Source organism: Pseudomonas sp. N40(2020), assembly GCF_014472415.1.
Lineage (GTDB): Bacteria > Pseudomonadota > Gammaproteobacteria > Pseudomonadales > Pseudomonadaceae > Aquipseudomonas.
This window is the reverse complement of the sequence record NZ_JACSZV010000022.1, coordinates 1-57,671: the sequence shown is the minus strand read 5'-3', so window position 1 is coordinate 57,671 and position 57,671 is coordinate 1. Positions and strand designations below refer to the sequence as shown.

At 56.9% G+C, this 57,671-nt stretch carries 46 protein-coding genes, 5 tRNA genes and 1 riboswitch (1 of these 52 running past the window's edge); of the genes, 31 read left to right on the top strand and 20 right to left on the bottom strand.

The window, feature by feature from the left end; all coding sequences use genetic code 11:
* The 9 genes from IAI51_RS15735 to IAI51_RS15695 all read right to left on the bottom strand — a co-directional run.
* Positions 1–361, bottom strand: partial view of a hypothetical protein gene (locus IAI51_RS15735; RefSeq protein WP_187679297.1) — the beginning only. It extends 626 nt beyond the left edge of the window; the window shows 361 of its 987 coding nt (coding positions 1–361); its start codon is at positions 359–361; the stop codon falls past the left edge of the window.
* A 273-nt stretch (positions 362–634) separates the two neighbouring features.
* Positions 635–1,144: a Bro-N domain-containing protein gene (locus tag IAI51_RS15730; RefSeq protein ID WP_187679296.1), complete on the bottom strand. Its 510-nt coding sequence runs from the start codon at positions 1,142–1,144 to the stop codon at positions 635–637.
* Between the two features lie 389 nt (positions 1,145–1,533).
* Entirely contained in the window at positions 1,534–1,953 is a 420-nt protein-coding gene (locus tag IAI51_RS15725; RefSeq protein ID WP_187679295.1) for a very short patch repair endonuclease, read from the bottom strand.
* Positions 1,954–3,141 carry a restriction endonuclease gene (locus IAI51_RS15720; protein WP_187679294.1) on the bottom strand — a complete coding sequence of 396 codons (1,188 nt, stop codon included), beginning with the start codon at positions 3,139–3,141 and terminating at the stop codon, positions 1,954–1,956.
* Between the two features lie 159 nt (positions 3,142–3,300).
* A complete protein-coding gene (locus IAI51_RS15715; protein ID WP_187679293.1) occupies positions 3,301–4,587 on the bottom strand; it encodes a hypothetical protein in 1,287 nt (428 codons plus the stop codon).
* Positions 4,587–6,704, bottom strand: coding sequence for an ATP-binding protein (locus tag IAI51_RS15710; protein WP_187679292.1), 2,118 nt, complete (start codon positions 6,702–6,704; stop codon positions 4,587–4,589). The genes IAI51_RS15715 and IAI51_RS15710 overlap by 1 nt, the downstream gene beginning before the upstream one ends.
* Before the next feature lie 55 nt (positions 6,705–6,759).
* A complete protein-coding gene (locus IAI51_RS15705; RefSeq protein ID WP_187679291.1) occupies positions 6,760–7,740 on the bottom strand; it encodes a DNA cytosine methyltransferase in 981 nt (326 codons plus the stop codon).
* Positions 7,741–7,996: 256 nt separating this feature from the next.
* Entirely contained in the window at positions 7,997–9,247 is a 1,251-nt protein-coding gene (locus tag IAI51_RS15700; protein WP_187679290.1) for a ribonucleotide-diphosphate reductase subunit beta, read from the bottom strand.
* 553 nt (positions 9,248–9,800) lie between these two features.
* Positions 9,801–10,061 (bottom strand): DUF2790 domain-containing protein, encoded by a 261-nt coding sequence (locus IAI51_RS15695; protein ID WP_187679289.1) that lies wholly within the window; start codon positions 10,059–10,061, stop codon positions 9,801–9,803.
* Positions 10,062–10,478: 417 nt separating this feature from the next.
* Here IAI51_RS15695 and acs point away from each other — a divergent pair, with 417 nt between their 5' ends.
* The 7 genes from acs to IAI51_RS15660 all read left to right on the top strand — a co-directional run bounded on the left by acs (position 10,479) and on the right by IAI51_RS15660 (position 18,539).
* The gene (gene acs, locus IAI51_RS15690) at positions 10,479–12,434 is read left to right on the top strand and encodes an acetate--CoA ligase (protein ID WP_187679288.1); all 1,956 of its coding nucleotides are present in this window, start codon (positions 10,479–10,481) and stop codon (positions 12,432–12,434) included.
* 733 nt (positions 12,435–13,167) lie between these two features.
* Positions 13,168–13,941: an ABC transporter substrate-binding protein gene (locus tag IAI51_RS15685; RefSeq protein WP_187679287.1), complete on the top strand. Its 774-nt coding sequence runs from the start codon at positions 13,168–13,170 to the stop codon at positions 13,939–13,941.
* 91 nt (positions 13,942–14,032) lie between these two features.
* Positions 14,033–14,722: an ABC transporter permease gene (locus tag IAI51_RS15680; RefSeq protein WP_007912702.1), complete on the top strand. Its 690-nt coding sequence runs from the start codon at positions 14,033–14,035 to the stop codon at positions 14,720–14,722.
* Positions 14,719–15,417 (top strand): ABC transporter permease, encoded by a 699-nt coding sequence (locus tag IAI51_RS15675; RefSeq protein ID WP_187679286.1) that lies wholly within the window; start codon positions 14,719–14,721, stop codon positions 15,415–15,417. The genes IAI51_RS15680 and IAI51_RS15675 overlap by 4 nt, the downstream gene beginning before the upstream one ends.
* A gap of 1 nt (position 15,418) precedes the next feature.
* A complete protein-coding gene (locus IAI51_RS15670; protein WP_187679285.1) occupies positions 15,419–16,531 on the top strand; it encodes a M14 family metallopeptidase in 1,113 nt (370 codons plus the stop codon).
* A 27-nt stretch (positions 16,532–16,558) separates the two neighbouring features.
* Positions 16,559–17,323, top strand: a complete 765-nt coding sequence (locus IAI51_RS15665) for an ABC transporter ATP-binding protein (protein ID WP_102354226.1) — start codon at positions 16,559–16,561, stop codon at positions 17,321–17,323.
* 235 nt (positions 17,324–17,558) lie between these two features.
* Entirely contained in the window at positions 17,559–18,539 is a 981-nt protein-coding gene (locus IAI51_RS15660; RefSeq protein WP_187679284.1) for a GlxA family transcriptional regulator, read from the top strand.
* Positions 18,540–18,550: 11 nt separating this feature from the next.
* Here the strand turns inward: IAI51_RS15660 and IAI51_RS15655 are convergent, their stop codons facing one another.
* Complete coding sequence (locus IAI51_RS15655) at positions 18,551–26,371, bottom strand: dermonecrotic toxin domain-containing protein (RefSeq protein ID WP_187679283.1); 7,821 nt, start codon at positions 26,369–26,371, stop codon at positions 18,551–18,553.
* A 305-nt stretch (positions 26,372–26,676) separates the two neighbouring features.
* On the opposite strand from IAI51_RS15655, the gene IAI51_RS15650 reads away from it, so the two are divergent.
* From IAI51_RS15650 to astE, 7 genes are all read left to right on the top strand, one after another.
* Positions 26,677–27,897 carry an aspartate aminotransferase family protein gene (locus tag IAI51_RS15650; RefSeq protein ID WP_187679282.1) on the top strand — a complete coding sequence of 407 codons (1,221 nt, stop codon included), beginning with the start codon at positions 26,677–26,679 and terminating at the stop codon, positions 27,895–27,897.
* Positions 27,898–28,098: 201 nt separating this feature from the next.
* A complete protein-coding gene (gene aruF / locus IAI51_RS15645) occupies positions 28,099–29,118 on the top strand; it encodes an arginine/ornithine succinyltransferase subunit alpha (protein WP_100847631.1) in 1,020 nt (339 codons plus the stop codon).
* A gap of 51 nt (positions 29,119–29,169) precedes the next feature.
* Positions 29,170–30,195: an arginine N-succinyltransferase gene (gene astA, locus IAI51_RS15640; protein WP_187679281.1), complete on the top strand. Its 1,026-nt coding sequence runs from the start codon at positions 29,170–29,172 to the stop codon at positions 30,193–30,195.
* The gene (astD, locus tag IAI51_RS15635) at positions 30,192–31,661 is read left to right on the top strand and encodes a succinylglutamate-semialdehyde dehydrogenase (protein WP_187679342.1); all 1,470 of its coding nucleotides are present in this window, start codon (positions 30,192–30,194) and stop codon (positions 31,659–31,661) included. The genes astA and astD overlap by 4 nt, the downstream gene beginning before the upstream one ends.
* A gap of 166 nt (positions 31,662–31,827) precedes the next feature.
* Positions 31,828–33,174: an N-succinylarginine dihydrolase gene (gene astB / locus IAI51_RS15630; protein ID WP_187679280.1), complete on the top strand. Its 1,347-nt coding sequence runs from the start codon at positions 31,828–31,830 to the stop codon at positions 33,172–33,174.
* A 57-nt stretch (positions 33,175–33,231) separates the two neighbouring features.
* Positions 33,232–33,522 (top strand): hypothetical protein, encoded by a 291-nt coding sequence (locus tag IAI51_RS15625; protein ID WP_016983958.1) that lies wholly within the window; start codon positions 33,232–33,234, stop codon positions 33,520–33,522.
* A gap of 12 nt (positions 33,523–33,534) precedes the next feature.
* Positions 33,535–34,542 carry a succinylglutamate desuccinylase gene (astE, locus tag IAI51_RS15620; RefSeq protein WP_187679279.1) on the top strand — a complete coding sequence of 336 codons (1,008 nt, stop codon included), beginning with the start codon at positions 33,535–33,537 and terminating at the stop codon, positions 34,540–34,542.
* A 47-nt stretch (positions 34,543–34,589) separates the two neighbouring features.
* On the opposite strand, the gene IAI51_RS15615 is transcribed toward astE, so the two are convergent.
* Positions 34,590–35,099, bottom strand: a complete 510-nt coding sequence (locus IAI51_RS15615; RefSeq protein ID WP_187679278.1) for a 6,7-dimethyl-8-ribityllumazine synthase — start codon at positions 35,097–35,099, stop codon at positions 34,590–34,592.
* Between the two features lie 103 nt (positions 35,100–35,202).
* Positions 35,203–35,374: riboswitch (FMN riboswitch) on the bottom strand.
* 197 nt (positions 35,375–35,571) lie between these two features.
* Between IAI51_RS15615 and ltaE the strand changes: the two genes are divergently transcribed.
* The 8 genes from ltaE (at position 35,572) to IAI51_RS15575 (ending at position 41,682) form a co-directional block, all read left to right on the top strand.
* Entirely contained in the window at positions 35,572–36,576 is a 1,005-nt protein-coding gene (gene ltaE, locus IAI51_RS15610) for a low-specificity L-threonine aldolase (RefSeq protein ID WP_187679277.1), read from the top strand.
* Positions 36,577–36,722: 146 nt separating this feature from the next.
* Positions 36,723–39,341, top strand: a complete 2,619-nt coding sequence (gene alaS, locus IAI51_RS15605; RefSeq protein WP_187679276.1) for an alanine--tRNA ligase — start codon at positions 36,723–36,725, stop codon at positions 39,339–39,341.
* A gap of 91 nt (positions 39,342–39,432) precedes the next feature.
* A complete protein-coding gene (locus IAI51_RS15600) occupies positions 39,433–40,674 on the top strand; it encodes an aspartate kinase (protein ID WP_187679275.1) in 1,242 nt (413 codons plus the stop codon).
* 186 nt (positions 40,675–40,860) lie between these two features.
* Positions 40,861–41,049, top strand: a complete 189-nt coding sequence (csrA, locus tag IAI51_RS15595; RefSeq protein ID WP_002554426.1) for a carbon storage regulator CsrA — start codon at positions 40,861–40,863, stop codon at positions 41,047–41,049.
* A 62-nt stretch (positions 41,050–41,111) separates the two neighbouring features.
* A tRNA-Ser gene (locus tag IAI51_RS15590) sits at positions 41,112–41,202 on the top strand.
* 107 nt (positions 41,203–41,309) lie between these two features.
* Positions 41,310–41,386 (top strand) — tRNA-Arg (locus tag IAI51_RS15585).
* Between the two features lie 71 nt (positions 41,387–41,457).
* Positions 41,458–41,534, top strand: a tRNA-Arg gene (locus tag IAI51_RS15580).
* Between the two features lie 71 nt (positions 41,535–41,605).
* Positions 41,606–41,682: transfer RNA gene (locus tag IAI51_RS15575), tRNA-Arg, on the top strand.
* Between the two features lie 19 nt (positions 41,683–41,701).
* Here the strand turns inward: IAI51_RS15575 and IAI51_RS15570 are convergent.
* Positions 41,702–42,220, bottom strand: a complete 519-nt coding sequence (locus tag IAI51_RS15570; RefSeq protein WP_187679274.1) for a cell envelope protein SmpA — start codon at positions 42,218–42,220, stop codon at positions 41,702–41,704.
* Positions 42,221–42,541: 321 nt separating this feature from the next.
* Here IAI51_RS15570 and mgtE point away from each other — a divergent pair, with 321 nt between their 5' ends.
* A complete protein-coding gene (gene mgtE / locus IAI51_RS15565; RefSeq protein ID WP_187679273.1) occupies positions 42,542–43,984 on the top strand; it encodes a magnesium transporter in 1,443 nt (480 codons plus the stop codon).
* Positions 43,985–44,097: 113 nt separating this feature from the next.
* On the opposite strand, the gene IAI51_RS15560 is transcribed toward mgtE, so the two are convergent.
* The gene (locus IAI51_RS15560) at positions 44,098–44,424 is read right to left on the bottom strand and encodes an Arc family DNA-binding protein (RefSeq protein WP_003178899.1); all 327 of its coding nucleotides are present in this window, start codon (positions 44,422–44,424) and stop codon (positions 44,098–44,100) included.
* A gap of 388 nt (positions 44,425–44,812) precedes the next feature.
* Here IAI51_RS15560 and phnN point away from each other — a divergent pair, with 388 nt between their 5' ends.
* On the top strand, positions 44,813–45,382 hold the full coding sequence (gene phnN, locus IAI51_RS15555) for a phosphonate metabolism protein/1,5-bisphosphokinase (PRPP-forming) PhnN (RefSeq protein ID WP_187679272.1): 570 nt from the start codon (positions 44,813–44,815) through the stop codon (positions 45,380–45,382).
* On the opposite strand, the gene IAI51_RS15550 is transcribed toward phnN, so the two are convergent.
* Positions 45,357–45,536: a PA3371 family protein gene (locus IAI51_RS15550; protein ID WP_187679271.1), complete on the bottom strand. Its 180-nt coding sequence runs from the start codon at positions 45,534–45,536 to the stop codon at positions 45,357–45,359. The genes phnN and IAI51_RS15550 overlap by 26 nt on opposite strands.
* A gap of 20 nt (positions 45,537–45,556) precedes the next feature.
* Positions 45,557–45,784: a hypothetical protein gene (locus IAI51_RS15545; protein WP_187679270.1), complete on the bottom strand. Its 228-nt coding sequence runs from the start codon at positions 45,782–45,784 to the stop codon at positions 45,557–45,559.
* 297 nt (positions 45,785–46,081) lie between these two features.
* On the opposite strand from IAI51_RS15545, the gene IAI51_RS15540 reads away from it, so the two are divergent.
* Positions 46,082–46,158: transfer RNA gene (locus IAI51_RS15540), tRNA-Arg, on the top strand.
* Between the two features lie 84 nt (positions 46,159–46,242).
* Here the strand turns inward: IAI51_RS15540 and IAI51_RS15535 are convergent.
* Positions 46,243–47,619: a lysozyme inhibitor LprI family protein gene (locus IAI51_RS15535; protein ID WP_187679269.1), complete on the bottom strand. Its 1,377-nt coding sequence runs from the start codon at positions 47,617–47,619 to the stop codon at positions 46,243–46,245.
* Positions 47,620–47,837: 218 nt separating this feature from the next.
* Here IAI51_RS15535 and IAI51_RS15530 point away from each other — a divergent pair, with 218 nt between their 5' ends.
* The 4 genes from IAI51_RS15530 to IAI51_RS15515 all read left to right on the top strand — a co-directional run bounded on the left by IAI51_RS15530 (position 47,838) and on the right by IAI51_RS15515 (position 53,014).
* On the top strand, positions 47,838–49,442 hold the full coding sequence (locus IAI51_RS15530) for a tetratricopeptide repeat-containing response regulator (RefSeq protein ID WP_187679268.1): 1,605 nt from the start codon (positions 47,838–47,840) through the stop codon (positions 49,440–49,442).
* Positions 49,439–50,131: a sensor histidine kinase gene (locus IAI51_RS15525; protein WP_187679267.1), complete on the top strand. Its 693-nt coding sequence runs from the start codon at positions 49,439–49,441 to the stop codon at positions 50,129–50,131. The genes IAI51_RS15530 and IAI51_RS15525 overlap by 4 nt, the downstream gene beginning before the upstream one ends.
* 201 nt (positions 50,132–50,332) lie before the next feature.
* Positions 50,333–51,574, top strand: coding sequence for a glutamine synthetase family protein (locus tag IAI51_RS15520; protein WP_187679341.1), 1,242 nt, complete (start codon positions 50,333–50,335; stop codon positions 51,572–51,574).
* A 69-nt stretch (positions 51,575–51,643) separates the two neighbouring features.
* Positions 51,644–53,014 carry an MFS transporter gene (locus IAI51_RS15515; RefSeq protein ID WP_187679266.1) on the top strand — a complete coding sequence of 457 codons (1,371 nt, stop codon included), beginning with the start codon at positions 51,644–51,646 and terminating at the stop codon, positions 53,012–53,014.
* 65 nt (positions 53,015–53,079) lie between these two features.
* On the opposite strand, the gene IAI51_RS15510 is transcribed toward IAI51_RS15515, so the two are convergent.
* From IAI51_RS15510 to flgA, 4 genes are all read right to left on the bottom strand, one after another.
* Complete coding sequence (locus IAI51_RS15510; RefSeq protein ID WP_187679265.1) at positions 53,080–53,826, bottom strand: flagellar brake protein; 747 nt, start codon at positions 53,824–53,826, stop codon at positions 53,080–53,082.
* 88 nt (positions 53,827–53,914) lie between these two features.
* Positions 53,915–54,382, bottom strand: a complete 468-nt coding sequence (locus tag IAI51_RS15505; protein ID WP_187679264.1) for a flagella synthesis protein FlgN — start codon at positions 54,380–54,382, stop codon at positions 53,915–53,917.
* A 48-nt stretch (positions 54,383–54,430) separates the two neighbouring features.
* Positions 54,431–54,757 carry a flagellar biosynthesis anti-sigma factor FlgM gene (flgM, locus tag IAI51_RS15500; protein ID WP_187679263.1) on the bottom strand — a complete coding sequence of 109 codons (327 nt, stop codon included), beginning with the start codon at positions 54,755–54,757 and terminating at the stop codon, positions 54,431–54,433.
* A 160-nt stretch (positions 54,758–54,917) separates the two neighbouring features.
* Positions 54,918–55,679, bottom strand: a complete 762-nt coding sequence (gene flgA, locus IAI51_RS15495) for a flagellar basal body P-ring formation chaperone FlgA (protein WP_187679262.1) — start codon at positions 55,677–55,679, stop codon at positions 54,918–54,920.
* A gap of 82 nt (positions 55,680–55,761) precedes the next feature.
* Between flgA and IAI51_RS15490 the strand changes: the two genes are divergently transcribed.
* On the top strand, positions 55,762–56,694 hold the full coding sequence (locus IAI51_RS15490; protein WP_103304087.1) for a chemotaxis protein CheV: 933 nt from the start codon (positions 55,762–55,764) through the stop codon (positions 56,692–56,694).
* A 46-nt stretch (positions 56,695–56,740) separates the two neighbouring features.
* Positions 56,741–57,568: a protein-glutamate O-methyltransferase CheR gene (gene cheR, locus IAI51_RS15485; protein ID WP_187679261.1), complete on the top strand. Its 828-nt coding sequence runs from the start codon at positions 56,741–56,743 to the stop codon at positions 57,566–57,568.
* The last annotated feature ends 103 nt before the right edge of the window (positions 57,569–57,671 follow it).

The window sequence follows — 57,671 nt, the reverse complement described above, 5'->3', positions numbered from 1 at the left end:
ACTCACGCCGCGTCAGCAACAACTCCGACGGAAAATGCTCCTCCCGCCCGTCGTCCCCCTCGCCATCCGCCGTCTCAACGCCAGACGCCGACGCCTTCAAACTCACATACGGACACCCCGCCACATGCCGCGTACCCGGCAGATTCTTGAAGTGCGGCGTGCGCACGTAATTCACATTCTTGGCGTTGAACGTGCCCAACTCGTTCGACGTATCGAACGCCGAACGACAGGCATCGTTGGGGCACTGAAACTGTTCCTTGGCGGAATCGAACGCCACCGTCTCATCGAAATTGAGATCGCGAACGTCATAGATCGACAACTTGTCGTCGAGGCCGAGGCAATAGGCGAGATCGAATTTCATGGTGGGGCTCGGATCCTTGAGTGGGGGAGGGGTATTAATAGCGGGAGGCGGCGCGGGTTGCACTGATTGTTTTCAGGATGATGCAAAACCTGTGGGAGCCAGCCTGCTGGCGATTGGTGGGATCAACAATCTCGAATCCATACACCCACCCGGCAGCAACACATCTCAATTGTGGTGAGGGGATTTATCCCCGATGGGCAGCGAAGCTGCCCCAAGCATTTTGAGCCACAAAAAATCCGCTGCTTGAAACTCAAACAGCGGATCTTGAAACCATCAGTAACCACGCAGCAATCGCGAAGCCTTACGCCACCAAGTCTCCTTACGATTGAACGGATCATCCGCCAACAAACAAGGCATATCCCGCAACCGAATCCACGGCTCATCCTGCCAGTGCAGCGTGCTCAGCGACATCTGCGGCCAACTCAAAACACTCAATGTCGGACGCTCCGCCGAGCGCGTCGCACGCGCATCACGCAGCGCAGGCACAACCTGATGCGTCAGCCACTCACGAAGCTGCCGATACTCAGGACAGTAGTGATAGATCAACAGCGCATACACACCGGACTCACTCACCATCATATGTTCCTCAGCTTCGCCATAGGTCTCCACGCACATCATCTGGCGCTGATCAGCGTCGAGTTTGCGCAGCTGGCGCTCATCAAGATGTTTGCCCATCAGCCGGCCCAGCTCATGGACGCAGAACCACGCCTGGTTCTCAACCAGAAGAGCGTGCAGGTGGGTTTTATTGCGGGTGAAACGAGTCGGGAAAAGTGGTTCAGACATGGCAGGCCTCCGGAGTCGGAAGCGACGGGGGCGTTCTTCGGGTACAGCGATTCACCTTCATCATGAAGGTTGGATAGTCAGGCATTCCATTTACCTCTGGCTGCTTTCTTAGGGCATTCGTTAGGGTGTCGGGAGCTAAGAAACCCACCAGAGACGGGCCGGACATATTCCCCTTTCGGGTCTTGTATTCGCCCACTCCCGACATAACGGGATTTTTCGCAGACGTAGAGAAACCGCAGACGAAAAAAAGCCGCATGACTGTCGGGTGCGGAGAACCGCTCTGGTTTAAGGCGTTTCTTAGGCGCCGAGTTGTGAGCCTAGGGGCTCAGCGCTGCATGGTCAAGCCTTCAAAAACGCCAACTATTTTGAGGTGAAGAGGTATGTAGTCCTTAGGCTTCAACGTTGAATGCCTTTTGGATTTCAACGCGTAGGAGATCTCTGTTTTTTGTGTGGCACTCCCAGATCGTTACCACCTGCCATCCCAGACTGATCAGAGCCTGTTGAGCATTGAGATCCCTTTCAACATTTTTCGTAAATTTGGTTTGCCAAAAATCGACCCTACTTTTTGGCATATATGCATATTTACACTCGGGATGTCGGTGCCAAAAACAGCCGTGAACGAACATACATAGGCGATATTTCGGGAACACCAGATCAGGTGTTCCCGGCAGGTCTCTTCTGTGCAGGCGGAATCGGAGCCCCATCTGGTGACATAGTGAGCGCACGACCATTTCTGGCTTTGTGTTCTTTCCCCGGATTTTGGACATGATCCTGGAGCGATGCTCGGGGGTGACTATGTCTGCACTCATTCACACCTCAGTCAAAGGGAAGCTCATGTTCAACCATGACATCACTGCATTGCTGTCCTGAAGTCCAGTTTCGCGAAGAAGCTCAACAATGTCTCTTCCTGCAAGGATCATCACGGGATGGCCGTCTTCTACTATCTCCTTGTAGGCTTGGTCATGAAGCCAGGAGGTGGTGATGATCACGCCAAATTGTCGGTGCCGTAGGCGAGAAATCAACCTGGATACTTCACGAACGCCTACCGAGTTAGCAATCCCGTAGCATTTAGCTTCGATTGCAAAATCTACTAGAACTGACGTTTCTGGCCTTCCAATTCTGAGTTTTCCCGTACCGTCTCGACCACCATCGCGATACCGCCTCGTCAGATCGAGTTCAACCGTATCAGGCAAACAAACCCTCACGAGATGTGCTGCGCATGCCTCAAATGCATACGGATCTGACTCGAAGTGCTTGTGTAGGATCGAAAGCATTTTCATGTCTTCTTTCGAAGATGGCAGCTGTTCCTTTTTTGAGCGGATAGGCTGAGATCGCTTGGCAATCAGAGGAGTGTATTGCCCGGAGCGAACCCATTTCATCCACTCAAGTGGTGCGTGTTCGCTATCGCTTGCTCGCATGCCATTGATGATGTCCGTCAGCCAATCCCGTGAAATCTCTGGCAAGTCAAGAATTGTGAAAGTCGCCCTGTAGTTCTGAAAGCGCTGACCTTTGCTGGCATGCCACACAGCTACCAAATCATCGTTGTGAGTGCTTCCGATTCGACCCGGAACGGCAAGCCCCCTGAAAATTACATCTCGATAGATTCCTGCTTTGGTGAAAACGAAAATGGGTGGGATATCTGCCCTGTCGCCAGAGTGTTGCCGCTCGAAAATAAGCTCCAAAAGATTGTTGCCATAGCGATGGGTTTCGTCCAGTTTACGCCCGGGCTTCTTGTTATCACCGTAGCAGGTGAACACCCCAGTTGATAGGTCGAGTTCATCGGGCCAGTCAAGATCCTCCATGCTTGATAGCAAAGCAATCACATTAGGAGATCCTCTTTTACCTCTTATCCTAAATCCGCCCTGATTGCTTAGTTTTAGCATCTTATTAAGCGGGTCATCACTGGCATTTCCGTTCCTACTGCCGGAGTATCGAGCGTCAATAACTAAGTCTGCCTTGGCCAGCTCTTCAACTGAGAAAACTGCGTTTTTTGTCACGATAATGTCCAGTTGCCATCATTTGGAGAATGGTGCCTGGAAATCTAAAAAAATTCCATAGGAGAAACTTGATTGGTGCTGCTGGCAAAATTATAGATATTGTTGGGGGATGAAATAAGAGTAGGAGCGGCGCTCGTCCGCCGCTCTCTCTTGTTACGATTAATAAACTCCAATGATTCCGGGTCGCGCTAAATGGGTTCTAAGCTTGAACAATAAGTCGTTGAGTATTGACTCATTGAGGCGATAGAGTGCATTTACTTCTTTAGTGCGTATGGTCGGCAGTGGGATATTGGCACCAGCATTAAATACTAGTGAGCGAATCTTTCCATTGATTCTAAATGCTGGTGAAACCCAAAGAAATTCCGGTCTATTTTTTCTTGGTTTTAGATAGCGGTCTTCGATTTCCAAGCCGACAAAGTAGCTCATTGGAACCGATTTGTTCTGAGCATGATCACACGCCGCATGAGCTTGACAAATTATCCAGCGTGCTTCTGAAAGGTGTTCAGGCTTTAACAGCGAAAAAAGCTCAATTGCAGCTTGCTCTTGGCTCATACCAAATGTGTTTATAAAATCTTTTACGGTTAATATAGTGTTGAGGCTTGATATTGCGCCCCTGTCGGCCAAGGAAATTCCATGTGTCCTTGTAGAAAGGTTTATAAATTTATTGAAGTCTGCTTTCTGACCAGGAGTTAAGATACTCGCATAGTTTGACGCAGAATAGGCTTGCTCCCAAACAGATCGCTCTACTTCAGGGATCGATGGGTTTGAGATGTAGTCTGAGAGAATTGGGATTAGTGCTTGATTTAATGCGTGGTACCGGTCTATGTCTATGTTTGCCTTTCCCACTGCAGCATCCGCCAGCACCGCCATGACGGAAGCAGTGCCTAATCCATCAGGTGAAGTAAGTCTTAGAAGGTGTCCCAATGTTTGAGCCGCAGCGGACTGGACGTTACTTTCCCAGCTTAAAAGAGCTCTTATTTGAGGGTGTGAGCAAAGCAATGTCTCGACTTCTGAGATAAGTGCGTCCGGATTTTTTACTTTTCCATTCAGAAGATGCCCGGCTTTGTCTAAAGCTAGTACCTTGTAAGGACGCGCTAGGTGCTTTTCAAGGCGGGCTGATAAGTACTCTTGGAGCTCAGTGTCTGCACTAGTTCCTTCACTCTGTCCATACTTGGTCCAAAGAATTATTACATACGGGCCTTGAGGGGCGAGGGACTCAAGTATGGATAGGATTATACTGAAGTGAATGCTTAATGGAGCAGCAGAGTTTCCGTTTAGATGTAGGTCAAAAAAAATTACACGTGCATCTTTTATGTTGTGATTATGGCCGGTGGAGGAATACTGAATGGCTAGGCAAGAGTGGCCTTTTTCATTGAGCGCATTCACTAAGGCGTAGAGTTCGCTCTCGTCATCGTCAATGGCTACAATTCTCGGTGAAGGGAGCATTATTTAGCATCCTTGAAAATTAATGCGATAACAGCGCCGTCGAACTCTTTTGGCAAATCAACTTCTCCTTTTTCGGGAAATGCTAAAATCCCACCGTTAAGCTCCATGGCCAAATTTGCATAGTATAAGCCAAGCCCCATGCCAATAGGCTTTCTGGTGAAAAAAGGGCGGACTAGATTGTCTGGGTCATCTTGAAAGCCTGGTCCATTATCTGCAATTATTAATGCGGGCCCAAGTTCGAATTCGTTAGATATACCAAGATATATTTTTCGTTCTGCGGCTTTTGACTCTGGCCATCTAACTTGTAGCCAGTAGATAGAGTTGTCGATTAGATTGACTACGGCGTTTAGGACTAAGCCGAAAGCGAAAATGGATTTAAAGCCATCTTCTTCTTTTTCCAGGAATGGACAGTTTAATGTGGTTTCGTGAAATCGGAATCTAGGCTTTGTAAGATCCCTGGCTCGTGTGATAAGAGTTCGAGCGCTATGAGGTTTTTGATCGTCACGTTTTAATAGATTAGAGAAACCATCGAGCAGTTTGGTTAGGTCTCGGGCTTGATCTGCAGCGCTTTGCAAGTCTGCACCACTCTCAATGGCTTTGTGTAGCATTCTTACGCCACGTTCTACTTCATGAAAAACCACTGCTAAATTTAGACCAGACATGCCTGCTGAAAGCAGTGTTTCTTGCATTGTATGGTAATCATCTTCTAGCTTTTTTATGTAAGGTTCAAACTTGTCAATGACACCGTATTTTTTTAATGCTGAGCGTAGTTCTTCAATAGGTCTTTCGACGTTTGCAGCGATCGGGTCTTTGCTTTTATCCATTATTTTTCGAATGCGATCTTTGTCGATTTTACGTTCTGTTTCAACTGATGCAAGTAAGCCCAAAACAACTCGTTGAAGGTTAGTTAAGGCGGAGCTTTCCATGAAGCCTTCGCGGTTGGTTTTTTCAACTAATCCAGTAGAGTCTTTAAGAGATAGATGTATAGCGCCTATAATAAGGTTATTGCTTATTCCTTTTGTTGGCTTGTTTACGCGTCTTAGGTCAAGTCCTAGCCAGTCTTCTCCTGGCTCGCCATAGTTGTACACTCGTACGCCATCTCGATATATCCTTATGCCACCATTTTCATCCAGGTATTCGGTAAGGGTTTGAGTGTCAGCCATGAGTTTTAAAATTTCACGATCTCTGTCGTATATATAAAACTCTCCGCTTATCTCACCTATCCCACTTAATGTGTCGGCGTCTGTGATTTCATTTTTTTTTGTTGTTCCCTTGAGTGGCGGGATTAATAAAGGAACGTCGAGTCCATCGTTGTTTCTTCCTTCGATATTTATTCCAGGAGAAGGTTGGAATTTATAATTCCAAGTGAATGAGCCGTTAGGCTTTATTTTGAACGTAAATTTCCATGGTGCTCTTCTAAGAATTGCCTCCGGGTCAAGCAAGTCTTTAGTCCAGTCGGAGTGTCCGGGAACTAAGAGTTCAGCTCTGAAACCCTCTGGAGTTTCAAATGGGGAGCAAATTGACGTTATTTGTTTGTGTAGACGGCGAACGTCTCCACGTGTCCATTTTTTTGATCTAAGATCCGTTATCTCTATCTTGGTTCCAGTGGTATTTCCAGTAAATACGATAGGATGTCTAAGTTTTACGCGGATTGGGGCTTCATCGAGGAATGGTTTTTGGATTATTTCATTCCAGTTTATTTCAACTACGCACTCAAGTTCCCCGGCGGCCCTTGTGATAAGTGTTATATGATTTCCTAGTTTGTGAACGGCGAAACGCCCCAAACCTTTTTCTCCAAGAGGAAGCCGTTTGTGCTTCTCAGTACGTATTTCTAGTTTTCGCTGTTCTTGTCGATGGTTGTTTCCAGGGACTAACCAAATATCTTTGATTATTTGTGGAGACATTCCAATACCGTCGTCAGAGACCGTAATCTTTGGGTTTTCCTCATCTTTTAGATCGAGGGTTACAATCGATTCGTTCGCATCAGCATCATATGCATTTTTTACTAGCTCAAATACAGCAAGGCGCGGGCTGCCTATTAGCTCATCCCCCAAAAGCTGAAGGACTCTAGCGCGAGGGCGGAACGGCTGATTAAATTCCAGGTCTGAAGTGCTCACTTAGATCCTCTTCTAATAAAGTTGATGCGCTAGATAGTTTGTTTGCTAGTCATTTTTAGGCGGCTTTAATTTTAAGATTTATAGAGTCGCGAATTAATGACTCTACTATGGCTTTCATTACTGGAGAGCACACTGCATTCCCCATTAATTTAACTCTTTCTCTGCGTGTAACGTCAGGAAACTGGTATGAGTCGGGAAAACCCATTGCTTGGCGCAGTTCTTCGGGTTGCAACATTCTCATCATATGTCCTTGGTCTGTCGGTTGGACATAAGCAAAACGATCTACGGTTGTTACTGTTCGCAGAGGAGCATTTAGCGACTGCCAACCACCACTGCCATCAGTGCCGTAATAAACAATGAGAAAAGGCTCATTTGGCCCTAAAGCTGCGATCGCTCTATCTGCTCTAGCGAGAGTGTCCTTCGCCCGCCTTTGAATACGAAGTGGGGTCATTTTGTAACGATCAGTTTTATCTAAAATATCGAGTACTGTTTTTTGAGCTGAAACTATCGGTTTGATTTCGCTTGGCATTCCATTTAGGTCTGCGATCATAAAAAGACGTTTTCGTCGTTGAGGCACTCCATACAGCGAAGCGTCAATTACTTGTTCTCGAACCTTGTAGCCTAGAGCTTCGATTTCCTCTCGTAGTTCTCGGTATCTTGGCCATGGTTTCATATGAACTACGTTTTCAAGCGTTATCCATCTTGGTTTCATGGCAGCTGCAAAACGCACTACGTCGAATGCGGTATCTTTACTTTCATCAGATCTCGGCTTACTTCCTCTAGCGCAGGTGTGATGAGTGCATTCAGGTGAGGAAATTAGTAAGTCAATAGGTCCGGTTTTTTTCAACACGTCCTCTGGAGCAAGGGGACGAAGATCTTCATTAAACACGGTTGCGCATGGAAAATTAAGTTGGAAAGATTCAGCAGCAGGCTTCCAAAGATCAACGCCTCCAACGATTTTAACCCCGGCTTCGCGTGCTCCTAGGCTACTTCCCCCGGCGCCGCAAAACATGTCAAAAGCTCGGATTTCTTCCATTGCGTTTTCCTTGGGTGTGTAGATTTCCTTGAGCGGCTCAATTGGGTGTCCAGCCTTGGTCAAGGTGAAGCTTTAAAAAGCGGATTATAGAAACTGTAGGTTTAGATCTGAAATATACCTAAAAACTTTTCTCAAAAGACATCGGATGTCTATGCATTTTTCGATATCCGGCATTTTAGGATAAAAAAAGCCCTGAGCAAGTCAGGGCTTTCGTAATCCGGCTCGATTGAGCCCCAATATCAAAGGCGAGTGGCTATCAATCCCAGCTCAACGCCCCACCAGTCTGATACTCAATAACTCTCGTCTCAAAGAAATTCTTCTCTTTCTTCAAGTCCATAATCTCGCTCATCCAAGGGAACGGGTTAGTCGTCCCTGGGTACTCTTCTTTCAAACCGATCTGCGACAAACGACGGTTAGCGATGAACTTCAGGTAGTCCTCCATCATCGCCGCGTTCATGCCTAACACGCCGCGAGGCATGGTGTCGCGGGCGTATTCGATCTCCAGTTGCGTACCCTGCAGGATCATCTGGGTCGCTTCTTCCTTCATTTCGGCATCCCACAAGTGTGGGTTTTCGATTTTGATCTGGTTGATCACGTCGATGCCGAAGTTCAGGTGCATGGATTCGTCGCGCAGGATGTATTGGAACTGCTCGGCGACGCCGGTCATTTTGTTGCGGCGGCCCATGGAGAGGATTTGGGTGAAGCCGCAGTAGAAGAAGATGCCTTCCAGAACGCAGTAGTAGGCGATCAGGTTGCGCAGCAACTCTTTGTCGGTTTCGACGGTGCCGGTTTCGAACTTCGGATCGGAGATCGAGCGGGTGTATTTCAGGCCCCAGGTGGCTTTTTTCGCGACCGATGGGATCTCGTGGTACATGTTGAAGATCTCGCCTTCATCCATGGCCAGCGATTCGATGCAGTACTGGTAGGCGTGGGTGTGGATCGCCTCTTCGAACGCCTGGCGCAGGATGTACTGGCGGCATTCCGGGTTGGTGATCAGGCGGTAAACGGCCAGGACGAGGTTGTTGGCAACCAGGGAGTCGGCGGTGGAGAAGAAGCCGAGGTTGCGCATCACGATGCGGCGCTCGTCGTCGGTCAGGCCTTCCGGGTCTTTCCAGAGGGCGATGTCGGCGGTCATGTTGACTTCTTGCGGCATCCAGTGGTTTGCGCAACCGTCCAGATACTTCTGCCAGGCCCAGTCGTACTTGAATGGCACGAGTTGGTTGAGGTCGGCGCGGCAGTTGATCATGCGCTTTTCGTCAACGGCGACACGGGCGGAGGCGCCTTCGAGTTCGGCGAGGCCTTCGGCGACGTCGAGGGAGTTCAGTGCAGCCTTGGCGCGGGCCACGGCGGCCGAGTCAGCGGCGGTGACGGCGCGGGCTTCCAGCGCTGCGGCGCCGCCAGCGTTGTCGAGGCGGTCCATGTTGGCTTCAGTAGCGTGGCCGGCGTTGGCGCCTTTCACTGCTGCTACTTCACTGTCTTCTTTGTCGAATTCGTCCCAGCTCAGCATGACGTGTCGTCTCCTGCGTGAGGGCCTGTCGCCCCGTGTGAAACCTGATTGGTTGGTTTTTCACACGGTCGTACAGACCGCGTTGGATCTTAAGGAATCGTTTTTTGCAGCAGCTAAGGCAGGCAATAAAACAGAATTTCGTACGGGGTTCCGAGAGCCTCTGACGGGCGCAGCTCGCGTTGAACGCTGCTGCGGGGCTTCAGATTGGCTGTTCATCCCTGTAAGGGAATATTGCTGTCCCGATTAGGGCGGCATTATAGGGAAAAAAAACGGGCCGTGCTGAGGCGAATCCGCGCATGGAGCGGTCGGGGAGGGTGGTTTTTCAGTGAGAGCGTTGGTTTACAGGGCTTTGCCGGGGAAAGATTTTTTTTCGAAGAAATTTCGTATTTGTGGATTTGCTCAAAAAATAAACAAAAAATCGCGTTTTTCACTACATCTAGTGTTTTGCAAGCATTTTTGACGGCTCCAGACACAACTGAGCCCGACCGAAGTCGGGCTGGAATCGACCCTCATTGATGCGCTGAGAGATCCAATTCGGTGCAGTCTGAGCTCATCAATTGGTGCAACCGTTGCCCATGACGCTGTAACGCAGGATGTGACGCTGGCCTGTGGAGTCGTCGTATTCCATTTTCATCGGAACCACTTCGCAGACATTGGGCACTTCGCTCATGGAGACAACTTTGGCGATGTCCAGGTGGGTGGAGTAGGTGTACTCCTCAATAGCCGGTTGTTGCTGTGCGACATCAGTCGAGCCCTCGTTTGCCATGGCGGTTGCGCACAGACTGCTGAGGGCCAGAACCAATAAAGCTTTCATTTCAAATTTACCTTTTTGAGGTCGAGTGGGGGCACGCAACCTTTTTGGGGTTGCGTGTGGAACTTCAGTGCTTTGTTTCATTACTTGGAGAGCGGGATTAACGGCCTTCGTGGGGGCTGTAACGTTGTTAATCGCTTTGCCTTATCGGCGAGGTGAATTTTAGGGAGGTGGGGTGGGGGTAAACAGAGCGGGTTTTGATAAACACCTTTGGCAGATTTGGTAACAATCGCCGGAAGATCAAAAGATCGCAGCCTTCGGCAGCTCCTACAAGGGCCGTGGGGCGTGGGGTTGAGGGTTTTGGTCCGGTAACGCCACGACTTGTAGGGGCTTGTTACTACCATCGTCGAATGGTTCTATGGGGCCGCTCCGGCTACAACGGGGTCATACAAAAACAACTATTACACCGAGGTAGGAAAGATGAGTGCGGCTTCTCTGTATCCCGTTCGTCCCGAGGTTCTGGCTAATACGCTGACTGATGAGGCGACCTACAAAGCCATGTACCAGCAGTCGGTCGTCAACCCTGACGGCTTCTGGCGCGAGCAAGCCAAGCGTCTTGACTGGATCAAGCCTTTCACCACGGTGAAGCAGACTTCTTTCGATGATCACCATGTCGACATCAAGTGGTTCGCCGACGGCACCTTGAACGTTTCCTACAACTGCCTCGACCGTCATCTGGCCGAGCGCGGCGATCAAGTCGCGATCATCTGGGAAGGTGACGATCCTGCCGAGAGCCGTAACATCACCTATCGCGAACTGCACGAGCAAGTGTGCAAACTCGCCAACGCCCTGCGTGGTCAGGACGTACACCGCGGTGACGTGGTGACTATCTATATGCCGATGATTCCCGAAGCCGTGGTCGCCATGCTGGCCTGCACCCGGATCGGCGCGATTCACTCGGTGGTGTTCGGTGGTTTCTCGCCGGAAGCCCTGGCCGGTCGCATCATCGACTGCAAATCGAAAGTGGTGATTACCGCTGACGAAGGCATTCGTGCTGGCAAGAAGATTCCGCTCAAGGCCAACGTCGACGACGCGCTGACCAACCCGGAAACCAGCAGCATCCAGAAAGTCATCGTGTGCAAGCGCACCGGTGGCGACATCAAGTGGAACCAGCATCGCGACATCTGGTACGAAGACCTGATGAAAGTGGCGGGCACCGTGTGTGCGCCGAAAGAGATGGGCGCTGAAGAAGCGTTGTTCATCCTTTATACCTCCGGCTCCACCGGCAAGCCGAAGGGTGTGCAACACACCACCGGCGGGTATCTGCTGTATGCAGCGATGACTCACGAGCGCGTTTTCGATTACCGCCCGGGCGAAGTCTACTGGTGCACCGCCGACGTCGGCTGGGTCACCGGCCACAGTTACATCGTCTACGGCCCGCTGGCCAACGGCGCGACCACGTTGCTGTTCGAAGGCGTGCCGAACTATCCGGACATCACCCGGGTGGCGAAGATCGTCGACAAGCACAAGGTCAACATCCTCTACACCGCGCCGACTGCGATCCGCGCAATGATGGCGTCGGGGCAAGCGGCTGTTGAAGGCGCTGATGGCAGCAGCTTGCGTCTGCTCGGTTCGGTCGGTGAGCCGATCAACCCGGAAGCCTGGGACTGGTACTACAAGAATGTCGGCAAGTCCCGCTGCCCGATCGTTGATACCTGGTGGCAGACCGAGACCGGCGGCAACATGATGAGCCCGTTGCCGGGTGCCCATGCGCTGAAGCCGGGTTCGGCTGCACGGCCGTTCTTCGGTGTGGTGCCGGCGCTGGTCGACAACCTCGGTAACATTATTGAGGGCGAGGCTGAAGGCAATCTGGTGATTCTCGATTCGTGGCCGGGTCAGGCGCGCACGCTGTATGGCGACCATGACCGTTTCGTCGACACCTACTTCAAGACGTTCCGTGGCATGTATTTCACCGGTGACGGTGCGCGTCGTGATGCCGATGGCTACTACTGGATCACCGGGCGTGTGGATGACGTGCTTAACGTGTCTGGCCACCGCATGGGCACGGCCGAGATCGAAAGCGCGATGGTTGCTCACCCGAAAGTCGCCGAAGCAGCGGTCGTCGGTGTGCCGCATGACATCAAGGGACAGGGCATTTATGTCTATGTCACCTTGAAGAATGGCGAGGAGCCGAGCGAGCAGTTGCGTCTTGAGTTGAAAAACTGGGTGCGTAAAGAGATCGGGCCGATTGCTTCGCCGGACGTGATCCAGTGGGCGCCGGGGCTGCCGAAGACCCGTTCGGGCAAGATCATGCGCCGCATTCTGCGCAAGATCGCGACCGCTGAATATGATGGGTTGGGGGATATTTCGACCCTGGCGGATCCGGGTGTGGTGCAGCATTTGATTGATACGCACAAGACGATGAATGTTGCTTAAGCATTCGGTGTGATGCATAGAAAGCCTCGTCCGGTGATTGCCGGGCGGGGCTTTTTTGTGTCTGGAGGTTTTGGGGTGGCTTTGTGGGCCTCATCGCTGGCAAGCCAGCTCCCACAGGTTTTGAGGTGTGTTTGGGATTTCGGTTTCAACCGAGATCCCTGTGGGAGCTGGCTTGCCAGCGATAGCAATCTGTCAGACACCGATGTAGTCCACTGTGGGAAGCAAAACCCACCCAACCAATAATTATCGATTTCCTGCGTAAGACATTTCCCGATGTTACCCGTCGTCATTGCCGTAACCGAATGTGTAACCGCCCGCGCCAAACCGGGGCAAAGGGAAACGCATCGCCCCGTTTTAGCGCCTTTAAACACCTCGTGAAAAATAAGACACAACGCTGCGCTTGCCGGATTAGAAGGGTTTGCGAATAATAGGCCCGCAATTTGCAGCATAGATCGGTTAACAATCTTTCGCTCCTGCATGAATTTGCAGGGCTGTCAATGCGCTCAAGTCGCTTTCTCTGTGCATCTGTAATTAGTTGTCGCATTGAAGAAATATCGGCTTCGGGCCTGTCGTTAGAATGCCGATCACTCGCTCATCGTTGCTTACGTTGAAACCTCCGACGGTTTCAATAGGAAATTTCCCACCGATGCAGCAACCGATTTCCGATTCACCATTCGCATATTGGGCTGTTGCTCACTCTGCCGTTTTTGCCCTTTACCGATGGAGTCCCAAGATGAAGAAACTTGTGCTGCTTGGCGCCCTGGCACTGTCCGTGCTGTCGCTGAATTCCTTCGCTGATGAAAAACCTCTGAAGATCGGTATCGAAGCGGCTTACCCTCCGTTCGCATCGAAAGCGCCGGATGGCAGCATCGTTGGTTTCGATTACGACATCGGCAACGCGCTGTGCGAGCAGATGCAGGTCAAGTGTGTGTGGGTCGAGCAAGAGTTCGACGGTCTGATCCCGGCACTGAAAGTGCGCAAGATCGACGCGATCCTGTCGTCCATGTCGATCACTGAAGATCGCAAGAAGTCCGTGGACTTCACCAACAAGTACTACAACACCCCGGCTCGTCTGGTCATGAAGGCCGGTACTCAGGTCAGCGAAGGTCTGGCTGAGCTGAAGGGCAAGAACATCGGCGTGCAACGTGGTTCGATCCACGAGCGTTTCGCCCGCGAAGTCCTGGCCCCGCTGGGTGCCGAGATCAAGCCATACGGTTCGCAGAACGAAATCTACCTCGACGTGGCCGCCGGTCGCCTCGACGGCACCGTGGCTGACGCGACCTTGCTGCAAGACGGTTTCCTCAACACCGACGCTGGCAAAGGCTTTGCCTTCGCAGGCCCGGCGTTCACCGACGTCAAATACTTCGGCGACGGCGTAGGCATCGCAGTGCGCAAGGGCGACGCTGTGAAAGACAAGATCAGCGCTGCCATCGCGGCCATCCGCGAAAACGGCAAATACAAAGCTATCCAGGACAAGTACTTCGCCTTCGATATCTACGGCAAGTAAGACGTCTCTGCGACAAGTCCGAAATGGCGCAAGCAACAGAATCTCTGCGGTTTGCGCCATTTTTTCATCCCAACTTTCGAGGACCTGAATCATGTTGAAAGGCTACGGGGCTGTCATCCTCGATGGCGCATGGCTGACGCTTCAGCTCGCCTTGTCGTCCATGGCTCTGGCCATCGTTCTGGGGCTGATCGGTGTCGCGCTGCGCCTGTCGCCGGTGCGCTGGCTGGCATGGCTGGGCGATCTGTATTCCACGGTGATCCGTGGGATTCCCGATCTGGTGCTGATCCTGCTGATCTTCTACGGCGGTCAGGACTTGCTCAACCGCGTTGCACCGATGCTCGGCTATGACGACTACATCGACCTGAACCCGTTGGCCGCCGGTATCGGCACCCTGGGTTTCATCTTCGGTGCGTACCTGTCGGAAACCTTCCGGGGCGCGTTCATGGCCATTCCGAAAGGTCAGGCCGAAGCGGGCATGGCGTACGGCATGAGCAGTTTTCAGGTGTTCTTCCGGGTGATGGTGCCGCAGATGATTCGTCTGGCGATTCCCGGCTTCACCAACAACTGGCTGGTACTGACCAAGGCCACTGCGCTGATTTCCGTGGTCGGTCTGCAAGACATGATGTTCAAGGCCAAGCAGGCAGCAGACGCCACTCGCGAGCCTTTTACCTTCTTCCTCGCAGTGGCGGCGATGTACCTGGTGATCACCAGCGTTTCGTTGCTGATCCTGCGTCAACTTGAGAAGCGCTACTCGGTAGGCGTAAGGGCGGCTGATCTATGATCTTCGACTACAACGTCATTTGGGAGGCTCTGCCGCTGTACCTCGGCGGCCTGGTGACTACCCTCAAATTGCTCGCGCTGTCGCTGTTTTTTGGTCTGCTGGCGGCACTGCCGCTGGGCCTGATGCGCGTTTCGAAGAACCCGATCGTCAACGGCGCCGCGTGGTTGTACACCTACGTGATTCGCGGCACGCCGATGCTGGTTCAGCTGTTTTTGATCTACTACGGTCTGGCGCAGTTCGAAGCGGTACGTGAGAGCTTCCTCTGGCCATGGCTGTCCAGCGCCACGTTCTGTGCGTGCCTGGCCTTCGCGGTCAACACCAGCGCCTACACCGCGGAAATCATCGCCGGCAGCCTCAAGGCTACGCCGAACGGTGAGATCGAAGCGGCCAAGGCCATGGGCATGTCGCGCTTCAAACTGTACAAGCGCATCTTGCTGCCGTCGGCCCTGCGCCGGGCGCTGCCGCAGTACAGCAACGAAGTGATCATGATGCTGCAGACCACCAGTCTGGCGTCCATCGTGACCTTGATCGACATCACCGGCGCGGCCCGTACCGTCAACGCGCAGTACTACCTGCCGTTCGAGGCGTACATCACCGCTGGCGTGTTCTATCTGTGCCTGACCTTCATTCTGGTCAAGCTGTTCAAGCTGGCCGAGCGTCGCTGGTTGAGCTACCTCGCTCCGCGGAAGCACTGATATGGAACGCATCGACCACGTTTTGCCGTGGAGCCACTTAGGCAGCGAGCGCAAGATTTCGGTCTTCCGTTTCGGTAGCGGTGAGCGCAAGGCCTACATTCAGGCCAGCCTGCACGCTGACGAATTGCCGGGCATGCGTACGGCCTGGGAGCTGAAAAAGCGCCTCGGCGAACTCGAAGCCAAAGGCCTGCTCAACGGTGTGATCGAGCTGGTGCCGGTGGCCAATCCGTTGGGTCTTGGGCAATTGCTGCAAGGCAATTTCCAGGGCCGTTTCGAGGCGGGCAGCGGCAAGAATTTCAACCGTGATTTCGTTGAGCTGAGCGCGCCGGTAGCGGCAGCGTTGGCCGACAGCCTCGGTGATGATCCGCACGCCAACATTCGTCTGATCCGTCAGGCGATGGCTGATCACTTGGCCGCATTGCCGCCAGCGAGCAGCCAGTTGCAAGGCATGCAGCGCGTTTTGCTCAGTCATGCCTGCACCGCCGACGTGGTGCTCGACTTGCACTGCGACGCCGAAGCCGCGCTGCACCTGTATGCGCTGCCGCAGCACTGGCCGCAGTGGCGTTCGCTGGCCGCGCACCTGAATGTGAAGGTCGGTTTGCTGGCCGAAGATTCCGGCGGCAGCTCTTTTGATGAAGCGTGCTCACTGCCGTGGCTGCGTCTGTCGCGGCAATTCCCTGATGCGCAGATTCCGCTGGCGTGCCTGGCGACGACCATCGAGCTGGGCGGTCAGGCTGACACTGGCCGTGCCGAGGCCGAGGCGTATGCTGAAGGCATTCTGGCGTTCCTCGCCGAGCAAGGTTTGATTACCGGCGAGTGGCCCAATCCTGCCAACGAGCCGTGCGAAGGCATGCCGTTCGAAGGCACCGAATTGCTGCTCGCGCCGCATCCTGGCGTGGTGAGTTTTCTGCGAAAACCCGGCGAGTGGGTCGAGGCCGGTGACGAGATTTTTGAAGTGATCGACCCTGTGTCCGATCGGGTCAGCACGGTATGTGCTGGTACGTCCGGGGTGCTGTTTGCCATTGAACGGCTGCGCTATGCCCAACCCGGTTTCTGGCTGGCCAAGGTGGCGGGGCGCGAAGCGCTGCGTCACGGGCGCTTGCTCAACGACTGACTGACTGTTTTTGTGAGAACCGACCGCATGTACAAACTTGAAGTCCAAGACCTGCATAAACGCTATGGCAGTCACGAAGTGCTCAAGGGTGTTTCCCTGAAAGCGGCAGCCGGCGATGTGATCAGCATCATCGGCTCCAGTGGCTCCGGCAAAAGTACTTTCCTGCGTTGCATCAACCTGCTTGAGCAGCCGCACGCGGGCAAGATTCTGCTCAATAACGAAGAGCTGAAACTGGTGGCCAACAAGGACGGCGCGCTGAAAGCCGCTGATCCGAAGCAGTTGCAACGCATGCGTTCGCGTCTGTCGATGGTGTTCCAGCATTTCAACCTGTGGTCGCACATGACCGCGATTGAAAACATCATGGAAGCGCCGGTGCACGTACTGGGCGTGTCCAAGGCTGAAGCCCGCGAGAAAGCCGAGCACTACCTGAACAAGGTTGGCGTGGCTCATCGTAAGGATGCGTTCCCGGGGCACATGTCCGGTGGCGAGCAGCAGCGTGTGGCGATTGCCCGTGCGCTGGCGATGGAGCCGGAAGTCATGCTGTTCGACGAACCGACTTCGGCGCTTGACCCGGAACTGGTCGGTGACGTGCTCAAGGTGATGCAGGCGCTGGCTCAGGAAGGCCGCACCATGGTTGTGGTGACGCACGAAATGGGCTTTGCCCGTGAAGTGTCGAACCAGTTGGTGTTCCTGCACAAAGGTGTTGTTGAAGAAAGCGGCAACCCGCGCGAAGTGCTGGTTAATCCGCAGTCGGAGCGGCTGCAACAGTTCCTCTCGGGTAGCCTCAAGTAATCAGGACTGCCGGTATGCACCGGAATAGTGCATGCTTCGCCGACCGGGTTCCCCTGTAGGAGCTGCCGCAGGCTGCGATCTTTTGATCTTCAAAAACCAAAATCAAAAGATCGCAGCCTCGTTTCACTCGACAGCTCCTACAGGTGATCTCCGTCAGACTCAAGATTTGTGTTCATTTTCGGGCTAGCATTGGCCCTTGCCTTCATCACCGTTCCTCGTTTCGGATTGCCCGCCCATGACTGCCCATCGAATTGGTTTCCTGATTTGGCCCAGCACTAAAGCGTTGACGCTGGCGCTGGCGGAGGAGGCCTTGCGTGTTGCGCAGCGGGTGCACCCGGACGTGGTTTACGAACTGTCGTTCTTGCAGGCCGAGCCGCCCGTCGAAGGCGCCTGGCAATTACCCGGCGAACCGTGGGCCGGCAAGCTCGAGAACTTCCAGAAACTGTTCCTGCTTGCCGATGAGCCGCCAACTTCGCTGGCCTCGCCACTGAGCAGTGCGCTCAAGCAACTGGTGCGTGCCGGTTGTGTGATCGGCGGTCTGTCGGCCGGTGTGTACCCGTTGGCGCAACTGGGCTTGCTCGACGGTTATCGCGCCGCCGTGCACTGGCGCTGGCAGGACGATTTCGCCGAACGCTTCCCGAAAGTCATCGCCACCAGTCATCTGTTCGATTGGGATCGCGATCGCCTGACCGCATGCGGCGGCATGTCGGTGCTCGATTTGTTGCTGGCAGTGCTGGCCCGTGACCACGGTGCGGAACTGGCCGGTGCGGTGTCGGAAGAACTGGTGGTCGAGCGCATCCGCGAGGGCGGCGAGCGTCAGCGTATTCCGTTGCAGAACCGTCTCGGCTCCAGTCATCCGAAGCTCACGCAAGCCGTGTTGCTGATGGAAGCCAACATCGAAGAGCCGCTGACCACCGACGAAATCGCCCAGCATGTGTGCGTATCCCGTCGGCAGTTGGAGCGGATCTTCAAGCAGTACCTCAACCGCGTGCCGAGCCAGTACTACCTGGAACTGCGCCTGAACAAGGCCCGGCAGATGTTGATGCAAACCAGCAAGTCGATTATCCAGATCGGCCTGTCGTGCGGCTTCTCCTCGGGGCCGCATTTCTCCAGCGCCTACCGCAACTTCTTCGGCGCCACGCCGCGGGAAGATCGCAACCAGCGGCGCAGCAGCAGCCCGTTCGAATTGTCATCGGTGCCGCCAGAACGCGGCTGACCGTTGGCGACTCAGGCCGAAGATTCCGATGGCCCGGTAGACGTGAATGATTGTTCGCGTCCAACGGAAAGCGAAGAGTCTCCCGAGTCGTCGAGCTGTTGTTGCAGCCTCTGACTTTCGATGAGTGTGGCTTTTTGCGTCTGATAGCTTTCCAGACGCTGCAGGCTTTCTACCGATAACGGATTGCCATCGACGATGAGCGTCGTCGGGGTGTACGGGGCGGAGAGCGGCATCTCCATCGGCAACTCGACGATGATGTTATTGGCCAGGTTGGCATATTGCAGGTTAGCGGCGTTGAACAATCCTTGGGGCAGTTCGCTGATCTGGCTATTGCTCAAGTCCAGCCAGGACAGATGGGTCATGCCCCCGAGGTCAGGTGCCAGGCCGAGCGGGTTGTCGCGTAACACCAGTCTGTCAAGGCGACTCAAGGCGCCCAGGCCTTCCACTGATTGGTGAGTCAAAGTGATGCGGCATTCGGGCAAGCTCAAGGACGTGAGATTTGGCATGTTGAAAACCGCTGAGGGAATGTCATCCAGGCGGTAGCCCTGCATGGCCAGTTTTTCCAGATGCGCGAAGCGGTTCAAGAATTCCCCGGCACGCGGGGCAATGTCGCCGGCACTGGTCAGAATCAGCGAGCGTACGTGCGCAAAGTCCGCCGACAGTTCCGGTAGTTCGCCTGTGATGGGCAAATTGAAGGTGAAGTCGAACTCGTATTGGCCTTCGGTCACGATGCGGCGCCAGCATTGTTCGATACCTTTCTTGAATTGCACCCGGCGCTCTTTCTCCTGGTTCAGGCTATCGCCCGCCAAGGGGATATCGGTGTCGGGGGCGGTGGGGATCTCGTTCGTCCAGGCTTCAAGATCGCTGACCAGTGTGGCGATCTCTGTCTGCCTGCGGATCAGCTCAAGGCGCCCGTCGGCCAGTGTCCCTGGCAGGCTGTACACAATATTGTTGAGGCGGAAATCGGTTAAATGTGGATACAGCACGCGCGCCAGTGCCATATCTGCCGGGTCGACCGATACGCCAAACACATTGCCGTTGGTTTGATACCAGGTTTTTATTCGTTCCCGAGCGGCGGCGGACAGCGGGTTGTCGCTCAGATCAATGCCATCCACGGTTTTGGCGGAGAGATTGAAGAGCGCGTCCGGCAGATCCTCGATGCGGTTTTCATTCAATAACGCCGTTTCCAGATCCGCCAGCTCAGCCAGGCCGGCTGGAACATGGGTAATTCCCGTTTTGGAAAGATCAACGAAATTGAGTGCTGTGTGCGCCGACAGGTCTGGCACGCTACCCAATGGATTGCTGTACATGTCCAGCGATCGCAAGCGGGGCAAGGAGGACAGCGCCGCCTGGCCCGGGGCGTCGAATACGACAGCGCATTCACTCAGGACGAGTGACTTGAGCGACGGCATCTGTTTGATCGCCTGAGGTACGCGGCCCAAGGCGACGTTGCGCATTTCCAGCCCGGTCACCCCGGTAAAAGCGTCAAGGAAACCGTCCGGGACATTCAGGTCGATGTTTCCCGTCAGTGATAACTGGACGACATGGCTGAAGTCCGCTTTCAGCACAGGCAGATCACCGGTAAAGGTTATTGTGGCGGCGAACGTGTTGGATCGAAATTGTGAGCGGTCGGTGTAACGGCTGCGCCAGAACTTCTCCAGTTCCAGGCTGAACGTATGACGGGCAATGCGCTGTGTCGCCCTGTCGACGGCGTCAATGAATCGGCCGGTCGAAGGGTTGCGCGCCGGAATGCGTTCGGTCCATGTGGCGAGGTCGCTGACCATTGCGGTGACTTCCGTTTCCCAGCGCACGAGCTGGGCGCTGCCAGCCTCCAGCGTTCCGGGCAAGTGATAGATCATGTTGCTGGCGTCTTCGATGTCCAGCGTGGGAAACAGTGATTGTGCTCTGACGATATCGGTCACATCGGGCAGCACACCAAAGTCATGTCCGATGGTCGCGTAATGGGCCTTGATTCGATTGCGACTGGCCTGCGATAGCGGGTTGTTGGCCAGGTCCAGGCCGTCGGCGAGATCAATGTCGAGATCAAAAAAAGCTTCGGGCAACTCGCTGATCTGGTTGCCGTTGAGCAGAGCGCTCCTCAGGTTGGGGTGTTGGACGAGGCCGTTGGGCAGGGTGGAAATACCGGTGTTGGCAAGACGCACGTCGCTCAGTGCCGGCAGGGCTGCCAGATCAGGGGGGATGGCCAGCGGATTGCCGCTCAGATCGAGAAGCTCAAGGTCGCTCAGGGCGTTCAGTACTGTCTGCCCCTCAGCCGTGAGCGTCACGTTGCATCGAGCCAGGGTCAGCTCCTTGAGTTCCGGCATGTGAGTCAGGCAGTCAGGCACTTGCCCCAATGAGAAGTCCTGCATTTCCAGAACGGCAGCATGGGGAAACAGCTCAAGGAACCGGTCGATGCTGCCGATGGCGCGGTTGCCTGCCAGGTTGAGTCTTGAAACGTGGGTGAAGTCCGCCGTCAGTTGTGGCATGTCCCCGAGGAAGGTCAATCGCGCGCCGAAGGTGTCTTCGCGTCTGCCGGTGGTGTTCGACCTGTTTTGCCAGAAGTTTTCCAGGTGTTGCTTGAATTCCGATCTGGACTCGTAGTCCCCATAGAGCTCGATACCCGTGAGCATTTCACCGGTCACCGGATGATGCGTCGGTGCCTGAGTGGCCCAGGTATTGAGGTCCGCTTTCAGCGTGTCCAGCTCCACTTTCCACACATTCAACTGCTGACGACTGTCTGCCAGGGTACCGGGCAAGTCATAGATCATTTCGCTGGCTTCCTGCTGGTCTAATGACGGAAACAGCTCTCGCGTCAGGCTGATATCCGCCGCATCGGCCAATACGTCGAAGTCTTGTGCGGTTATGCGGTAGTAGGTTTTTATGCGGTTGCGTGTCGCTGCCGAAAGTGGGTTGTAGGCAAAATCGATCCCGTCGGTGCGATTGGCGGGGAGCTCGAAAATCCCATCGGGTATGTCGGTGATGCGGTTGTTGCTGAAAATTGCGGTGCGCAGGTTGGCCTTGTCGGCGAGCCCCGGCGGAACTTCGGAAATGGCGGTCGAGGAAAGATCAAGGTAGGTCAGGGCGGGCAACAGGTTCACATCAAAAAATGTGCCTAACGGATTGTTGCTCAGTTCCAGGGTTTCCAATTGGGTCATCGAGACCAACGCGGACTGGGTTTCGGGACTCATGACCACCCCGCAGTGCATCAACTCAAGGGTATTGAGTTGAGGCAGGTGCAAGGCTGCCAGGGCATTGGGCTCCAGATCGACAAAGCGCAGCTCCAGAATGTTCAGAGACGGAAAGTGTTGCAGGAACGCCGTCATGGCTGAATTGTTCTGGTTGCCCGTGAGGGTGAGCCTGGAGACATGGCTGAAGTCTGCGCTCAGTGTTGGCATGTCGCCGCTGAAGTCGAGTTTCGCCACAAAATGGCTGTCACGGGTGAGGGGGGATTGAGACGACCGGGTGCGCCAGAATCGCTCAAGCCTGTTTCCCAGTTCCACTCTGGCGGAGCGTTCACTTGCCTGCTCCTCGATTGTCAGTGGCTGTCCCGTCGCTGCAGAGTCGGTCGGCGCGTCGGAGACCCATTGCGCGATGTCGGCGCGTAACTGCGCCACTTCGGTCTCCCAGCTTGCGAGTTGTGCCCGACCTTGCGCCAGTGTTCCGGGTAACTGATACAGCAGGTCATTGGCTTGAATGGCGTTGAGGTTGGGGAACAATTCGACGGTACGTTCGATGTCTGCCCACTCGGCCATTACGTCGAATTGCCTCTGGGTGCGGCTATAGAAAATTTTTACCTGTTCACGGGTAGCAGCGGACAGTGGATTGTTGCCAAAACTGAACCCTTCACTCAGCAGATTGTTCAGCGTGAAAAATCCATCGGGAATTTCAGTGATCCGGTTGCCGCCGAATCTGCCGGTGACCAGTAACGGATGATCGAGCAGACCGGTTGGAAGGGTCGCAATGTCGGTATTGGTGAGGTTGACCAGGCGCAACGCCGGCAGCGTGTTTATCTCGGGGGGGACGCCCAGGGGGTTGTCCTGCAAATCCAGCAGTGAGAGTTCGGTCAAGGCGGATAACAGGGATTGGTCCGCTGCCGAAAACCGGATGCCACAGTTGCGCATGATCAGGTGCCGCAACGTGGGCATTGAAGTGATGCCCGGCGGCAGGCCAGGCAAGCTGAGGTTTTGCATGTCGAGGTACAGCAGGCGCGGGAACTGCTGCAAGAACGAATCGATGGCGCCGGTGCTGGCGCTGCCATTGATGGTAAGCACGGAAATGTGGCTGAAGTCGGCATTCAAGATGGGCAGATCGCCCAGTACCGGCTCCGTGATCTGCAGAATGTAACCGGCGGCACTCCGAGCCTGGCGGCGCCAGCAACGTTCGATGGCGCTCCTGAGCGCTTGACGGTTTTGCTCCGCCGCCCGACGTTGAATGTCGGTTAATGGCAAACCGCTTGCAGGGTCATTCGCCGGAATTTCGCGCTCCCAGCGGCGCAGGTCATCACTGAGCCGGCTGGCCTCGGTGCGCAGACGGGCCAGTTCGTTGGTCAGGGCAATCGGGTCATTTCCAAACCCTGCAATGAATGTTTGTGCCTCCTGATCGGACAGTCCGCTATAAATCGACTGCACGCGTCGCTCATTGGTGATGGCAACCCCGTCTTCGGCAACCAGGTTCGCAAAGAAGCCAAGTGGTTCAATGCTGAGCACATTGGGGGCCTGCGGATAACCTCTATGGCCCACCAGGCGCAGGGTATCAATGGGTGGCTGCTCGGCTGGCGGCAAAGATATCGCCACGCGCAGATCGCCTCGGTCCAGAGGATTTGCGCGGATCGCGTTTTTCAGTCGGGCGGTCTGGCCAATCTGGATATCCAGCGCCTGGCGCTCGGTATCCGGCAGGGCGTAGAGAATGGCGTTGTACAGATCGGTCGCCGAATGAAGCTCCTGGGCTTGCTCATCAAACGGCTGATAAGTGCCGTCAGTCTGGCGGACAAGGATTTTTTGCACCGGCGCATCCGCGCGTCCGCTGCTGTCGAGCATTTTGCCTTCGAAGGTCAGGTCGCGGATTTCCATGCGCACCTCGCCGCTCCAGCCAGTCAGGCGGGCGAGACTGTGCAGCACCAAAGTGTCGGTATCCGGGTTGCTCACCGAATCCAGCTCCAACCCCTCAAAAGCGCGCGTCACGCGCACCTCTTCACTGGCTGTCTGCATAAGAGTCTGCTGGCGTTCGGGCAGTTGCCCGTCGTTGATTTGCAACAGTTCGTCACCGGTTGCGGTGTTGAGCAATTCCTGGGTAACGCGACTGGGTAGCGCGGGTTGATGTTGGGTAATTCTGAGGGCCAGCGGGTCGTCGGATTGCTCGCTCGCCTGATAACGGGATTCGAACATCGCACTGCGTTGCTCTTTGGCCGTTTGCGACAATTGCTTGCGCAACTCCCGAGTACGCACCTCTATAGCGAGATCAGGGCCGCCAAACGCCTCGCCGAGCAGGGCTTTGCCTTGCTGTTCGTCAAGCGCATGGAGCAACGTTTGCAGAACGTCATCGTTTATCAGGTTGGCCTGATTCAGATCGATGACCGGCAGGGTTTCGTCGTTGGAGGATTGCCAAATGGCGTCCCCTTGTTTGTCCAGCCAACGAAGCCGTTTGTCGGCAGGCCAACGGCCGTGCTCAGTGAGTAATTGCAACTGCGCCGCCGGGTCGGCGGCGCGGTATTGTTCAGGCAGATCACTGTCCAGTTGATCGATAAATGTCTGCAGATCCTGATCGATCTTGAAGCGCGTGATGCTGTCGGCCAATAGCGGTGGCAGTGATTCCTGTTCGACATGCATCTTGCGCAGTGCATCTGCATTGAAACCGCTGACCTCAAGAATCCGTGCGCGGCGGGCTGGAGTGAGTGACTCCATCGAATGACCGATGCGGCGCAACGCCGTATCGCTGTCCCAGGCCAGTGGTTGTTCGAACTCGGTGTGCCAGGCACCGTCGCCGTTGTGTCGCACCTTGGGTTGGTAAGCGTCAGGGCGGGTCGGATGTTCAATGCGGTACTGGCCCGGGATCGGACTTTCATTGACGGCATAGTGGCCCTGCTCGATGGGCAGTAACAGTTTTCCCTTGTGTTCGTGCAAGCCGAGGCGAGAAGGGCGCGCGTCGGGCGCCGGCAAATCTTGCTGCCGGTAGCGGGTCAGATCCGGTTTCCAGTAAAGGGTTTTGCCGTTGGGCAGTTGCACAGGTTTGAAGGAATCAATGAAGGCGACGATCTCGCGCGGCAGGACATTGCGAAACTCGCCCATGGCAATGACGCCGCCCACGGCAAATGCGCCGAGCTGGATCAGCGACTCCAGGCATCCGAACAGATGAGTCAGCGCTTCGCTGGTCTGCCCCTGCGCCCAATCGACAATGCCTTCGAACATTTCATCGAGAAACTGATAGGCCATGTAGGCCATCATCATCTCGCCCAGCACCGGTACGAATGGCGCGATGATAAACGCGGCGGTCTGCAGAATCGTCGAGGCAATGCCGACGAACGAGTCCCACAGCGCCCAGCGTACTTTCGAATCGACCGTGGCGGTCGCGACAGCGATGACCCCGGCGTCATTGAGGATCTTGTTCAGTTTGCCTTGATAGAGGTGTTCCCATAACGCTGCGCTGATGGGCATAGCGGCCAGTTGTAGGTCGGGTCTGTCGAACGGCGCGTCGCGCCACGTCGGCTTCGAACTGCCGGCTTCGGGTTCGTGCCATTTCACCTGGCTCAGGCGGGAGTTCAGGCTGGAGAAGAAAAAGCCGCGCTGTTCGTGATTGATGAAGCGACTGAAGAAGGTCTGATAGTCGCGGGAACGCAGTTGTCGCGTGAGTTCGATCTCCAGTTCGGCCGACGAGGTGTATTCCTTGATCGGGTGTTCAGGATCATCCGGCACCCAGGCCACCACCCGCGCCAGGCTGCGAGCCTCATCGGCAACCGGGGCAAACACGACAATCCCGGTGAGTGGCGCGGACATCATCGTCAGGTCATGGCTGAGCAGGCGCTGCCCATTGATCCGCAAATGCTGCACGCCCTCGACCAGTGCGGTGATGGTGCGCCAGTAACTTTCGCTGATATCGCCGCTCATCCGGGCAAACTGCAGGGCAGTCTTCAGCGCGGTTTGCTGGCTTTTATCGATCTTGAGGCGCAACGCCGAGGCTTTCTCTTCATCATTGAACCCCAGGTGGTCTTCCAGCCAGGTTTTGTACTGCGTGCCGATATCCAGCTTTCGGCAGAGCCGGGTGAACGCCGCGATGCTGAGCTTTTGCTTGATCGAGGGCAGGGTGTCGAACTGGCCGCTGGGCAACGGTTTGGTGATGAAGGCTGAATCGGCTTCATAGGCGCTGTCTTCGGTTTCCTTCTCTTCGAAGTTATGCAGCGCCGCGTCCAGCAGCGACACCGTCCAGGTGCGGGCGCCGGTCTTGATCGACAGCAGCGCCGTGGTGGCCGGGATGTACAGGTGCAGGAACGTGGTTCTGACGTCCAGATCCAGATCAAATTCGTCTTTCAGTGCGGCTTTGAGCAAGGGCTCTGCGAAGGCGCTGGCGTCCTGGAAGTGTTCAAGCGTTCGGTCGACATCGTTTTGTGCTGTCCACTGTTCGGCATTGAGCGCCTTCAGCACCTGTTGCTGCGCCACCGGTACTGCCTGCAACTTGAGGGGCAATAGGGGTTGAGTCGCCTTGAGGGCCTGGCGCCTGGCAGCAGAGGCGTTGCCCAGCCACTCGGGCATGTTCGCCTGCAGGTGCAGATAATGGCTGTCAGGTTGCTGTGAGTAAGCGGTATCGCGGGTGGCGGTGTGCTGTTCTTCAGTCGGGTGCATCGGACCAATCCTTGGCGTCTGGAAAGTGCCAAGCAAATCAGAGTGATGCGCAGAAGGTGCGGTACATATTTATACCGGTGGTATGGCGTTGAGTTGATATCCTTCCCGGCCTGCCGCAAATCGGCAGCGCCGGTTTAAACTGCGCCTTTGCGACGCTATATGTCGCATTGCCGTAAACCCGGGAAAATCCGGGGTTTGCGCTATAAGAAGTTGTCGCTTGGCGGCAAGGCCGGGCTGAAAACTGTCCTTACAATCCCCCCATCGCTCGCCAGTTTCAGGCGGGTGGCCCTCATCAGGAGACTCCGATGTCCGTTGAGCACGCTGCGGTACAACGCGCCGATTTCGACCAGGTTATGGTTCCCAACTACGCGCCTGCCGCTTTCATTCCGGTGCGTGGCGCCGGTTCCCGCGTCTGGGATCAGGCCGGCCGCGAGCTGATCGACTTTGCTGGCGGCATCGCCGTCAACGTATTGGGCCACGCGCACCCGGCGCTGGTCGGTGCCTTGACCGAGCAAGCGAACAAGCTGTGGCACGTCTCCAACGTGTTCACCAACGAGCCGGCCCTGCGTCTGGCGCACAAGCTGATCGACGCCACGTTCGCCGAGCGCGTGTTCTTCTGCAACTCTGGCGCCGAAGCCAACGAGGCCGCGTTCAAGCTGGCCCGTCGCGTGGCATTCGACCGTTTCGGCAGCGAGAAGTACGAAATCATCGCCGCGCTGAACAGCTTCCACGGCCGTACCCTGTTCACCGTTAACGTCGGTGGCCAGTCGAAGTACTCCGACGGTTTCGGCCCGAAAATCACTGGCATCACCCACGTTCCTTACAACGACCTGGCTGCGCTGAAAGCGGCGGTTTCCGACAAGACCTGTGCGGTCGTGCTGGAGCCGATCCAGGGCGAGGGCGGCGTACTGCCGGCCGAACTGGCTTACCTGCAAGGTGCCCGCGAACTGTGCGACGCCAACAACGCGCTGCTGGTGTTCGACGAAGTGCAGACCGGCATGGGCCGCAGCGGCAAGCTGTTCGCCTACCAGCATTACGGCGTGACTCCGGACATCCTGACCAGCGCCAAGAGCCTGGGCGGCGGTTTCCCGATCGCGGCGATGCTGACCACCGAAGCGCTGGCCAAACATCTGGTCGTCGGCACCCACGGCACCACTTACGGCGGCAACCCGCTGGCGTGCGCCGTCGCGGAAGCGGTGATCGACGTGATCAACACCCCTGAAGTGTTGAATGGCGTGAATGCCAAGCACGACAAGTTCAAGACGCGTCTGCAGCAGATCGGCGAGAAGTACGGCCTGTTCACTCAGGTGCGTGGCCTTGGTCTGCTGATCGGTTGCGTACTGAGCGATGCCTGGAAAGGCAAGGCCAAGGACATCTTCAACGCCGCTGAAAAAGAAGGCCTGATGATTCTGCAAGCCGGCCCGGACGTAATCCGTTTCGCCCCGAGCCTGGTGGTGGAAGACGCCGACATCGATGCCGGCCTGGACCGCTTCGAACGTGCTGCAGCGAAATTGACGCAAGCTTGATAGACCCTTCGGCGCCTGAACATTTCAGGCGTCGATCAAATTTTTATGCCGGCCCCGATCAAATGTAGGAGTGAGCCTGCTCGCGATTGCGCTATGTCAGTCGATTCATAGGTTACTGACAGACCGCAATCGCGAGCAGGCTCACTCCTACAAGGTCCGGTGTTTTTTTCAGTAAATTTTAGAAGAGAAAGGAGTGACACCATGCTGGTGATGCGCCCCGCACAAATGGCTGATCTGGGCGAGGTACAGCGTCTGGCTGCGGACAGCCCGATTGGTGTCACTTCCTTGCCGGATGACGTGGAACGTCTGAGCGACAAGATCGCCGCGAGCGAAGCCTCGTTCGCCGCCGAAGTGAGCTTTAACGGTGAAGAGAGCTACTTCTTCGTCCTTGAAGACACCGCCACCGGCAAACTGGTCGGCTGCTCGGCCATCGTTGCCTCGGCGGGTTATTCGGAGCCGTTCTACAGCTTCCGCAACGAGACCTTCGTCCACGCTTCCCGCGAGTTGAAGATCCACAACAAGATCCACGTGCTTTCGCAATGCCACGACCTGACCGGCAACAGCTTGCTGACCAGTTTCTACGTGCAGCGCGAGCTGGTGGGTTCGCCTTGGTCGGAGCTCAACTCCCGTGGCCGTCTGCTGTTTGTCGCCAGCCACCCGGAGCGTTTTGCTGATTCGGTGGTGACCGAGATCGTCGGTTACAGCGACGAGAATGGCGACTCGCCGTTCTGGGACGCCATTGGTCGCAACTTCTTCGACCTCAACTACGCCGAGGCCGAGCGCCTGTGCGGGCTGAAAAGCCGTACGTTCCTCGCCGAGCTGATGCCGCATTACCCGATCTACGTGCCGCTGCTGCCGGATTCCGCTCAAGAAGCGATGGGCCAGGTGCACCCGCGTGCGCAGATCACCTTCGACATCCTGATGCGCGAAGGCTTTGAGACCGACCACTACATCGACATTTTCGACGGTGGCCCGACCCTGCATGCGCGTGTTTCGGGGATCCGTTCGATCGCCCAGAGCCGCGTGGTGCCAGTGAAGATCGGCGAGCCGGTCAAAGGTGCCGGGCGCCAGTATCTGGTGGCCAACGCCCAGTTGCAGGATTACCGCGCCGTGTTGCTTGAGCTGGACTACGCGCCGGGCAAACCGGTGACGCTGGATATGGAAGCGGCCGAAGCCCTTGGCGTCGGTGAAGGTGCCAGCGTGCGCCTGGTGGCGGTTTAACGCCTTAGCGAGTTTCACGGGTGGCGAAGGCGGCCCGTTTGAGGAGATAGCATGATTGTTCGTCCCGTACGCAGCAGCGATTTATCCGCGCTGATCGACCTGGCCCGCAGCACCGGCACCGGCCTGACCACATTGCCGGCCAACGAAGAGCGCCTGACCCATCGGGTCGGCTGGGCCGAGAAGACCTTTCGCGGCGAAGCCGGCCGTGGCGACGCGGACTACCTGTTCGTGCTCGAAGATGACAACGGCCGCGTGGTGGGGATTTCTGCCATTGCCGGCGCGGTCGGTCTGCGTGAGCCCTGGTACAACTTCCGTGTCGGCCTCACCGTCAGTGCTTCGCAAGAGCTGAACATCTATCGCGAGATCCCGACGCTGTTCCTCGCCAACGACCTGACCGGCAACTCCGAGCTGTGCTCGCTGTTCCTGCACGCCGATTACCGCACTGGCCTCAACGGCCGCATGTTGTCCAAGGCGCGGATGCTGTTCATCGCCGAGTTCCCGGAACTGTTCGGCAACAAGATCATCGCCGAGATGCGCGGTGTGTCGGATGAAGCCGGTCGCTCGCCGTTCTGGGAAAGCCTGGGCCGGCACTTCTTCAAGATGGAATTCAGCCAGGCTGATTACCTGACCGGTGTTGGCAATAAGGCCTTCATCGCTGAACTGATGCCGAAATTCCCGCTCTACACCTGCTTCCTGTCTCCGGACGCACGCAATGTCATCGGTCAGGTTCACCCGGACACCGAGCCGGCGCTGGCGATGCTCAAGAGTGAAGGTTTCAGCTATCAGGGCTACGTCGACATCTTCGACGCCGGCCCGGCCATCGAATGCGAAACCAGCAAGATCCGCGCAGTGCGTGACAGCGAAGCGCTGGTGCTGGCCGTGGGTACGCCGGGCGACGACGCCACGCCGTTCATCATCCATAACCGCAAGCGCGAAGACTGCCGCATCACTGCCGCGCCGGCACGTCTGGCCGCCGGCACTCTGGTGGTCGATCAGCAGACCGCCAAACGTCTTCAACTCAACGCTGGTGATCAAGTGCGCGCCGTGGCGTTGTCCGCTGCTCGGGAGTCGAAATAATGAATTCGCTATACATTGCAGGTGAATGGCTGGCCGGTCAGGGCGAAGCTTTTCAATCGCTGAACCCGGTGACCCAGCAAGTGCTGTGGTCGGGGGAGGGCGCCACCGCGGCTCAGGTCGAGTCGGCCGTGCAGGCTGCGCGCCAGGCATTTCCGGGCTGGGCACGTCGTTCGCTGGAAGATCGCATCAGCGTTCTGGAAGCTTTCGCCGCCGCGCTGAAAAACCACGCCGACGAACTGGCCCGCACCATCGGTGAGGAAACTGGCAAGCCACTGTGGGAAGCCGCGACTGAAGTCACCAGCATGGTCAACAAGATCGCGATCTCGGTACAGAGTTACCGCGAACGTACTGGCGAGAAGAGCGGCCCGCTGGGCGACGCCACCGCCGTGCTGCGCCACAAACCCCACGGCGTGGTCGCGGTGTTCGGCCCTTACAACTTCCCGGGTCACTTGCCGAACGGCCACATCGTGCCGGCGCTGCTGGCCGGTAACAGCGTGCTGTTCAAGCCAAGCGAACTGACCCCGAAAGTCGCCGAGCTGACGGTCAAGTGCTGGATCGAAGCCGGTCTGCCGGCCGGCGTGTTGAACCTGCTGCAAGGCGCTCGCGAAACCGGTATCGCGCTGGCCGCGAATCCGGGCATCGACGGTTTGTTCTTCACCGGTTCGAGCCGCACCGGCAATCATCTGCACCAGCAATTCGCCGGGCGCCCGGACAAGATTCTTGCGCTGGAAATGGGCGGCAACAACCCGCTGGTGGTCGATCAGGTCGCTGATCTGGATGCCGCGGTTTACACGATCATTCAGTCGGCGTTCATTTCTGCCGGCCAGCGCTGCACCTGCGCCCGTCGCTTGCTGGTGCCGCAAGGCGCGTGGGGCGACAGCCTGCTCAAGCGTCTGGTGGAAGTCAGCGCGACCATCGAGGTCGGTGCATTCGATCAGCAACCGGCGCCGTTCATGGGCTCAGTGATTTCCCTCGGTGCGGCGAAAGCGCTGATGGATGCCCAGGAACATCTGCTGGCCAACGGTGCCGTGTCGCTGCTGGAGATGACTCAGCCGCAGGCGCAGTCGGCGCTGCTGACTCCGGGCATTGTTGATGTGACCGCTGTGGCCGAGCGCCCGGACGAAGAACTGTTTGGCCCGTTGCTGCAAGTGATCCGCTACACCGATTTCGCTGCCGCGATCAGTGAGGCCAACGACACCGCTTACGGCTTGGCCGCGGGTCTGCTGTCCGATTCCGAAGATCGCTATCAGCAGTTCTGGCTGGAAAGCCGCGCCGGCATCGTCAACTGGAACAAACAACTGACCGGTGCTGCGAGCAGCGCACCGTTCGGCGGTGTCGGTGCCTCGGGCAACCATCGCGCCAGCGCCTACTACGCGGCGGATTACTGCGCATACCCGGTGGCGTCGCTGGAAACACCGAGCCTGGTGTTGCCTGCCACCCTGACGCCTGGCGTGAAGATGGCGTAACGTCCATCGCTGGCAAGCCAGCTCCCACAAGGATTGCGTCGTACACAAATTCTGTGAATACCGCTAACCCTGTGGGAGCTGGCTTGCCAGCGATAGCCGCGACGCGGTCGCACTGAACAGTTAGTTACTGAAGCCTATAACAACAGATTCTCGTGGAGCCTCGCTGATGAAATCCTATGAAGTCAATTTTGACGGTCTAGTGGGGCCGACCCATAACTACGGCGGTCTGTCCTACGGCAACGTGGCGTCCCAGAGCAACAGCCAGCAATCCTCGAATCCGAAGGAAGCCGCGCTGCAAGGCCTGGCGAAAATGAAAGCGCTTATGGAAATGGGCTTTCAGCAAGGTGTGCTGGCGCCACAGGAGCGTCCGGACGTGGCCGCTCTGCGCCGTCTGGGTTTCAGCGGCACCGACGCTCAAGTGATCGAGCGCGCCGCCAAAGAAGCCATGCCGTTGCTGGTTGCCAGTTGCTCGGCGTCGAGCATGTGGGTGGCCAACGCCGCCACGGTCAGCCCGAGTGCCGACACCGCTGACGGTCGGGTGCATTTCACTGCCGCCAACCTCAACTGCAAATATCACCGCAGTATCGAGCACCCGACCACCAGCCGTGTACTCGGCGCGATGTTCGCCAATCAGCAACACTTCGCCCATCACGCGGCATTGCCGGCGGTGGCGCAGTTCGGCGACGAAGGCGCGGCCAACCACACGCGTTTCTGCCGCGAGTACGGCGAGGCCGGTGTCGAGTTCTTCGTGTTCGGTCGCAGTGCTTTCGACAATCGTTTCCCGGCACCGCAAAAGTACCCGGCCCGTCAGACCCTCGAAGCCTCGCAAGCGGTTGCGCGTCTGCACGGTCTGCGTGACGAAGGCGTGGTTTACGCCCAGCAAAACCCGAACGTGATCGATCAGGGTGTGTTCCACAACGATGTGATCGCGGTGGGCAACGGCGAGGCGCTGTTCTATCACGAGGACGCGTTCCTCAACACCGAGCAGATGCTGGCCGAGTTGCAAGGCAAACTGGCCAAGGTCGGCGGCAACTTCCAGTCGATCTGCGTGCCGCGTTCGGCGGTCACCGTGGATGACGCGGTGCGTTCGTACCTGTTCAACAGCCAGTTGCTGTCGCGCCCTGATGGCTCGATGCTGTTGATCGTGCCGCAAGAGTGCCAGGCCAACGAGCGCGTGTGGGCCTACCTGCAAAGCCTGACCAGCTCCGGCGGCCTGATCCGTGAAGTGAAAGTCTTCGACCTCAAGCAAAGCATGCAGAACGGTGGTGGCCCGGCGTGCCTGCGTCTACGCGTCGCGCTCAATGAAACTGAACTGGCGGCGGTCAACCCAGGCGTTATCATGACGGCCCCGTTGTACGGTTCGTTGACCGCATGGGTTGAAAAGCACTACCGCGACCGTCTGAGCGAAACCGATCTGGCGGACCCGCAGTTGCTGCTTGAATGCCGGACGGCACTGGATGAACTGACGCAAATCCTTAAACTGGGCGCGGTTTATCCATTCCAGATCAATTGATGGCCGGCGCGTCGCCTGAACGCGGCGCGCGGTTTATCTCCCCAAGAGAGTAAAAACATGAGCGATTCCCTGCAGCTGATCCTTGAAGACACCGACGGCACGCAACTGCAAACCTCGTGCACCCGCGTCGCGGTCATGTGGCAAGGCAAAGAGCTGTGGATCCAGCAGGACGGCCGTGGCCAACTGCTGATCGGCGTGGACGTCGAAGAAGGCGACGCCGAGTACGCCAACCTGCTGCTGCGCCCATTGGCGACTAATCTGGTAAGTCTGCAACTGGAAATGGAACCGGCTGACGTCGGCGACGACGAAGACCACGTGCACGGCCCGGATTGCAACCACGACCACTAAGGAAACCGCTCTATGCTCGCCCTCGGCAAACTGCTTGAACTGACCCTCGCCGGCCGCGAACCGGCGGAGAAGACTCAACTGACTGTCGAAGGCGTGCGGATGCGCTGGTTGAGCGAAGGTGCGCTGGAAGTCCGGCCACCGGAAGCACGCGACAATGGCCTGGATCTACTGCTATCGGCGGGGATCCATGGCAACGAAACAGCGCCGATCGAGTTGCTTGACCGGCTGCTGCACGACATCGCACGCGGCGATTTGAAACCGCGCGCACGCATTCTGTTCCTGTTCGGCAACCCGGAAGCGATTCGCAAGGGTGAGCGCTTCGTCGAGCAGGACGTCAATCGGCTGTTCAACGGCCGTCATGAACAAACCAGCGGTTCTGAGGCCATACGCGCCTGTGAGCTGGAACGACTGGCGGCGAGCTTCTTCAGCCTGCCGGATCGTCAGCGACTTCACTATGACCTGCATACGGCCATTCGCGGTTCGAAGATCGAGCAGTTCGCTTTGTACCCGTGGAAGGAAGGTCGCCAGCATTCCCGCCGCGAACTGGCACGCCTGCGCGCTGCGGGCATGGAGGCGGTGCTGTTGCAGAACAAACCGTCGATCGTGTTCAGCTCATACACCTACGACAAGCTCGATGCCGAGGCCTTCACGCTGGAACTGGGCAAGGCGCGACCGTTCGGGCAGAACGACGGGGTCAATGTGTCGCTGCTGGAAACCCGCCTGAAGCAGATCATCGAAGGCAACGAACCGGCCGCCGAGGAAGGCCTGGACGGTTTGCAACTGTTCAGTGTGGCGCGGGAAATCATCAAGCACAGCGATGCGTTCCGCCTGAACCTGCCGCAGGACATCGAAAACTTTTCCGAGCTGGAAGTGGGTTATGTGCTGGCCGAAGATCTGGCCAATACCCGCTGGATCATCGAGGAAGAGGGCGCGCGGATCATCTTCCCCAATCCCAAGGTCAAGAACGGCCTGCGGGCGGGCATCCTGATCATCCCGGCCACCGACGAAAACCTGGCCTGATGTGATGATCGTTCCCACGCAGAGCGTGGGAACGCCTCAATGGAGGGTCAGACCGCTACTGCGCGCGGCTCTGTGCGGCGCAGCGCGCGAACCTTCTGCAACGTATCCGCGCAAGTCTTCGCCGCTTCCTGGCCCTTGTGCACAAAGTGCTCAAAGAAGAACTTCTGATGTTCTTCACCGGCATGGAAGTGATGCGGGGTCAGGGACACCGAGAACACCGGTACTTCGGTTTCCAGTTGCACCTGCATCAGGCCGCTGACCACCGACTGGGCGACGAACTCGTGACGATAGATGCCGCCGTCCACTACCAGGGCTGCCGCGACGATGCCGGCATAACGACCGGTCTTGGCCAGTAGCTTGGCGTGCAGGGGCATTTCAAAGGCGCCGCCGACTTCGAAAAAGTCGATGTCCGATTCCTGATAACCCTGAACGAGCATTTCAGCGACGAAGCCTTTACGGCTCTGGTCGACGATTTCCTTGTGCCAGCAAGCCTGGATGAACGCGACGCGCTCGCCGTGAGGGTGTTTGGTTTTGCTATCGAAAGCGGTGGGTTGCATGTTCTGACTCCTGTTTGTGTGAAAAACAGGGCGTTATGAATCGAATGGGATTCAAGGGTGCGCACGCTTGCACGAATGCACGCGGACGGCCCTTTAGCGTCAATCCCGTTCTCTCTTCATCCGGACTATGACCGTCGGCCCCGGAATCACACCGGGTCTGCTGACCTTGCCGCCATCCACCGCCGAAGCCGTGGCCGCCGCCAAGCGCTCGCGGGCTATGCGCATTGCGCGCAATTACCGCCGGTGGGGAATTGCACCCCGCCCTGAGAACGTTTTGCCGCCCTTTTGTGGGCGGCGCAGCGTTTTTAACACAGATTGTGTGTCTGCGCATTGCGCCTTTGTGATGATTGCTATCGAGTTTTTTGAACGCTCTTTGGGTGTTTTCCTGCGCCAAGGGTTGATTAATCGGTGCGATGACCGCAGTAATTCACCTCCATAAAGGGATTTCCCCTGCTGACTTGAGGCCAGGTTCATGAGCGTTATCGATCTTCGCAGCGACACCGTCACTCAACCGACTCCCGCCATGCTCGACGCGATGACTGCGGCGGACACCGGTGATGACGTGTACGGCGAAGATCCGACGGTCAATCGTCTGGAGGCCGAATTGGCGAAACGGCTGGGTTTCGCCGCTGCGCTGTTTGTGCCGACCGGCACCATGAGCAACTTGCTCGGCTTGATGGCGCATTGTGAGCGCGGTGACGAATACATCGTTGGTCAACAGGCGCACACCTATAAGTACGAGGGCGGTGGCGCGGCGGTGCTCGGTTCGATCCAGCCACAGCCGCTGGAGGTGCAGGCCGATGGCTCGCTGGATCTGGATCAGGTCGCCGCCGCGATCAAACCCGATGACTTCCACTTCGCCCGGACGCGATTGCTGGCGCTGGAAAACACCATGCAAGGCAAAGTGCTGCCGCTGGAGTATCTGGCGCGGGCGCGCAAGTTCACGCAGGACAATGGCTTGCAACTGCACCTGGACGGCGCGCGGTTGTACAACGCAGCCGTCAAGCTGGGCGTTGATGCCCGGCAAATCACTCAGCACTTCGATTCGGTGTCGGTGTGCCTGTCCAAGGGCCTTGGCGCGCCGGTCGGCTCGGTGTTATGCGGATCGGTCGAGTTGATCGGCAAGGCGCGTCGCTTGCGCAAGATGGTCGGCGGCGGCATGCGTCAGGCCGGATTGCTGGCTGCGGCGGGGTTGTATGCGCTGGATCACAACGTCGAGCGCCTGGCCGATGACCACGCCAACGCGCACTTGCTCGCCGAAGGCCTGCGTGAAGCCGGTTTCACTGTCGAACCCGTGCAGACCAATATGGTTTACGTGCAAATGGGTGATAAAGCGGAAGCGCTCAAGGCGTTTGCGGCCGAGCGCGGGATCAAATTGAGCGCCGCCTCCCGTCTGCGCATGGTCACGCACATGGACGTCAATCGCTCGCAAATCGAGCAAGTGATCGCGACATTCGTCGAGTTTTCGCGCAAGTGACAGCGTTAGCCGTCCAATTGACCGTTTCTATCGTATAAACACGCTGTACCCCGCGCGCTGGGCCGATATAATGCGGCCCTTTGCCGTCGCTTCGTCTGTTGACGTTTCGCACAGGCCTTTGGCCGCAGCCTCCGTGGAAGAACCTAATGAAAAGCGCAGAAATCCGTGAAGCCTTCCTTCGCTTCTTCGAAGAGCAAGGCCACACCCGTGTAGCCTCCAGCTCTTTGATTCCGGGCAACGACCCAACCCTGCTGTTCACCAACGCGGGGATGAACCAGTTCAAGGACTGCTTCCTGGGCCAGGAAAAACGTGCGTACACCCGTGCGACCAGCAGCCAGAAATGCGTGCGCGCCGGTGGCAAGAACAGCGACCTGGAAAACGTCGGTTATACCGCTCGTCACCACACGTTCTTCGAAATGCTCGGTAACTTCAGCTTCGGTGACTATTTCAAGCACGACGCGATTACCTTCGCCTGGACCTTCCTGACCGGCGTTCTGAAACTGCCGAAGGAAAAACTCTGGGTCACCGTCTACGCCTCCGACGACGAAGCGTATGACATCTGGACCAAGCAAATCGGTGTGCCAGTCGAGCGCATGATCCGCATCGGCGACAACAAAGGCGCGCCTTACGCCTCCGACAACTTCTGGACCATGGGCGATACCGGCCCGTGCGGCCCGTGCACCGAGATTTTCTACGATCACGGCGACCACATCTGGGGCGGCCCACCGGGTTCGCCGGAAGAAGACGGCGACCGTTACATCGAGATCTGGAACAACGTGTTCATGCAGTTCAACCGCACCGCCGATGGCGTGTTGCACCCGTTGCCAGCGCCGTCGGTGGATACCGGCATGGGCCTGGAGCGGATCAGTGCGGTGATGCAGCACGTCAATTCCAACTATGACATCGACCTGTTCAAGAACCTGTTGAAAGCTTCGGCTGAAGCAATCGGTTGCGAGAATGGCGATCAGTCTTCGCTGAAGGTTGTTTCCGACCACATTCGTTCGTGCGGTTTCCTCATCGCCGATGGCGTGCTGCCGTCCAACGAAGGTCGTGGTTACGTGCTGCGCCGGATCATTCGTCGCGCCTGCCGTCACGGCAACAAGCTCGGCGCCACCGGCAGCTTTTTCTACAAGATCGTTGCGGCGCTGGTCGCCGAGATGGGCGAAGCGTTCCCGGAGCTGAAGAAGCAGCAGAGCAACATCGAGCGCGTACTTAAAGCCGAAGAAGAGCAGTTCTCCAAGACCCTGGAGCACGGTCTGAAGATTCTCGAGCAGGATCTGGCCGAACTCAAAGGCACTGTGGTGCCGGGCGACGTCGTGTTCAAACTCTACGACACCTACGGTTTCCCGATGGACCTGACCGCGGACATCGCCCGCGAGCGCAGCCTGACCGTCGACGAAGCCGGTTTCGAGCGTGAGATGGAAGCCCAGCGTGTTCGTGCACGTTCGGCCAGCTCGTTCGGTCTGGACTACAACACGCTGGTCAAGGTTGATGTGGCCACCGAGTTCACTGGCTACAAAGACACCAGCGGTTCGGCAAAAATTGTCGCTATTTATAAAGATGGCCAGTCGGTTGACGTCTTGAATGAAGGCGAAGAGGCGGTGATCGTTCTGAACCAGACGCCGTTCTACGCTGAATCCGGCGGCCAGATTGGCGACTGCGGTTTCCTGCAGGCGGGCAACGCGCGTTTCGACGTACGTGACACCACCAAAACCGGTGGCGCATTCCTGCACCACGGTGTGCTGGATTCGGGCAGCCTGACCATCGGTGCTCCAGTGGAAACCCACGTGGATGCCGAGGTGCGTCACGCGACTTCGCTGAACCACTCGGCCACTCACTTGCTGCATGCCGCATTGCGTCAGGTACTGGGCGAGCACGTTCAGCAGAAAGGTTCGTTGGTCGACAGTCAGCGTCTGCGTTTCGACTTCAGCCACTTTGAAGCGATCAAGCCTGAACAAATCAAAGCGCTGGAAGACATCGTCAACGCCGAGATTCGCAAGAACTCTGCCGTTGAAACCGAAGAAACCGACATCGAAACCGCCAAGAACAAAGGCGCCATGGCGCTGTTCGGCGAGAAGTACGGCGACAACGTGCGCGTGCTGAGCATGGGCGGCGATTTCTCCGTCGAGCTGTGCGGCGGTATCCACGCCAACCGTACTGGCGACATCGGCCTGCTGAAAATCATCAGCGAAGGCGGTGTGGCATCGGGCGTGCGTCGTATCGAGGCAGTCACCGGTGCCGCGGCACTGGCCTACTTGAACGCGGCAGAAGAACAACTCAAGGAAGCGGCCAGCCTGGTCAAGGGTAGCCGCGACAACCTGATCGACAAGCTGTCGGCAGTGCTCGAGCGCAACCGTGCGCTGGAAAAGCAACTCGAGCAGTTGCAGGCCAAGGCTGCAAGCGCCGCGGGCGACGATCTGTCGAGCTCGGCGCTGGACGTCAAAGGCGTGAAGGTTCTGGCCGCTCGTCTGGATGGTCAGGACGCCAAGGCGCTGCTGGCGCTGGTCGATCAACTGAAAAACAAACTCGGTCGCGCAGTGATCCTGCTCGGCAGTGTCCATGAGGAAAAGGTCGTTCTGGTTGCAGGCGTAACCAAAGACCTGACTGGCCAACTCAAAGCCGGTGATTTGATGAAACAGGCTGCTGCGGCAGTGGGCGGGAAGGGCGGTGGTCGTCCGGACATGGCGCAGGGCGGCGGTGTCGACGCCGGCGCGCTGGATGGCGCATTGGCGCTGACCGTTCCATTCGTCGAGCAAGCTTTATAAGGCGGCGCGCCGGGCCCGCAGTCTAGTGGCGGGCCCGACGGCTGTTTGAGTGATTATTTGGGCGCCCTTCATGGGCAGAGGCGGCTTTGAAATGGCTTTGATCGTACAGAAATTTGGAGGCACCTCGGTCGGCACTGTCGAGAGAATCGAGCAGGTCGCCGACAAGGTTAAGAAATTCCGCGATGCCGGCGATGACCTGGTGGTCGTGCTGTCTGCAATGAGCGGTGAAACCAACCGTCTGATCGATCTGGCCAAGCAAATCAGTGGCGACACTCAACCGGTTCCGCGTGAACTGGACGTGATCGTTTCCACCGGTGAGCAGGTGACGATTGCCCTGTTGGCCATGGCGCTGATCAAGCGCGGTGTGCCGGCGGTGTCGTACACCGGTAATCAGGTGCGGATCCTGACGGACAGTGCGCACAATAAAGCGCGTATCTTGCAGATTGATGACCAGAAGATCCGTGGTGATCTGAAGGCCGGTCGCGTTGTGGTAGTCGCCGGTTTCCAGGGCGTCGATGAGCACGGCAACATCACTACGCTGGGTCGTGGCGGTTCCGACACTACCGGTGTGGCACTCGCTGCTGCGCTGAAAGCTGACGAATGCCAGATCTACACTGACGTCGATGGTGTCTATACCAGCGACCCGCGTGTGGTGCCGGTCGCTCAGCGTCTGGACAAGATTACCTTCGAAGAGATGCTGGAAATGGCCAGCCTCGGCTCCAAGGTGTTGCAGATCCGTGCGGTGGAATTCGCCGGCAAGTACAACGTTCCGCTGCGCGTACTGCACAGCTTCAAGGAGGGTCCGGGCACCCTCATTACTATTGATGAAGAGGAAACCATGGAACAGCCGATCATTTCCGGCATCGCTTTCAACCGCGATGAAGCCAAGCTGACCATCCGTGGCGTGCCAGACACCCCGGGTGTGGCGTTCAAGATTCTCGGCCCGATCAGTGCCGCGAACATCGAAGTCGACATGATCGTGCAGAACGTTGCGCACGATAACACCACCGACTTCACCTTCACCGTGCACCGCAACGACTACCAGGCCGCACAGACCGTGCTGGAAAACACTGCTCGCGAGATCGGTGCCCGTGAAGTGGTTGGCGACACCAAGATTGCCAAGGTCTCGATCGTCGGCGTCGGCATGCGTTCCCACGCAGGCGTGGCCAGCCGCATGTTCGAATCCCTGGCCAAGGAAAGCATCAACATCCAGATGATCTCGACCTCGGAAATCAAGGTTTCCGTGGTGATCGAAGAGAAGTACCTGGAACTGGCCGTGCGCGCTCTGCACACGGCTTTCGAGCTGGATGCTCCGGCCCGTCAGGGCGAGTAATTCGGTTTCTTGAAGGGCGCGGTCTGACCGCGCCCTTTATTTTTGAATGGCGCGAGCCCTGAACTGTTCTTTTGCTCGCGCTGGTCAATACTCAGGCATGTAGGGCTACGATCGCTCCAGTTGTAGGTCGGGTGCCTTTTTTTTGCAGACTGTTGTCCCTGAAATGAAATGCGTGAGGAGAAAGGTATGCTGATTCTGACTCGTCGGTGCGCAGAAAGCCTGATTATCGGTGATGGCGAAATCACCGTGACCGTGCTCGGCGTTAAAGGAAATCAAGTGCGTATCGGCGTCAATGCCCCGAAAGAGGTTGCCGTGCACCGTGAGGAAATTTACCTGCGTATAAAGAAAGAGAAGGACGAAGAACCAAGCCATTAATTTTTATCGTTTTTTATGTTTGCAAACGGGGAAAAGGTTGGTTAAGATACGCCCCGTGTTGCGGAGAGCTGGCCGAGTGGCCGAAGGCGCTCCCCTGCTAAGGGAGTACACCTCAAAAGGGTGTCGGGGGTTCGAATCCCCCGTTCTCCGCCATTATTTGCTTAGTACGTCGTAATCTGGCTTTTTCGGTAAGTTCTTGAATTTACTAGAAAAAGTGGTTGGAATAGAGATTAGACGGGCTATAATGCGGCGCAACAAATGCACTCGTAGCTCAGCTGGATAGAGTACTCGGCTACGAACCGAGCGGTCACAGGTTCGAATCCTGTCGAGTGCACCATTTAAGAGTTACTTATAGCAATATAAGTGGCTTTGCTTTAGCCAGTTGTGATCTGGTTTAAAAACACAAATGCACTCGTAGCTCAGCTGGATAGAGTACTCGGCTACGAACCGAGCGGTCACAGGTTCGAATCCTGTCGAGTGCACCATTTAAGAGTTAGTTGCAGCAATGCAGGTAGCTTTGCTTCAGCCAGTTGTGATCTGGTCTAAAAACACAAATGCACTCGTAGCTCAGCTGGATAGAGTACTCGGCTACGAACCGAGCGGTCACAGGTTCGAATCCTGTCGAGTGCACCATATACCAAGAAGCCCGCGTTTAACGCGGGCTTTTTGCTGTCCGGGTTTTGGCTTTTCCTTTCACGCATCCCTTCTCGTCGAAATCGACTTGGGCACTACGGCCGCGCTTGAGGTTGTATCTATAGTTCGTCGTCGAAGTCCGGATATTCACCTTGTCCGGCTTGCCAAGCGCGCTTTCAACATCCTGCTGGCTCATGCCGGCGATCACGCGTTGATTGAGGATTGCCTCGCGGCGTTGTCTGGCGTCGATCAGGTTGCCGCATTTGTCTTCTACGCCGCCCACAAGGCCTGGTTCTGCGCTTCTGGTTTTCATACCGGATATTTCTTCGTGGTTGTGTTCCGGCATGATCGCCACAACCGATCCGGGCAAATAGGGGTGTACTTCCTGCACTGAAAGTTGCTCGCCGAGTGCACAGCTCATACTGGTAAACGTTATGCCGCCATCGGGCGCTTCGCAACGATGAAGGCTGGTCGCAGCCCCGGTGGGCGGCAGGCAAAGCAGGCTGGTGAGTAAAAAACGAGTGGTTTTTGATGGCATTCGACGTCCTCCATGACGATCTATGCTCAAGGGTAGTCGCTGCATTTTTCATTGCCGGTGTGTTTTCTTTTCAGGATGAGTCGTCGCATCTGCATGGATCAGGACAGCGCTCAGGTTTGTTTCGCAAGCGCTTGTTTCGGCCGCGATTTTTTAACGTTTAAAACCGTCAGGCGGTGTATCATTGCGCCCGTCAGCCCCGCCGGGGCTTATGGAATACCTCCATGGACTTACCCAGTAGTTACTCAGTACCCCGTTTCACCAATCATGAATTGACTGATTGATCCTTCCGGCGTGCCCCGCTGCTGGGAGTGGAGTTCGCCTATGTCTGAAATCGAAGTAAAGAAAACACAGGAAAGCCTGCAGGATCGCCTGGCTCAAGTCGTTGAGCTGCTGCAGCGTCAACGGGTCGTTGAAGACCTGACTCATCGCCAGGAAGGCGCGCATCACGACCGGGTGGAAAACCTGGTTCACCGGCAAAATCTGGTCGAGCTGCAACGCAAGCTCGATGATCTGCACTCCGCCGATGTCGCCTACATTCTTGAAGCCTTGCCGCTGGACGACCGTCTGACGCTCTGGCAACTGGTCAAGGCCGATCGCGACGGCGACATTCTTCTCGAAGTATCCGATTCCGTCCGTGAAACGCTGATCGCCGACATGGACGATCACGAGCTCCTGGCTGCCGCCAAGGACATGGATGCCGACGAACTCGCTGACCTGGCCTCCGAGCTGCCGCGAGACGTCGTCCACGAGCTGATGGAGAGTTTGGATAACCAGCAGCGCGAGCGCGTGCGTTCGGCCCTGTCCTATGACGAGGAACAGGTCGGTGCGCTGATGGACTTCGAGATGGTGACGATCCGTGAGGATGTCAGCCTCGAGGTGGTTCTGCGTTACCTGCGCCGTCTCAAAGAGCTTCCTGGTCACACCGACAAACTGTTCGTGGTCGATTACGACGGCGTGCTCAAGGGTGTACTGCCGATCAAGCGTCTGCTGGTCAACGATCCGGATAAGCAGGTGGCTGATGTCATGGCCAGTGATCCGGTGAGTTTCCATCCCGACGAAGACGCCTACGACGCCGCTCAGGCGTTCGAGCGTTACGACTTGATCTCCGCTCCGGTGGTCGACAAGAACGGCAAGCTGATCGGTCGTCTGACCATCGATGAAATGGTTGACCTGATCCGTGAGGAGAGTGAAAGCGAAGTCCTCAACATGGCCGGTTTGCGTGAAGAGGAAGACATCTTCGCTTCCGTGTGGAAATCGCTTCGCAACCGTTGGGCGTGGCTGGCGATCAACTTGATCACAGCGTTCATCGCTTCCCGCGTGATCGGCCTTTTTGAAGGCTCGATCGAGAAGCTGGTAGCGCTCGCGGCTTTGATGCCGATCGTGGCCGGTATTGGCGGTAACTCCGGTAACCAGACGATCACCATGATTGTGCGCGCCATGGCGCTCGATCAGGTCAGTACTGGCAACACTTCGCGCCTGATGCGCAAAGAGTTGGCAGTGGGGCTGATTAACGGTCTGGTCTGGGGCGGGGTGATCGGTGTGGTCGCTTACCTGCTCTACGGCAGTTGGTCACTGGGCGTAGTGATGACGGCGGCGATGACGCTTAACTTGTTGCTGGCGGCGCTGATGGGGGTGTTGATCCCGATGACCCTGGCGAAGATGGGCCGCGACCCGGCAATGGGTGCCAGCGTGATGATCACCGCAATGACGGACAGCGGTGGTTTCTTCATCTTCCTTGGTTTGGCGACCATCTTCCTGCTCTGATCGGCTGTAAACAAACAGCCCGCCAATCGGCGGGCTTTTTTGTGTTCGCGAAAACTCAAATTCCAGGCAAAAAAAAGCCAGCAATCATGCTGGCTTGAGATGCTCGGTATGACTCAGGACGCGTCTGCGGCCATTTCGGCGTCATGGGCGATCAAGGACACCAATGCGTTCTGCTGACGGTGAGACAGCTGACGGAAGCGTTGCAGCAGCTCGCGTTCGTGCAACGACAGCTCGGGGCTGTCCAGGCGCATGCTCAGCTCTTCGCCCAATGCACCTTCCTGAATAAGACTCTGCTCAAGGCGCGCAATGATCTCGGAGTTCATGCTGCGATGATGATTGCGAGCCACCTCGGCAATGCGTTCACGCATTCCGTCTGGCAGACGTACGACGAACTTGTCAGCCGTACGGCTGGAATAAATTGCCTGTTTCAATGGGCGCATATATTTAACCGGTTAGTTCAGGGGAGCGGTTCTCGGGATTGGCCGCAGGATGTGTGGTAGGACAAGCATCCGCGCCAAATGGTTCAACCTGAATTGTTAAGAGGCCCGCATCATGCCTCAAAATTGCCAGATCATTGGCGTCAATTCTGTGACAAATATTGAGCCGGGTAAAGGCGTAATGCCAGCACCAATTATCAGAAATGCGGACTGGTTTGAAAACTTTGCCTTCGCCCGCATCATTGTCCGCTTTCTGGTACACATCAATTGATGTCCGAAGACGTCAGAACGTGCATCCTATGCGGCGTTCAATCAGTGATCCTTATCTGTACAGGATAGTGGCAATTTGCCGATTTACTAGCGTTGAAGCAGGCCGGAGGGCGTTTTCAAGATGGATGGCAGGCTTATTTATCTGATGGGGCCGTCCGGGTCAGGCAAGGACAGCCTGATTGACGCTGCGCGCGAGCCATTGCGCGAATTGAACTGTTCAGTGATGCGCCGGGTAATCACGCGCTCGGCCGAATCGGTAGGCGAGGACGCGATTGGTGTAACGCCAGAAGAATTCGAAAAGCGTCAACGCAGCGGTGATTTTTCCCTGGCATGGCAGGCCAATGGACTTGCCTATGGCATCCCGATGGAAATGGACGAATGGTTGAAAACCGGAAGGCATGTATTGGTGAATGGCTCTCGCGCCAACCTGCGCCAAGCGCTTGAGCGGTACCCGACACTGCTGCCGGTTTTGTTGACGGTGAAGGATGAAGTATTGCGTGAGCGCCTACTCAGACGCGGCCGAGAAACGATTGACCAGATCGACGCCAGGCTTGCCCGCAACGGGTTGTTCAAGGACAGGAGATCAAGTGATGCTCCTGTTCACCTGATCGACAACTCGGGCGCGTTGACTGACGCCGTCAATCAATTGCTGGATTGGGTAAAAATCAACGCAATACCGGATCAAACTTGATCCTGCGCCCGGCAACCATTGCCAGCACGAACAACACCGCAAACACGCCGCAGCCAACCAGGGGCAGGGTGACTTCGGTTTCCTCGAACAGCGAAAAATGCACGACGCCACTCAATAAGGCGAGGATCAGAAATCCTGCTGCTGATTTGGACATGCTGTACTCCTGAAGATATTTCAAAAAACCAGACGTTCGGTAGCAAGTGCTGGCAAAGCCTGATGATGTTCGCTGACCGCTTGCGGTGCGAAGCTCTGATCGCTCAACACCGCCAACTGCGGTGCCCTCTGCACCTGCAAGTAGTGCGGCATGCGCTGGGCGACCGGCTCAGCACCCTCGGGGATAAAGTGGAAGCCCACCAAAACGGCCAATGCGATTGCGTTTGCAAGCAAGAGAGTGCTGTTCATGGGACGGTGCTCCGGTTGTTCTTCTATGGAACAGACAAAGCAGCCGTCGTGCCAACAGTCTAACCGCTGTTAAGTCCTTTAAAAACAAGCATTTGGAAGGGATTTTCGGAAGGTTCGGGTTGCAATCTGCAATGATGGCGTTTTGCAGGAGTGCAAAATGCACGGTAAATTTTCCCGCAGCATTGCAAGGTGCCTGCCTACACTTAAAAAGCCCCACGGACGACATGACAAATCAGGGCTTGGCCGTTAACATGCACGCCGTCCGTCGCGCAGCGTTCAGCCCGTGACAACCCCCGTGTCTCAGTAGCTCAATTGGATAGAGCATCCCCCTCCTAAGGGGAAGGTTGGCAGTTCGAACCTGCCCTGGGACACCACTGATTCAGGATGTGTCCAGCATCCGCAAAAAAGCCCCGCGCAGTCTCAACTGCCGTGGCTTTTTCATGCGCGACCGTCGAGCACTATTGCGCCGCACCACCTTCGGGCTTGCCGATTGAAGTGCTTATTTCGGTAAGGCGCCGACGGCCATTGACCTTGTATTCGCGCTCTTGCGCTTCCTCGCCGGGTTTACGCAAAGTCAGTTGCGCAAACAGGCCATCCTTTGCACTGTAGGCGCCAAACCAGTCGTTCATTCTGGCAATAAAGCACTCGCTGCCGATGATCACCGGGAAGTCCGCTACCTGTTCGATGGCGTAATAGCCTGCGCCGTAGCCGTAATATTCCTCGCTGTCGTTGGCGGACGGAGGAATCGGGCACATGGGCTTTCGCTCTTGCCCGCTGTCGGACGAATCGTCCTCGATGGTGGCCAGGCCATGGGCAAGTGCGCGGTGCAGGTCCGGCTTCAGCTTATAAGTGGTTTTGTGCTCATCATCAGGCTGAGTGCGAGGGATGCTGAGTTGATAGCGATAACGAAGCGTCAACTTTGGCACCAACTGGTTCGCCTGCCACGGACTGAGCAGGTAGACATTATCGATACCGTACCCACTGTCGCGATAGGCGGCGTAGACCTTGCCGTTAATGCTGATCCAGTTCACGGACTGGTTTGAGCCGCGCTCATTTATGGAGTAGAGGGAACCGCCGATGGATTCGCCGTCAGATGCTTGGGTTCTGCGGGTGAACCGGTCACCATCGCGGTGAAAAATTTCCACGAACGTGTACAGGCCGGTGCCGCCGGTGTAGGTCTGAACGATCAGATCACGTCGCCCGTTATTGTCCAGATCCAGCAATGTGAACGAAGTTGGGCCCTGTGCGGTTTCAGCCTCGAAGTCCGTGGCATTCAAAGCCGTCCACTCGCTGCGGGAAACGCCTTTGGGGAGGGTCTTCGGGAAGTGTGTTTTATTAGCGAATTGATCGGCGTCGGGCTCTGCGGAAAACGAAGTTTCGGCGCTTTTCAGCGTCAGTGAGGTGAGCGTCCGTTCCAGGGCAAACTCCGGATCATTTTGACTGGCTATCTGAATACGTTTTTGCAGATCATCCAGCACCTCTTTATCGACGCCGGTCGGCTGATGGGCGACGGCTTCTGCCCATTGCGCCTGCAAACTTTTCAGCTGTTCGCGATAACGCTGATCCAGGCAAGAAATATCCTCAGCGCACTCATTACGCGTTTTCAACCAAAGCCGTTGCGTGCCCTTCAGCTGCGGTCGAGTCTCTACGGAAGCCTTCATCAACTGCCGATAAACCTCTCCCATCTGCGTATCCAGTTCATACAAACCGGTATTCGCACAAATAGTCTTTTCCACGAAATTCGAAGCTTTTGTGCAGTCCATTCCGGCCGCCGCTACGTGCTGGATAAACAGCAGCGCACAGGCGGACACGATGTAGCGTCCTTTGATGTACACGAGGTCAGCCTTGTATTGAGATGTGGGCAGGCGCGCAGGGTAATCGCAGTGAGAGGAATCTTGAAGCGCCCGCTTCAGAGAACGCCACTTGTGGCCGATAACCCAAACGGTGAGTTCAGACTCGCGCGAAATCGCTTGATGGCATTTGGCCGGCGGCTATCATCTGCGCGCCTGAATTTTGCCTCGGTTCATCTACTTCAATTGCCTGGAAATCCTCGATGCTGTCGTATCACCAAAAGAGTTTTCTGATCGTCGATGATTTCTCGGATTTCCGCAGTTCCGTGCGCTCGATGTTGCGCGAGCTGGGGGTCAAGGACGTGGACACCGCCGACACCGGCGAGCAGGCGCTGAAGATGTGTGCGCAGAAGTCCTACAATTTCATCCTGCAGGATTTCCATCTCGGCGATGGCAAGAAGAACGGCCAGCAGGTCCTTGAAGACCTGATGTCGGAAAAGCTCATCAGCCACGAAGCCGTGTTTGTCATGGTGACGGCCGAAACCAGTCAGGCAATGGTGCTCAGTGCTCTGGAGCACGAGCCGGATGCGTACCTGACCAAGCCGTTCAACCGTTCCGGCCTGGCCCAGCGGCTGGAGCGTCTGGAGCAGCGCAAGACGTTGCTCAAACCGATTCTGCAAGCCCTCGACCGTGGCAAGCCGGCCGAGGTGCTTAACGCCTGCATCGCTCTGTGCAAGCAGGACATCCGTTATTCGCCGCTGTGCCTGCGCTACCGCGCCGATGCCTTGCGCGACATGAACCAGAACGAAGCACTGGAACGTCTCTACGACAGCATCATCGCTGACCGACCGTTGCCGTGGGCGTTTGCCGGGTTGGGCAAACTGCTGTTCAAGCGTGGGCAAGTGGCGCAGGCCAAAGGTGTCTACGAAAAAGCCTTGAAGGTGTTCCCGATGATGCCGGCGCTGTATGACGGCATGGCCGATGTGCTGGTTTCCGAGGGCGACACCAAAGGCGCGCAGCGGGTGCTGGAAGAGGCGATTCGCCTGTCGCCGCTGGCCGTGCGCCGGCAGGCCTTGCTCGGCAAGCTGGCGATGGCTAACGAAGATTTTGATACCGCCTCGCGGGCTTATCGCCAAGCTGTGTCGCAGGGCGCGCAGTCGCGCTTCAAAGACCCGGAAAGCAATCTCGGCCTGGCCCATGCGCTGATCAGCAAGGGCAGTGAGCGGGGTCTCGATACGCGCACGCGTCTGGAGATCAACACCACCCTAAGCGCCGTGGCCAAAGAGAACCCGACCGACCCCGGTTTGCAGATTCGTGCGCGTCTGATGAAAGCCACCAGCCTGCTGCTCAACGATGCTGAAACCGCCGACAAGCTTACCGAGCAAGCCATGATGCGTCTCGACGGCATGGAGCAGTTCATGAGTCCGGAAGCAGCGCTGCTCGTCGCCAAGCAGTTGCAGATGCTCGGTCAGGCCGAGGCGGGCACGTCGATGCTCAAGAGCTGTGCGGAAATCTACGGCGATGATCCGGCGGTGATGAAAGACATCGCCAAGCTCACTGATGACCCGACGATTCTCAGTTCCAGCAATGCCGCCGCCGACCTCAACCGTCAAGGCGTGCGCGTGTACAAGACCGGCAACCTGGTGGAGGCCCGCGATGTGTTCCGCAAGGCGCTGAAGATGCAACCGAAGAACATCAGTATCGCGCTGAACATGGCTCAGTCGCTGCTGCACGGCACCGACACCAGTGTGCCGTCGGCGGAGCTGGAAGAATGTCGGGCCTGCCTGAAACTGGTTGGCCTGATGCCCGATACCGACGCGCGTTACTCGCGTTATCAGAAGCTGAAAAGCAAGGCGTTTGGCGAATGAACCACTCTGATCCGGCTTTGGATTTTTCCACGGTGATCGCCTCCACCGTTCATGACATGAAAAACTCGCTGGCCATGCTGATGCAAGCCCACAGCCAATGGCTGGCGCGCTTGCCCCAAGAGCTGCGCTCCGGCACGGAGCAGGGCGTGATCGACTTCGAGTTCGCCCACCTCAACGGCATGCTGGTGCAGTTGCTCGGGCTGTATAAGCTCGGCGTCAACCAGATGCCGCTGCAACCGGCCTATCACGAACTGGATGATTTCATCGAAGCACAACTGGCGGCGCATCAAGAGGTGTTCGCCAGTCGCGCAATTGTCGCGACGTATGAAGTCGATCCGCTGATACCGCTGGGGTTCTTCGACCGTGAACTGATCGCGTCGGTGCTGGGCAACTGCATCAACAACGCCATTCGTTATGCCCGCGAATCGCTGCTGATCACCGTCAGTGACGAAGCCGGGCAACTGGTGGTGAGCATCAACGATGACGGCGACGGGTATCCGGCCAAGATGCTCGAACGTCAGGCCGACTACGTGCAGGGTATCAACCACAGCAGCGGCAGCACCGGGCTCGGCTTGTATTTCGCGGCTCGTATTGCAGCGCTGCATCAGCGTAATGGTGTTGAAGGGCGCACGGAAATCCGTAACGGCGGACCGTTGGGCGGTGGGGTATTCAGTCTCTACCTGCCGTGATGCAGGCTTTTTGCATGACGCTGCTTGAAATTCCGAACAGCCGGAGCCTATTTTGTTCGGGTCGCCGTTCGCGGCTCGCACAACAACAAGGATTGCGTCATGACAACCGATGGCCAGCGTTCACTCGCGCAGCGATTGACGGGCATTGATGAGATTGAATGTGTTACGCCGGATTTGAATGGCGTACCGCGCGGCAAGGTGATGACCGCCGAAGGTTTCCTCGAAGGGCGACGCTTGCAGTTGGCGCGGGGAGTGCTGCTGCAATGCATCATGGGTGGATATCCTGCGGCGCGGTTTTACGGCAGTGATGATGGCGACCTCGCATTGGTCGCCGACCCTGGGCAGATTCATCCTTTGCCATGGAGCGACGAGCCACGCGCCCTGGCGATTTGCGATGCCGACGAACTGACCGGCGAAAGCTCCAACCTGTCGACCCGTGGCCAGTTGAAGAAAGTCATCGCCCGTTACGCGGCGCGAGGCCTGGCGCCTGTGGTGGCGACCGAGCTGGAATTCTTTGTTTTCGCCCCGAACACCGATCCGACTCAGCCGTTCCGCCCGCCAGTTGGCCTCGACGGCCGCCGCGAGGATGGCTTGTCAGCCTTCAGCGTCAGCTCCAACAACGGTCTGCGGCCGTTTTTCAGCGAAGTTTATAAATGCATGGCGGCCCTCGGGTTGCCGCGCGATACCTTCATGCACGAGATGGGCGTCAGCCAGTTCGAGATCAACCTGTTGCACGGTGATCCACTGTTGCTGGCCGATCAGACGTTCCTGTTCAAGCATCTGCTCAAGGAAGTCGCGCTCAAACATGGCTTGACCGTGGTGTGCATGGCCAAACCGCTGGCGCACACGCCGGGCAGTTCGATGCACATTCACCAGAGCATCGTCGAGATTGCTACCGGCAAGAATGTTTTCAGTGACGAGAAAGGTGAGCCGACCGCAATGTTCCGCCATTTCATTGGTGGGCAGCAGGCGGGCATGGCCGACTTCACTGCGCTGTTTGCACCGAATGTGAACTCTTATCAGCGTCTGTGTCACCCGTACGCTTCGCCGAATAACGCTTGCTGGTCGCACGATAACCGCGCTGCAGGGTTGCGGATTCCGGCCAGTTCGCCGGTTGCCCGTCGGGTCGAAAACCGTTTGCCGGGCGCTGACGCCAACCCGTATCTGGCGATCGCCGCCAGTCTGGCCGCGGGTTTGCATGGGATCGAGCATGAGCTTGAACCGAGCGAAGCGATTCAGGGCGAGTTCGCGGTGCCGGATAAACTTTCGTTGCCGTGTACCTTGCATGCCGCGCTCGAACGTCTGAAACGTAGCCAATTGGCCAGGGAACTGTTCGGACAGGAGTTCATCGAAGGCTACATCGCTTCGAAGACCATGGAGTTGACCAGCTTCTTTGATGAAATAACTCCCTGGGAACGGCGTGTTCTAGCAGCCCAGGCCTGACGAACCGTCGCCATAGGGCTATCGTTTTGGTAGCCCGATATTCACTGCAAGGAGCCGCTCGGAACGCCGATGCGCCAAATCTGGAAATCCTTTCGAGCGCTGTATTTCGCCTCGCTGATGATGTTGATCGGCTCGGGCCTTTTGTCTACTTATCTGGCTTTGCGCCTGGCCGCTGACAATGTCGATGGGCTGTGGGTCGGTGCGCTGATGGCGGCCAACTATTTCGGTCTGGTACTGGGCGGCAAGATCGGTCACCGGTTGATCGCCCGGGTCGGGCATATCCGCGCTTATTCGGCGTGTGCCGGGATCGTCGGCGCGGCGGTGCTGGGCCACGGTCTGGTGGACTGGTTGCCGGCGTGGCTGGTGCTGCGGACGATTGTCGGTCTGGGCATGATGTGCCAGTACATGGTGATCGAGAGCTGGCTCAATGAGCAGGCCGACGCCAATCAGCGCGGCCTGGTGTTCAGCGGCTACATGATCGCTTCGTACCTGGGGCTGGTGCTGGGTCAGTTGATTCTGGTCATGCACCCGGGCCTGGGCCTGGAACTGCTGATGCTGGTCGCCCTGTGCTTTGCGCTGTGTCTGGTGCCGGTCACGCTGACCCGGCGGATTCACCCGGCGCCGCTGCATCCGGCACCGATGGAGCCGCGTTTCTTCATCAAGCGTGTGCCGCAGTCGTTGAGCACGGTGCTCGGTGCTGGTCTGATCATCGGCTCTTTCTATGGTCTGGCGCCGCTTTATGCCTCGCAGCAGGGACTGTCGACCGAGCAGGTCGGTCTGTTCATGGGTAGCTGTATTTTTGCCGGATTGCTGGTGCAGTGGCCGCTGGGCTGGTTGTCCGATCGTTATGATCGGGCGCTTTTGATCCGCTGCTTTGCCGGGTTTCTCGCGGTGGCGGCCTTGCCGCTGGCGATCCTGCCGCAGGTGCCGCTGGAGGTGCTGTTTGTGGTCGGCTTCCTCTGTTCGCTGGTGCAGTTCTGTCTGTATCCGCTGGCGGTGGCGTTTTCCAACGACCACGTAGAGGGTGATCGCCGGGTGTCGCTGACGGCCATGTTGCTGGTGACTTACGGAGTTGGCGCCAGTATCGGCCCGCTGGCCGCTGGTGTGTTGATGAAATTCTTCGGCAGCCAGAGCCTGTACGCGTTCTTCAGCTTCTTTGCGCTGGTGCTGGTATGGCGGATACGGCCTAAAGCCGTCACCAATCTGCATCAGGTCGACGACGCGCCGCTGCATCACGTGGCGATGCCGGACAGCATGTCCAGCTCGCCGCTGGTGGCGGCCCTTGACCCGCGTGTTGATGAGCAGGTGGTGCAGGAGCAGATGCAGAATACGGTCACGCCGGAACCAGAACCTGAGATAGAACCGGAGTCTGAGCCGGCAGCAAGCCCGGATGACGACAGCGACAAACCCACCCCGGATATCAGTGGCGCCAGGCCTTGAAGCATCGCCGGAAGTAAAAAAGGGCAGTCCCGCCAAGGACTGCCCTTTTCATTTGCATGTTCGAATCACATGTCGTCTTTATCGAAACGCCGTGCTTCACGCTGCAACTGATAAACGAAGCGTTCAACGTTACGTGCCGCCTGACCACTGATGTTGTGGAAGCGCAGACCGGCAAACGTGATGTTGAGTTTTTCTTCGAAGTGCAGATAACGCAGTTCTACGGATACCGGCTGATTGCCGAACAGCGGCGGGGCGATCATGCGGTCGTAGACCTGGCCCAGTTGCAGGCGCTCGGTGATGTCACCTTCAAAGCGCAGTTTGCAACCGGTGGCGGAAATATCCAGCAGCTTGCCGTTGATTGGCGCCTTGAGCTTTTCACCGCCCAGTTCGACGCCGACCAGGTCGGTCAGCTTCAATGCGGCGCGGAAGGCGTTGCGGCGTTGGTGGTAAACCACCTCGGTCGGCAGCTCGCCAGTGTAAAAGCGGTCGCCGTCGGACTCTTCGATGTTCAGCGTGCCGGTGCATTCCCAGGCAATGCGCACACCTTCATGAAAACCTTCGATCTTGAACGGTTCGCCGGCGAGCAGGAAGCGCTCGCCATCGCGCGGGATCATTTCGTCCAGAGCCATTGATGCGGTGTCGCGGTCGACTTTGATCAGGTAGGTCTGGAAACGCTGGCTGCGTTCATGGAACGTGATGATCAGCGGGTCGTGGCTCTCTTGCAGCTGGCGCAGGTTGCTGGAGATTTCCAGTGGCGTGGTGAGCACCTTTGGGGGCTGCGGAGCATCATCCGCGCTTAGCGTGTTGGACACGGTTTATCACTCTCCAGACAAAATATGACGACTGGCCAGTATTTTGCCAGTATGTTTCGCGAGTTGATAGGGCTGGTGCATCAACGGCTCATGCCTGGCTGAATGTACGCGGCTTGGCGGGTTTGGCAAAAGTGCCGCTGGCGTCATACAGCGCTGGCGGTTCGCCCCCGTTGAGAATTTTCAGCTGATTGGCCGTGGCGGCCTGCTGTACCTGGATCGACTGGCCATTGTTGACGTTGGCCGCCTGGCATTGGGCGATGAGGTCGGTCAACAAGTCGCTCTTGCTGAGCAACTGCTCGCCGATGCTCGACTCGCTGGCGAGTTGCTCAAGACCCTGCCGATTGGTCGGCAGGTTGAGGCTGGCGAGGATTTCGCTGCGTTTGCTGCCATGCTGTTCAAGCAGAATGATCAATGCCTGTTTGCGCGCCAGAATTTCTTCCAGCAGTGGCATGTCGCGACCGTGCAAGGCGAGGGATTCGGTTTGCAGTAACTCCAGCAATTGTTGAGCTGGAGCAAAGTCGTCGATGATCAGTTGCAGTAAATTAGTGTCGTGCATGGCTGGCCTTGGGTTTTAAGCGTCCAAAAGCCTGGCGCTGGCTTGAGCCTAGCGCTGGGCTTCGAAGTTGAGCAGTTTGCTGGCTACACGGTTGCTGTCGACTTTATAGCTGCCATCGGCAATCGCGGCTTTCAACTCGGCCACACGGGCTTTGTCGACAGCAGGTTGATCGCGCAGCTTGTCAGTGACCTTCTGCAACTGTTGAGCCTCATTGCTGAGGTGTACCGATTCCCCGCTCTTTGCGGTACTGGCCGATTCGGCCTGGGTATTCAGCGGCGCGGAGGTGCCGGTTTCGGCGGTTTCCTTGGCGTTGCTGGTACGTGTACTGCCCGTAAGTGACGAGGAGCTGTTCAAACGGCTGAAATCGATGACCATGATAAAAACCTCTGGGAATTTGGACGCTTGCCATGTTTTCGGCCATCCCCTGGAAAACTTTAGGCCCATTTATCAATGAGCTTGCATGCGCCGGCGCGTGTCCTGCTGCGGCACAGTTTAGGGAAGCGACGGGGTCCGCGCCAGTTTTCTCATCAGCGTTTTACATGGCCACTTCCACCTGGCCCGGCGCGGTGACCTGCGCCTTGATGACTCGTTGGGAGTTAAGGTTTTTCACCCGGATCTGTTCTTTCAGGCCGCCATTGGCCAGGGCTTCACCGGGCATGCGCACGGCGAGCGTGCCGCTGCGGGCGGTGATGACCACTTGATCACCCTTGCGCACGACTTCGGCCTGTTCCAGATGTACCAGGGTAATGACCTGATCAGCGACCGTTGGTCGGGTTAATTTTTGCCCGATCGCTTCGTCCACCGACGTCAAGAATCCTTGATTGATCACGCTGACGTCGCGCTCGCGCAAGGTCACGTCCTGAGGTTCGATTATCCCGGCGCGTTTGAGCGGTCGAGTGGTGGTCACGATCTCGCGAAACAGGCGGACTTGAGCGGGCACGAACACCGTCCAGGGCGAGGCGCCTTCACAGCGAACCTTCACGGTTACCCGGCCCAGCGGACGTGCCGGACTCTCCAGAGACGCTGTCAATTCCTTGTCGCACATAGGCATGCGCATACGGGGGTCGAGCTGGTTGACTTCGATTTCGTAGCGGCCTTCCGTTTGACTGGTTGCCAGATAGTCTTCTACGGTGAACTCAAGAAAGCCCTGAGTGACGCCGATAAGCATGTCAGGCAAGGTAACCGCATCAGCAATGGCAGGGCTGCCGGCGAAGAAGAAGCAAACGGCGGACACCGCGCAAAGCCCTCTGCGAAGGGGAGATGTCAGGCGTCGGAAAAATGTCGTTTGAGCGTTCATACGAGTTAAAAAGCAAGCGCCGTGCCGTTTAGCAATGAATGTGCGTCGCAACAACACTTGGCGTTGGTGTAGGAGTCTGGGCATGGCTGGTGTAATGGATTCGGTGAACCAGCGCACGCAACTGGTAGGGCAGAATCGCCTGGAGCTGTTGTTGTTCCGTCTCGACGGCCAGCAGCTCTATGGAATCAACGTGTTCAAGGTGCGGGAAGTGCTGCAATGCCCGTCGCTGACGTTGATGCCCAAGTCCAGTCCTGTCGTGTGCGGGGTGGCGAATATCCGGGGGGCAACCATTCCGATCCTTGATCTGGCAATGGCGACCGGTTCCGGGGCGTTGAAAGACAAGAAAAATCCGTTCGTGATCATCACGGAGTACAACACCAAGACCCAGGGATTCCTGGTCCGCTCGGTGGAGCGCATTGTCAACATGAACTGGGAAGAGATCCATCCACCGCCCAAGGGCACGGGTCGCGATCATTACCTGACCGCTGTGACTCGGGTGGACAATCAGTTAGTCGAAATCATCGACGTCGAGAAGGTACTGGCGGAAGTTGCGCCAACGCCGGAAGCGATCTCGGTGGGTGTGGTTGATGTCGAGACCCAGACCAAGGCGTTGTCGCTGCGGGTGCTGACAGTCGATGACTCGTCGGTGGCGCGCAAACAGGTCACGCGTTGCCTGCAGACGATCGGCGTCGAAGTGGTGGCGTTGAACGACGGCAAGCAGGCGCTGGATTACCTGCGCAAGCTGGTCGACGAGGGCAAGAAGCCGGAAGAAGAGTTCCTGATGATGATCTCCGACATCGAGATGCCGGAGATGGACGGGTACACCCTGACGGCGGAAATCCGCGGCGACGCGCGCATGCAAAAGCTTCATATCATCCTGCATACTTCGTTGTCCGGGGTATTCAATCAGGCGATGGTCAAGAAAGTCGGTGCCGATGACTTTTTGGCCAAATTCCGTCCTGATGACCTGGCATCCCGGGTAGTCGACCGGATCAAAGCAGCAGATATCAGCTAGGGGCCTTTTGTCCCTGGCGGTCAACACGATTTAAGAGGCGGCATCATTGTCTACGGGTAATTTGGATTTCGAACAGTTCCGGGTCTTCCTGGAAAAAGCCTGTGGCATTTTGCTCGGTGAAAACAAGCAGTACCTGGTCTCGAGCCGTCTCAACAAACTGATGGAGCAGCAAGGCATCAAGTCGCTGGGTGAGCTGGTCCAGCGCATCCAGACCCAGCCGCGCAGCGGTTTGCGCGAGCAGGTGGTCGATGCCATGACGACCAACGAAACCCTGTGGTTTCGTGACACCTATCCGTTTGAAGTCTTGAAGAACAAGGTGCTGCCCGAGGCCATCAAGGCCAGCCCCAACCAGCGTCTGCGGATCTGGTCGGCGGCCTGCTCGTCGGGTCAGGAACCGTACTCGCTGTCGATGTCGATCGACGAGTTCGAGCGGACCAACCTCGGCCAGTTGAAGATGGGCGTGCAGATTGTTGCCACGGACTTGTCCGGCCTCATGCTGAACAACTGCAAGACCGGCGAGTACGACAGCCTGGCGATCGGGCGCGGTTTGTCCCCCGATCGTTTGCAGCGTTACTTCGACCCGAAAGGGCCGGGGCGCTGGGTGATCAAGGCGCCGATCAAGAACCGGGTGGAGTTTCGCTCGTTCAACTTGCTCGACAGCTATGCCGCGCTGGGCAAGTTCGACATCGTGTTCTGCCGCAACGTGTTGATCTACTTCTCCGCCGAGGTGAAGAAAGACATCCTGTTGCGTATTCACAGCACGTTGAAGCCGGGCGGTTATCTGTTCCTTGGCGCTTCCGAAGCGCTGAACGGTTTGCCAGACCATTACCAGATGGTCCAGTGCAGCCCGGGGATCATTTACCAGGCGAAATGATTGCATCGGCAACACAAAAAAACGGGAGGCCCTCAAAGCCTCCCGTTTTTTATGCCTGATGATTCTGCTTCATGTAGGAGCTGCCGAAGGCTGCGATCTTTTG

Bases quoted from the DNA above. Each gene is read 5' to 3' on its own strand.
- IAI51_RS15730 (WP_187679296.1), bottom strand. From the start codon at position 1,144: ATGTCTGAACCACTTTTCCCGACTCGTTTCACCCGCAATAAAACCCAC.
- IAI51_RS15725 (WP_187679295.1), bottom strand. From the start codon at position 1,953: ATGAGTGCAGACATAGTCACCCCCGAGCATCGCTCCAGGATCATGTCC.
- IAI51_RS15715 (WP_187679293.1), bottom strand. From the start codon at position 4,587: ATGCTCCCTTCACCGAGAATTGTAGCCATTGACGATGACGAGAGCGAA.
- IAI51_RS15705 (WP_187679291.1), bottom strand. From the start codon at position 7,740: ATGGAAGAAATCCGAGCTTTTGACATGTTTTGCGGCGCCGGGGGAAGT.
- IAI51_RS15700 (WP_187679290.1), bottom strand. From the start codon at position 9,247: ATGCTGAGCTGGGACGAATTCGACAAAGAAGACAGTGAAGTAGCAGCA.
- IAI51_RS15695 (WP_187679289.1), bottom strand. From the start codon at position 10,061: ATGAAAGCTTTATTGGTTCTGGCCCTCAGCAGTCTGTGCGCAACCGCC.
- acs (WP_187679288.1), top strand. From the start codon at position 10,479: ATGAGTGCGGCTTCTCTGTATCCCGTTCGTCCCGAGGTTCTGGCTAAT.
- IAI51_RS15685 (WP_187679287.1), top strand. From the start codon at position 13,168: ATGAAGAAACTTGTGCTGCTTGGCGCCCTGGCACTGTCCGTGCTGTCG.
- IAI51_RS15680 (WP_007912702.1), top strand. From the start codon at position 14,033: ATGTTGAAAGGCTACGGGGCTGTCATCCTCGATGGCGCATGGCTGACG.
- IAI51_RS15675 (WP_187679286.1), top strand. From the start codon at position 14,719: ATGATCTTCGACTACAACGTCATTTGGGAGGCTCTGCCGCTGTACCTC.
- IAI51_RS15670 (WP_187679285.1), top strand. From the start codon at position 15,419: ATGGAACGCATCGACCACGTTTTGCCGTGGAGCCACTTAGGCAGCGAG.
- IAI51_RS15665 (WP_102354226.1), top strand. From the start codon at position 16,559: ATGTACAAACTTGAAGTCCAAGACCTGCATAAACGCTATGGCAGTCAC.
- IAI51_RS15660 (WP_187679284.1), top strand. From the start codon at position 17,559: ATGACTGCCCATCGAATTGGTTTCCTGATTTGGCCCAGCACTAAAGCG.
- IAI51_RS15655 (WP_187679283.1), bottom strand. From the start codon at position 26,371: ATGCACCCGACTGAAGAACAGCACACCGCCACCCGCGATACCGCTTAC.
- IAI51_RS15650 (WP_187679282.1), top strand. From the start codon at position 26,677: ATGTCCGTTGAGCACGCTGCGGTACAACGCGCCGATTTCGACCAGGTT.
- aruF (WP_100847631.1), top strand. From the start codon at position 28,099: ATGCTGGTGATGCGCCCCGCACAAATGGCTGATCTGGGCGAGGTACAG.
- astA (WP_187679281.1), top strand. From the start codon at position 29,170: ATGATTGTTCGTCCCGTACGCAGCAGCGATTTATCCGCGCTGATCGAC.
- astB (WP_187679280.1), top strand. From the start codon at position 31,828: ATGAAATCCTATGAAGTCAATTTTGACGGTCTAGTGGGGCCGACCCAT.
- IAI51_RS15625 (WP_016983958.1), top strand. From the start codon at position 33,232: ATGAGCGATTCCCTGCAGCTGATCCTTGAAGACACCGACGGCACGCAA.
- astE (WP_187679279.1), top strand. From the start codon at position 33,535: ATGCTCGCCCTCGGCAAACTGCTTGAACTGACCCTCGCCGGCCGCGAA.
- IAI51_RS15615 (WP_187679278.1), bottom strand. From the start codon at position 35,099: ATGCAACCCACCGCTTTCGATAGCAAAACCAAACACCCTCACGGCGAG.
- ltaE (WP_187679277.1), top strand. From the start codon at position 35,572: ATGAGCGTTATCGATCTTCGCAGCGACACCGTCACTCAACCGACTCCC.
- alaS (WP_187679276.1), top strand. From the start codon at position 36,723: ATGAAAAGCGCAGAAATCCGTGAAGCCTTCCTTCGCTTCTTCGAAGAG.
- IAI51_RS15600 (WP_187679275.1), top strand. From the start codon at position 39,433: ATGGCTTTGATCGTACAGAAATTTGGAGGCACCTCGGTCGGCACTGTC.
- csrA (WP_002554426.1), top strand. From the start codon at position 40,861: ATGCTGATTCTGACTCGTCGGTGCGCAGAAAGCCTGATTATCGGTGAT.
- IAI51_RS15570 (WP_187679274.1), bottom strand. From the start codon at position 42,220: ATGCCATCAAAAACCACTCGTTTTTTACTCACCAGCCTGCTTTGCCTG.
- mgtE (WP_187679273.1), top strand. From the start codon at position 42,542: ATGTCTGAAATCGAAGTAAAGAAAACACAGGAAAGCCTGCAGGATCGC.
- IAI51_RS15560 (WP_003178899.1), bottom strand. From the start codon at position 44,424: ATGCGCCCATTGAAACAGGCAATTTATTCCAGCCGTACGGCTGACAAG.
- phnN (WP_187679272.1), top strand. From the start codon at position 44,813: ATGGATGGCAGGCTTATTTATCTGATGGGGCCGTCCGGGTCAGGCAAG.
- IAI51_RS15550 (WP_187679271.1), bottom strand. From the start codon at position 45,536: ATGTCCAAATCAGCAGCAGGATTTCTGATCCTCGCCTTATTGAGTGGC.
- IAI51_RS15545 (WP_187679270.1), bottom strand. From the start codon at position 45,784: ATGAACAGCACTCTCTTGCTTGCAAACGCAATCGCATTGGCCGTTTTG.
- IAI51_RS15530 (WP_187679268.1), top strand. From the start codon at position 47,838: ATGCTGTCGTATCACCAAAAGAGTTTTCTGATCGTCGATGATTTCTCG.
- IAI51_RS15525 (WP_187679267.1), top strand. From the start codon at position 49,439: ATGAACCACTCTGATCCGGCTTTGGATTTTTCCACGGTGATCGCCTCC.
- IAI51_RS15520 (WP_187679341.1), top strand. From the start codon at position 50,333: ATGACCGCCGAAGGTTTCCTCGAAGGGCGACGCTTGCAGTTGGCGCGG.
- IAI51_RS15515 (WP_187679266.1), top strand. From the start codon at position 51,644: ATGCGCCAAATCTGGAAATCCTTTCGAGCGCTGTATTTCGCCTCGCTG.
- IAI51_RS15505 (WP_187679264.1), bottom strand. From the start codon at position 54,382: ATGCACGACACTAATTTACTGCAACTGATCATCGACGACTTTGCTCCA.
- flgM (WP_187679263.1), bottom strand. From the start codon at position 54,757: ATGGTCATCGATTTCAGCCGTTTGAACAGCTCCTCGTCACTTACGGGC.
- flgA (WP_187679262.1), bottom strand. From the start codon at position 55,679: ATGAACGCTCAAACGACATTTTTCCGACGCCTGACATCTCCCCTTCGC.
- IAI51_RS15490 (WP_103304087.1), top strand. From the start codon at position 55,762: ATGGCTGGTGTAATGGATTCGGTGAACCAGCGCACGCAACTGGTAGGG.